Annotated in this window: 46 protein-coding genes (2 of these 46 only partly in view); 29 read left to right on the plus strand and 17 right to left on the minus strand. The window is 73.5% G+C overall.

What is annotated here, in order from left to right; all coding sequences use genetic code 11:
* The 4 genes from J2S42_RS03765 to J2S42_RS03780 all read right to left on the minus strand — a co-directional run.
* Positions 1–1238: the beginning of an Ig-like domain-containing protein gene (locus J2S42_RS03765; protein WP_307235221.1), read on the minus strand. 1747 nt of this gene lie to the left of the window's left edge; the window shows 1238 of its 2985 coding nt (coding positions 1–1238); the start codon lies at positions 1236–1238; its stop codon lies off the left edge, out of view.
* Positions 1239–1374: 136 nt separating this feature from the next.
* On the minus strand, positions 1375–3447 hold the full coding sequence (locus J2S42_RS03770) for a xanthine dehydrogenase family protein molybdopterin-binding subunit (RefSeq protein WP_307235223.1): 2073 nt from the start codon (positions 3445–3447) through the stop codon (positions 1375–1377).
* Positions 3444–4427, minus strand: coding sequence for an FAD binding domain-containing protein (locus tag J2S42_RS03775; protein WP_307235225.1), 984 nt, complete (start codon positions 4425–4427; stop codon positions 3444–3446). Before J2S42_RS03775 ends, J2S42_RS03770 begins: the two co-directional genes overlap by 4 nt.
* Complete coding sequence (locus J2S42_RS03780) at positions 4424–4936, minus strand: 2Fe-2S iron-sulfur cluster-binding protein (RefSeq protein WP_307235227.1); 513 nt, start codon at positions 4934–4936, stop codon at positions 4424–4426. Before J2S42_RS03780 ends, J2S42_RS03775 begins: the two co-directional genes overlap by 4 nt.
* A 476-nt stretch (positions 4937–5412) precedes the next feature.
* Between J2S42_RS03780 and J2S42_RS03785 the strand changes: the two genes are divergently transcribed.
* The 23 genes from J2S42_RS03785 to J2S42_RS03895 all read left to right on the plus strand — a co-directional run bounded on the left by J2S42_RS03785 (position 5413) and on the right by J2S42_RS03895 (position 34832).
* Positions 5413–7218, plus strand: coding sequence for a phage tail sheath C-terminal domain-containing protein (locus tag J2S42_RS03785; RefSeq protein ID WP_307235229.1), 1806 nt, complete (start codon positions 5413–5415; stop codon positions 7216–7218).
* A 1-nt stretch (position 7219) separates the two neighbouring features.
* Positions 7220–7744: a phage tail protein gene (locus J2S42_RS03790; RefSeq protein ID WP_307235231.1), complete on the plus strand. Its 525-nt coding sequence runs from the start codon at positions 7220–7222 to the stop codon at positions 7742–7744.
* Between the two features lie 5 nt (positions 7745–7749).
* Positions 7750–8463, plus strand: coding sequence for a hypothetical protein (locus tag J2S42_RS03795; protein WP_307235233.1), 714 nt, complete (start codon positions 7750–7752; stop codon positions 8461–8463).
* The gene (locus J2S42_RS03800) at positions 8456–9145 is read left to right on the plus strand and encodes a hypothetical protein (protein WP_307235235.1); all 690 of its coding nucleotides are present in this window, start codon (positions 8456–8458) and stop codon (positions 9143–9145) included. Before J2S42_RS03795 ends, J2S42_RS03800 begins: the two co-directional genes overlap by 8 nt.
* Entirely contained in the window at positions 9142–10335 is a 1194-nt protein-coding gene (locus J2S42_RS03805) for a Pvc16 family protein (RefSeq protein WP_307235237.1), read from the plus strand. Before J2S42_RS03800 ends, J2S42_RS03805 begins: the two co-directional genes overlap by 4 nt.
* 5 nt (positions 10336–10340) lie before the next feature.
* A complete protein-coding gene (locus J2S42_RS03810) occupies positions 10341–12149 on the plus strand; it encodes an ATP-binding protein (RefSeq protein ID WP_307248615.1) in 1809 nt (602 codons plus the stop codon).
* Positions 12140–12556, plus strand: a complete 417-nt coding sequence (locus J2S42_RS03815; protein ID WP_307235238.1) for a hypothetical protein — start codon at positions 12140–12142, stop codon at positions 12554–12556. The genes J2S42_RS03810 and J2S42_RS03815 overlap by 10 nt, the downstream gene beginning before the upstream one ends.
* The gene (locus J2S42_RS03820) at positions 12553–18732 is read left to right on the plus strand and encodes an eCIS core domain-containing protein (RefSeq protein WP_307235240.1); all 6180 of its coding nucleotides are present in this window, start codon (positions 12553–12555) and stop codon (positions 18730–18732) included. Before J2S42_RS03815 ends, J2S42_RS03820 begins: the two co-directional genes overlap by 4 nt.
* A gap of 44 nt (positions 18733–18776) precedes the next feature.
* On the plus strand, positions 18777–19382 hold the full coding sequence (locus tag J2S42_RS03825; protein WP_307235242.1) for a hypothetical protein: 606 nt from the start codon (positions 18777–18779) through the stop codon (positions 19380–19382).
* The gene (locus J2S42_RS03830) at positions 19379–20020 is read left to right on the plus strand and encodes a hypothetical protein (protein WP_307235244.1); all 642 of its coding nucleotides are present in this window, start codon (positions 19379–19381) and stop codon (positions 20018–20020) included. The genes J2S42_RS03825 and J2S42_RS03830 overlap by 4 nt, the downstream gene beginning before the upstream one ends.
* 17 nt (positions 20021–20037) lie before the next feature.
* The gene (locus J2S42_RS03835) at positions 20038–20355 is read left to right on the plus strand and encodes a LysM peptidoglycan-binding domain-containing protein (protein WP_307235246.1); all 318 of its coding nucleotides are present in this window, start codon (positions 20038–20040) and stop codon (positions 20353–20355) included.
* Positions 20352–21467, plus strand: coding sequence for a hypothetical protein (locus J2S42_RS03840; RefSeq protein WP_307235248.1), 1116 nt, complete (start codon positions 20352–20354; stop codon positions 21465–21467). Before J2S42_RS03835 ends, J2S42_RS03840 begins: the two co-directional genes overlap by 4 nt.
* An 11-nt stretch (positions 21468–21478) precedes the next feature.
* A complete protein-coding gene (locus tag J2S42_RS03845; RefSeq protein WP_307235251.1) occupies positions 21479–21982 on the plus strand; it encodes a phage baseplate assembly protein V in 504 nt (167 codons plus the stop codon).
* 12 nt (positions 21983–21994) lie between these two features.
* On the plus strand, positions 21995–22327 hold the full coding sequence (locus J2S42_RS03850) for a hypothetical protein (RefSeq protein WP_307235253.1): 333 nt from the start codon (positions 21995–21997) through the stop codon (positions 22325–22327).
* Positions 22324–22689, plus strand: coding sequence for a GPW/gp25 family protein (locus J2S42_RS03855; RefSeq protein WP_307235255.1), 366 nt, complete (start codon positions 22324–22326; stop codon positions 22687–22689). Before J2S42_RS03850 ends, J2S42_RS03855 begins: the two co-directional genes overlap by 4 nt.
* Positions 22686–26189 (plus strand): baseplate J/gp47 family protein, encoded by a 3504-nt coding sequence (locus J2S42_RS03860; protein WP_307235257.1) that lies wholly within the window; start codon positions 22686–22688, stop codon positions 26187–26189. Before J2S42_RS03855 ends, J2S42_RS03860 begins: the two co-directional genes overlap by 4 nt.
* A gap of 61 nt (positions 26190–26250) precedes the next feature.
* On the plus strand, positions 26251–29694 hold the full coding sequence (locus tag J2S42_RS03865) for a putative baseplate assembly protein (protein WP_307235259.1): 3444 nt from the start codon (positions 26251–26253) through the stop codon (positions 29692–29694).
* Positions 29691–31676, plus strand: coding sequence for a hypothetical protein (locus tag J2S42_RS03870; protein WP_307235261.1), 1986 nt, complete (start codon positions 29691–29693; stop codon positions 31674–31676). The genes J2S42_RS03865 and J2S42_RS03870 overlap by 4 nt, the downstream gene beginning before the upstream one ends.
* Before the next feature lie 13 nt (positions 31677–31689).
* On the plus strand, positions 31690–33006 hold the full coding sequence (locus J2S42_RS03875) for a DUF6519 domain-containing protein (RefSeq protein WP_307235263.1): 1317 nt from the start codon (positions 31690–31692) through the stop codon (positions 33004–33006).
* A 93-nt stretch (positions 33007–33099) separates the two neighbouring features.
* Positions 33100–33291: a ferredoxin gene (locus J2S42_RS03880; protein WP_307235265.1), complete on the plus strand. Its 192-nt coding sequence runs from the start codon at positions 33100–33102 to the stop codon at positions 33289–33291.
* Between the two features lie 166 nt (positions 33292–33457).
* Positions 33458–33592: a hypothetical protein gene (locus J2S42_RS03885; RefSeq protein WP_307235267.1), complete on the plus strand. Its 135-nt coding sequence runs from the start codon at positions 33458–33460 to the stop codon at positions 33590–33592.
* Positions 33592–34272, plus strand: coding sequence for a DsbA family oxidoreductase (locus J2S42_RS03890; RefSeq protein ID WP_307235269.1), 681 nt, complete (start codon positions 33592–33594; stop codon positions 34270–34272). The genes J2S42_RS03885 and J2S42_RS03890 overlap by 1 nt, the downstream gene beginning before the upstream one ends.
* Positions 34269–34832 (plus strand): TetR/AcrR family transcriptional regulator, encoded by a 564-nt coding sequence (locus J2S42_RS03895; RefSeq protein ID WP_307235271.1) that lies wholly within the window; start codon positions 34269–34271, stop codon positions 34830–34832. Before J2S42_RS03890 ends, J2S42_RS03895 begins: the two co-directional genes overlap by 4 nt.
* A gap of 214 nt (positions 34833–35046) precedes the next feature.
* Here the strand turns inward: J2S42_RS03895 and J2S42_RS03900 are convergent, their stop codons facing one another.
* Positions 35047–36135 (minus strand): endo-1,4-beta-xylanase, encoded by a 1089-nt coding sequence (locus J2S42_RS03900; protein ID WP_307235272.1) that lies wholly within the window; start codon positions 36133–36135, stop codon positions 35047–35049.
* A gap of 147 nt (positions 36136–36282) precedes the next feature.
* Complete coding sequence (locus J2S42_RS03905; RefSeq protein ID WP_307235274.1) at positions 36283–36438, minus strand: alpha/beta fold hydrolase; 156 nt, start codon at positions 36436–36438, stop codon at positions 36283–36285.
* Between the two features lie 170 nt (positions 36439–36608).
* Between J2S42_RS03905 and J2S42_RS03910 the strand changes: the two genes are divergently transcribed.
* Positions 36609–37352 (plus strand): DUF6585 family protein, encoded by a 744-nt coding sequence (locus J2S42_RS03910; RefSeq protein ID WP_307235276.1) that lies wholly within the window; start codon positions 36609–36611, stop codon positions 37350–37352.
* Between the two features lie 158 nt (positions 37353–37510).
* A complete protein-coding gene (locus J2S42_RS03915) occupies positions 37511–38278 on the plus strand; it encodes a sulfite exporter TauE/SafE family protein (protein ID WP_307235278.1) in 768 nt (255 codons plus the stop codon).
* 257 nt (positions 38279–38535) lie between these two features.
* Here the strand turns inward: J2S42_RS03915 and J2S42_RS03920 are convergent, their stop codons facing one another.
* Positions 38536–39072: a hypothetical protein gene (locus J2S42_RS03920; protein WP_307235280.1), complete on the minus strand. Its 537-nt coding sequence runs from the start codon at positions 39070–39072 to the stop codon at positions 38536–38538.
* A 339-nt stretch (positions 39073–39411) separates the two neighbouring features.
* On the opposite strand from J2S42_RS03920, the gene J2S42_RS03925 reads away from it, so the two are divergent.
* Positions 39412–40431, plus strand: coding sequence for a S8 family peptidase (locus J2S42_RS03925; RefSeq protein ID WP_307235281.1), 1020 nt, complete (start codon positions 39412–39414; stop codon positions 40429–40431).
* A 121-nt stretch (positions 40432–40552) separates the two neighbouring features.
* Complete coding sequence (locus tag J2S42_RS03930) at positions 40553–42886, plus strand: discoidin domain-containing protein (protein ID WP_307235283.1); 2334 nt, start codon at positions 40553–40555, stop codon at positions 42884–42886.
* A 42-nt stretch (positions 42887–42928) separates the two neighbouring features.
* Here the strand turns inward: J2S42_RS03930 and J2S42_RS03935 are convergent, their stop codons facing one another.
* Genes J2S42_RS03935 through J2S42_RS03960 form a run of 6 tightly spaced genes read right to left on the minus strand, consistent with a single transcriptional unit; the run spans position 42929 to position 49030 of the window.
* A complete protein-coding gene (locus J2S42_RS03935; RefSeq protein ID WP_307235285.1) occupies positions 42929–43543 on the minus strand; it encodes a hypothetical protein in 615 nt (204 codons plus the stop codon).
* Positions 43540–44892: a hypothetical protein gene (locus J2S42_RS03940; protein ID WP_307235287.1), complete on the minus strand. Its 1353-nt coding sequence runs from the start codon at positions 44890–44892 to the stop codon at positions 43540–43542. The genes J2S42_RS03935 and J2S42_RS03940 overlap by 4 nt, the downstream gene beginning before the upstream one ends.
* Entirely contained in the window at positions 44889–45689 is an 801-nt protein-coding gene (locus J2S42_RS03945) for an ATP-binding cassette domain-containing protein (protein ID WP_307235289.1), read from the minus strand. The genes J2S42_RS03940 and J2S42_RS03945 overlap by 4 nt, the downstream gene beginning before the upstream one ends.
* Positions 45686–46489 (minus strand): zf-HC2 domain-containing protein, encoded by an 804-nt coding sequence (locus J2S42_RS03950; protein ID WP_307235291.1) that lies wholly within the window; start codon positions 46487–46489, stop codon positions 45686–45688. The genes J2S42_RS03945 and J2S42_RS03950 overlap by 4 nt, the downstream gene beginning before the upstream one ends.
* Positions 46486–47034, minus strand: coding sequence for an RNA polymerase sigma factor (locus J2S42_RS03955; RefSeq protein WP_307235292.1), 549 nt, complete (start codon positions 47032–47034; stop codon positions 46486–46488). The genes J2S42_RS03950 and J2S42_RS03955 overlap by 4 nt, the downstream gene beginning before the upstream one ends.
* Positions 47035–47089: 55 nt before the next feature.
* Positions 47090–49030 carry an acyl-CoA dehydrogenase family protein gene (locus J2S42_RS03960; RefSeq protein WP_307235294.1) on the minus strand — a complete coding sequence of 647 codons (1941 nt, stop codon included), beginning with the start codon at positions 49028–49030 and terminating at the stop codon, positions 47090–47092.
* A 164-nt stretch (positions 49031–49194) separates the two neighbouring features.
* Between J2S42_RS03960 and J2S42_RS03965 the strand changes: the two genes are divergently transcribed.
* On the plus strand, positions 49195–49725 hold the full coding sequence (locus J2S42_RS03965) for an STAS domain-containing protein (protein WP_307235296.1): 531 nt from the start codon (positions 49195–49197) through the stop codon (positions 49723–49725).
* Positions 49726–49743: 18 nt separating this feature from the next.
* On the opposite strand, the gene J2S42_RS03970 is transcribed toward J2S42_RS03965, so the two are convergent.
* The gene (locus tag J2S42_RS03970; RefSeq protein WP_307235298.1) at positions 49744–50511 is read right to left on the minus strand and encodes a GAF and ANTAR domain-containing protein; all 768 of its coding nucleotides are present in this window, start codon (positions 50509–50511) and stop codon (positions 49744–49746) included.
* A gap of 271 nt (positions 50512–50782) precedes the next feature.
* Between J2S42_RS03970 and J2S42_RS03975 the strand changes: the two genes are divergently transcribed.
* A complete protein-coding gene (locus tag J2S42_RS03975; RefSeq protein WP_307235300.1) occupies positions 50783–54241 on the plus strand; it encodes a S8 family peptidase in 3459 nt (1152 codons plus the stop codon).
* Between the two features lie 62 nt (positions 54242–54303).
* On the opposite strand, the gene pip is transcribed toward J2S42_RS03975, so the two are convergent.
* The 3 genes from pip to J2S42_RS03990 form a co-directional block, all read right to left on the minus strand.
* Entirely contained in the window at positions 54304–55290 is a 987-nt protein-coding gene (pip, locus tag J2S42_RS03980) for a prolyl aminopeptidase (RefSeq protein ID WP_307235302.1), read from the minus strand.
* A 281-nt stretch (positions 55291–55571) separates the two neighbouring features.
* Positions 55572–57410 (minus strand): ABC transporter permease subunit, encoded by a 1839-nt coding sequence (locus tag J2S42_RS03985; RefSeq protein ID WP_307235304.1) that lies wholly within the window; start codon positions 57408–57410, stop codon positions 55572–55574.
* Positions 57407–57671, minus strand: the 3' portion of a protein-coding gene (locus tag J2S42_RS03990) for an ABC transporter substrate-binding protein (RefSeq protein ID WP_307235306.1). The gene runs 1238 nt beyond the window's last position; only the last 265 of its 1503 coding nucleotides appear in the window; its start codon lies beyond the right edge, outside the window; the stop codon is at positions 57407–57409. Before J2S42_RS03990 ends, J2S42_RS03985 begins: the two co-directional genes overlap by 4 nt.

Consider the following 57671-nt stretch of genomic DNA (forward strand, 5'->3'; position numbering starts at 1 on the left):
GTGGTGGGCACGAACGCCGCCACCGCGTTCTGGTCCTCGATGTTGACCCAGTGCGCGCTGTTCACGGCCGTGCCGGAGTCACCGGCCGCGACCGTGACGGTGTAGGCGCCGTTCGGCACGGCCGCCTCCCAGCTGCCCGGCGTGGTCACGCCGGTGGACCCGGCCGGCAGTTGCGGGTGGATCAGCGTGGCCAGGCGCACGTCCGGCTGCCCGCTCCCCCGGTTGCGCCCGTTGCCGGCCAGCGACAGCGGCGTGCTCGTGCCGAGCGCCACCCACCCGTATCCTCTGGTGGTGGTGAACGCCTCGCCGAAGTCGCGGCCGTAGCCGGCCGGCGGCGCGGTCGCCGCGTCGGAGAAATTGATCTTCAGGGCGAACGCCGCGGGCGTCCCGGTGACCGCGGCCGAGGCGGCGGACTCGTTGCCGTGCCGGTCGACCGCCCGCACGGTCCAGGAGGCGGTGTTCCCGTTGACGGCGGTGGTGTCCGTGAAACTGGTGGCCGGCACCAGCCCGGGCCCGGAGATCAGCGTGCCGCCCCGGTAGACCCGGTAGCCGCCCAGGTCGGCCGCGGTGCTCGCGGTCCAGCTCACCGTGGCCTGCCGGTCACCGACGGCGACCGCCACCCCGCTCACCGTGGCCGGCGCCGCCGTGTCCGACGTGTCCCGCGCGATGGTGACGTGGGTCAGTTTCGTGTTCGTGCCGCCGATCGCGTCGAGCGTCAGCCGCCCGTCCAGCACCGGCACCGTGACCGTGGCGGCGGAGAACTCCGCGGACGCGCTGCCCTGGAAGCCCGGCACCACGGTCACGCCCTCCGCGCGCACCACGTGCCGGCTGTCGTAGGACGGCTGGTCGCCCACCCCGGCGGTCACCCGGTAGGTGCCCGGCGGGAGCGCGTGCTCCCAGGCCCCGGCGGTCGCCACGCCGTTGCCGCCGCCGACGTGCCCGTACTGCATGTGGATGATCGTGTTGAGCAGCGCGGCGACGCCGGACCGCGCCCGGTTCCGGGTGTTCGCGGTCAGGTCCAGCGGCGTGTCCGGCGCGTCCTCCCGCACCCAGCCGTAGCCGCGGGCCGCGTCGAACGCCGCCCCGGTGTCCGCCACGTGGCCGCTCGCCGCCGGCACGCTCGCGGGCCCGAAGTCGATCGCCGCGACCGGCACCACCGCGGCCCGCGCCGGCACCGCGAGGAACACCGGGAAGCAGGAGAGCACAAGGACGAAGGCGACGCGACGGTACGTGGACACGGGCGCTCCTCCAGGGCCGGGGAGGCCCACGCTCGCACACCCGTGACGTCCACGAGACCCCGTCGCGCCGCTTCGACCCCGCTCGCGCCGATTAGGAGTTCGCCCGGCTGCATCGCATAGCGGCAAACGCGTCCGGTCACGGCAGATGCGGCAGGATGCGGTCCATCCGGGCCGGAAGGTCACGGATGCGGACACCCGTGGCGTGCCATATCGCGTTGAGGATCGCGGCGGGTGAACCGACGATGCCGATCTCGCCGATGCCCTTGCTGCCCATCGGGTTGAGATGGTCGTCGTGCTCGTCGATCCAGGCCGCGTCGATGTCCCGGACGTCCGCGTGCACCGGGATGTGGTAGTCGGCCAGGTCGTGGTTGACCCAGTCGCCGGTGTACGGGTCGAGCACGCCCTCCTCGTGCAGCGCCATCCCCATGCCCATGGTCATGCCGCCGATGAACTGACTGCGGGCGGTGCGCGGGTTCAGGATCCGGCCGGCCGCGTAGATGCCGAACAGCCGGTCCACCCGGACCTCGCCGGTGACCGCGCTGACCCGTACCGCCGCGAAGTGCGCGCCGAAGGCGTGCCGGCCGTCGTTGCCGCGCGCCTTCACCAGCTCGGTGCTGTCGAAGACGACCTCGCCGCTCATTCCCCGCTCACGCAGCCGCCGGCAGGCGCCGTCGATCGCCCAGCCCCAGCTGGCGGTGCCGGACGAGCCGCCGGCCACGGACGCCTTGGGCAGCCGGGTGTCGCCGATCCGCACGACCACGCTCTCGACGGGCAGGCCGAGCGCGTCCGCCGCGATCTGGGTGAGCACGGTCCGGGCGCCGGTGCCGATGTCGGTGGCGGCGATGCGCACCTCGACGCGCCCGTCCGGCAGCGCGGTGGCGGCCGCGGTGGACGCCTGGGCCATCGCCGGGTACGTCGCGCCGGCCACGCCGGTGCCGGTCCACCACTCGCCGTCGCGGCGCCGGGCCGGGCGCGGGTCGCGGCCGGCCCAGCCGAAGCGTTCCGCGCCCTCGCGCAGGCAGCGCAGGTAGTGCCGGCTGGTGAACGGCTCGCCGCTCTCCGGTTCGGCGTCCGGTTCGTTGCGGGCGCGCAGCTCGATCGGGTCGATGCCGAGCGCGTACGCCAGCTCGTCCATCGCGCACTCCAGCGCGACCATGCCGGGTGCCTCGCCGGGCGCGCGCATCCAGCGTGGCGTGGGCATGTCCAGCCGCACCAGGCGGTGGCCGGTGCGGCGGTGCGCGGCCGCGTACATGTGCCGGGTGACGACCGCGGTCTGCTCGGCGAACTCGAACAGCCGCGACGACTGCGAGACCGCGTCGTGCGTGATCGCGGTGAGCGTGCCGTCCTTCGTGGCTCCCAGACGTACCCGCTGGATGGTGGGGGTCCGGTAGCCGACCATGGTGAACAGCGCCTGGCGGGGCAGCGCCAGCTTGACCGGCCGTCCGGTGACCTTGGCGGCGATCGCGGCCAGCACCGCGTTCGGCCGGGCCGAGCCCTTGGAGCCGAAGCCGCCGCCGACGTGCTCCGCGACGATCCGCACGCGCGCCGGGTCGAGGCCGAGCGCCGACGCCACGTCCGGCGCGACCGAGTGCGGGCCCTGGTTGGAGTCGTAGAGCGTGAGGTCCTCGTCGCCGTCCCAGACCGCGATGGTGGCGTGCGGTTCCATCGGGTTGTTGTGCAGCGCCGGCGTCGTGTAGGTGACGTCGACCGTGACCTCGGCCTCGCTCAGGGCGGACTCGGCGTCGCCCTGCGCGGTCCCGGCCGGGAAGCCCGGGTTGACCTTGTCCGGTGTGTAGAGATCGGGGTGGTCCGCGCGCAGCACGACGTCGTGCGGTGCCGCCTCGATGTCGAGGACGACCGACTGGGCCGCGTGGCGTGCCGCCTCCAGTGTCTCCGCGACCACAAGGGCGACGACCTGGCCACGGTACGAGATGGAGTCCGACTGCAGCACGTGCAGCTCCGGGTCGGCGGTCTCGGCCAGCTCCGGCGCGTTGCCGTGCCAGAGCACCGCGAGCACGCCGTCGAGCGTGGGGTCGATCTCGACGTCCGTCAGCCGCCCGCGCGCGACCGGGGACCGGACGACCCAGGCGTGGGCCGCGTTCTCGACCGGGTACTCCACGGCGTACCGGGCCGCGCCGGTGACCTTGTCCGGCCCTTCGACGCGGGCCAGCGGCGTGCCGAGCGCGTGCCCGGGAACGGTGGCGGTCATCGCTGTCCCTCCGTGAGCGAGCCGAGCACGGCCGCGGTCAGGTTCCGGATCAGCTGGATCTTGTACGCGTTGTCGCGCAGCGGCTCGGCCGCGGCCAGTTCGGCGTCCGCGGCCGCGAGGAACGCCTCGCGCGTGGCAGGCCCGCCACGCAGCGCCTCCTCGGCCAGGTGGGCACGCCACGGCCGGTGCGCGACCGCGCCCCACGCCAGCCGTACGTCCTCGACGGTGTCGTCCGTGATCCTTATCGCGGCCGCGACCGCGCCGGTGGCGAACGCGTAGGACGCGCGGTCCCGGGCCTTGCGGTACGTGGAGCGCATCTCCAGCGGCGGGAGGTCGACCGCGGTGATCAGGTCGCCGCGCCGCAGCACCGTGTCCTGATCGGGCCGGTCGCCGGGCAGCCGGTGCAACTCGTCCGCCGGGATCTCCCGCTCGCCGTCGATCCCGTGCACGCGGACGCGCGCGCCGAGCGCGGCCAGCGCGACCGCCATGTCGGACGGGTGGGTGGCGACGCATGCCTCGGACGCCCCCAGGATCGCCAGGTTGCGGTGGTCGCCCTCACGGGCCGGGCAGCCGGTGCCGGGCGCGCGCTTGTTGCAGGCCTTGCCGGTGTCCTGGAAGTACCGGCAGCGGGTGCGCTGCAGCAGGTTCCCGCCGGTCGTGGCCATGTTCCGCAGCTGACCGGACGCGCCCTCGAGCAGCGCCTGGGACAGCACCGGGTAGCGGCGCCGGACCTCCGGGTGCGCGGCCAGGTCACTGTTGCGGACCGTCGCGCCGACCCGCAGCGAGCCGTCCGGCAGCGCGGTCACGTCGTGCAGCGGCAGCCGCGCCACGTCGACCAGCGCGCCGGGCGTCGCCACACCCAGCTTCATCAGGTCGACCAGGTTCGTGCCGCCTGCGATGAACGCCGCGTCGGGGTCCGCCGTCAGCGTGGCGACCGCACCGGCCACGTCCGCGGCCTCGTGATACGTGAACTCCCTCATCGGGCCGCCTCCGCGATCGCCGGGACGATGTTCGCGTACGCGCCGCACCGGCACAGGTTGCCGCTCATCCGCTCCTTGATCTCGTCGTCGGTGAGCGTGCTCCCGTCGCCCTCGGTGAGCGTGCTCCCGTCGTCCTCCGTGACCGCGCTCGGCCACCCCTTACGGGCCTCGCCGAGCATGCCGACCGCGGAGCAGATCTGGCCCGGCGTGCAGTATCCGCACTGGAACCCGTCGTGCGCGAGGAACCCGCGCTGCACCGGGTGATCGCCGCCGAGCCCTTCCACGGTCACCACCTGCGCGTCGCGCTGGGTGATCGCGAGGATCAGGCAGCTGTTGACCCGGCGGCCGTCCAGCAGCACCGTGCACGCCCCGCACTGCCCGTGATCGCACCCCTTCTTCGCCCCGGTCAGCCCGAGATGCTCGCGCAGCGCGTCCAGCAGCGTGGTCCGCGGATCCACCACGAGATCCCGCCGCTCCCCGTTGACCTCGATCGTGAACGCGACCGCCACCTGCGCCTCCCAGAGTCGTCTCCGTGGCGAAGTGCCCGTCAGCGACCGCCCGAAACACGATCCAGGAAGCCGGGCGGCACCGGTTTGCACGCGCCGGGCCGCTCGATGGTCGTCCCGTGCCCGGCGCGCGTGGGCCGGAAGCAGCCCACGTCACCGCCGGCCGACGCCGTCGTCCATGAAGCCGACCGAGCATATCGCTGTTTTCCGACGATTCGGGCGCTTTCCTAACGCCGCGGCGATAACGCAGCGACCGCGAGTAGCAGATCATGAATGCAATGTTCGATCCAGTGACACCAATACAAATGATCTACATTAATCGAAAACTCGACAAAGGACCGGTGCGGGGTTTCAAGGCATTGACAGCGGCCATCCGCGAGGCCAAGGTGGGTCGCAGTTGGACTTTGCTCGGCGACACGGGGGATCGAGCCTGGGGACCGGTGTGACCACCTCCGTGATCAGCGAAGACCGGAGGTGCCATGGCGATCACACCGACCTATCCCGGCGTTTACATCGAAGAGTTACCGAGCGCGGTGCGCACCATCACGACGGTTTCCACGTCGGTCACCGCATTCGTCGGCTACACGACTCGTGGGCCGGCCGGTGGAGCGATAACCGTCACCAGTTTCGGTGATTTCGAGCGACGATTCGGCGGACTGAGCGCGGACAGCCCGCTCAGCTATGCGGTGCAGCAGTTCTTCCTCAACGGTGGCGGCATCGCGGTGATCGTGCGGCTCGCCCCGGGCGCGACCGGCTCCACGGTCACGCTGCGCAGCGGTGGCACCGAGCTGCTCACGCTGACCGCGCGCGAGCCGGGCACCTGGGGCGACGGGCTGCGCGTCTCGGTCGACCACGGCGCCACGCCGGACGGTTTCGACCTGCGGATCAGCGACGGCGCGGGCAACGACGAGACGCACACCGGGCTCACCCCGGCAACCGCAGCCGACCGGATCAACTCGACGTCCACGCTGGTCACGGCCGCGCCCGCGGCGAACGCGCCGGACGGCACCCGGCCGGACGCGTCCGGCACCGTCTCCGACCGGTTCGACGCGGTGCCCGACCCGGCAGGCACCGAGATCACCGCGGCGGTCGAGGGGCGTGACGACTCGGAGATCACATTCACGCTGCTGCCGGCCGGCGCCACTCCCCCGGCGACGTTGCAGCAGTTCGCGCTGCTGCTGGAGCGCGGCCTGCGCGGCAACGCCAAGGGCCGGCGCGCGTTCTCCGGCGCCCGGGTACGCGCGATCGGCGACGAGCTCGTCCAGGTCGTCTCCGGCGAGCCGGACACCGTGATCACGTTCCCGGACGACGGCGACCTCGGGCTGACCGGCACGACCGCGCCACCCGGTTACGCGTTCGCGGACGGTGCGGCCGGCACCACGCCCGGGTTCGGCGACTGGCTCGGCAACGCGGACGCGAAGACCGGCATCCACGCGCTGCGCGACGCCGACGACGTGAACCTGCTGGTGCTGCCCGGCGTGAGCGCGCTGGCCAGCCTGGACGAGCAGGTCGCGGTGCTGGCCGAGGCGCGCACGCTGGCCGAGACGAACCGGCTGTTCCTGATCGCGGACGCGCCCGGTGCGTGGAGCACGCTCGACGCCGCACGCAACGGTCTCGCGCTGATCGACTCGGTCCGGGGCGACCACGCCGCGCTGTACTTCCCGCACGTGCTGCTCACCGACCCGCTGACCGGCCTGGTCCGGGACTTCCCACCGAGCGGCGCGGTGGCCGGCATCATGGCCCGCACCGACGGCGACCGCGGCGTGTGGAAGGCGCCGGCCGGCACCGAGGCGCGGATCGTCGGCGCCCGCGGCCTCACCGTGAAGCTCACCGACGCGGAGAACGGGCTGCTCAACCCGCTCGGCATCAACTGCCTGCGGACGTTCCCGGTGGTCGGCCCGGTGGTGTGGGGCGCGCGGACGCTGGACGGCGCCGACCGGCTCGCGTCGCAGTGGAAATACGTGCCGGTCCGGCGCACCGCGCTGATGATCGAGGAAAGCCTGTACCGGGGCACGCAGTGGGTGGTCTTCGAGCCGAACGACGAGACGCTGTGGGGCCAGATCCGGCTGAACGTGGGCGCGTTCATGCACTCGCTGTTCCAGCAGGGCGCGTTCCAGGGCACCTCGCCGCGCCAGGCGTACCTGGTCAAGTGCGACCGGGACACGACCACACAGGACGACATCAACCGCGGCGTCGTGAACATCCTGGTCGGGTTCGCACCGCTCAAACCGGCCGAGTTCGTGATCATCAAGATCGAGCAGCTCGCCGGTCAGGTGGAGGTGTGACATGGCCGAGTTCACGGTGAACGCGCAGCGGTTCGATCCGTACAAGAACTTCAAGTTCCTGGTGCTCTGGGACGGCCGGGTGGTCGCCGGGGTCAGCAAGATCAGCCCGCTGAAGCGAACCACCGAGGTGGTCAAGCACCGCAGCGGCGGCGACCCGAGCACGCCGCGGAAGTCGCCCGGCCGCAGCGAGGTCGAGGCGGTCACGCTGGAGAAGGGCCTGACCCACGACCGCGCGTTCGACGAGTGGGCGACCAAGGCCTGGGTGGTCGGCGGCGGCCTCGGCTCCGAGGTGTCACTGCGCGACTTCCGCAAGGACGTGGTCATCCAGGTGCTCAACGAGGCCGGTCAGGTCGCGGTCGCCTACAAGCTCTACCGCTGCTGGCCGAGCGAGTTCCAGGCGCTCGGCGAGATGGACGCGAACGCGAACGCGGTCGCCATCTCGAGTCTGAAGCTCGAGTGCGAGGGCTGGGAGCGCGACCTCGAGGTGCCCGAGCCCGAGGAGCCCGTCATCCAGCTGCCGGCCTGACCGCCATGACCGGGGCCGCCGAGCTGCTCGCGGTCTGGGAGTCCGGGCTGCCGGCCACCGGGCCGCGGCGGACGCTGCTGCTGCACGCGCTCGCCCGCGGCACCGGCCAGGAGACGGACGCGCTGCTCACGACGCCGGTCGGGCGGCGCGACGGCGACCTGCTGCGGCTGCGCCGCGGCCTCTTCGGCGACCGGCTCACCGGCCGTCTCGCCTGCGCACGGTGCGGAGAGGAGTTGGAGTTCGACGTGGACACCACACGGCTGCTCGACGCCGTGACCGACCCGCCGGCGACGGTCACGATCACGGACGGCGGGTGGCGGATCACCGCCCGGCCACCGACCGCGGGCGACCTGGCCGCGCTGGCCTCCGTCTCCGCGGACCGCGCACGTGCCGCGCTCCTGCGGCGATGCGTCCTCGACGGTACGACCGACACCTCCGGCATTCCGGCGGAGCTGGCGGACCGGGTGGTCGCGGCGCTCGCGGCGGCGGATCCGGGCGCGGACCTGCGGTTCACGGTGCCATGCGTCGGGTGCGGGACGACCTGCACGGCACCGCTCGACATCGGCGGCTACCTGTGGGCGGAGCTGGACGCGTGGGCCCGGGCCACGCTCCTGGACGTGCACCTGCTGGCGACCGCGTACGGCTGGGGCGAGGCGGAGATCCTGGCCATCAGCCCGACTCGCCGGCGGTACTACCTGGAGCTGTGCGGCCATGCCTGACTTCTTCGACCGCCTGGCGGAGCGGGCGCGGGGCGTGCCGGCGGCGGACCCGTCGTGGGTGCGGCCCCGGCTGCCGGCCGCGTTCGAGCGGGCGCCCGGGCTGGAGATCCAGGAGGTGGAGGTGGACGCGCCGGATGGACGGGCCGAGCCCGCCCGCATCCCGCCCCGGGTCGATGCGCCGCGGCCGGTCCCGGTGCCGCGCGCTTCGGAGCCACCGGCCGCCGCGGCCGCCACTCCCCCGGTGACGGTCCCGGTGAGCGTGCCGGTCGACGTGCCCGTGCGGCCGCCGGTGCTTCCGGTGCCGGCGCCGGTCGCGGTGACTCCGGTGGAGAGCGTCGTGGAGCGCACGGTGCGGTCGGCCGGCGAGGCGACGGACTCGGAGCTCGCCCCGGTTGCGGCCTCGCCCGTACCGTCGAGGCCCGATTTTGATCTTGCGCCGCTTGCGCCGCTTGCGGCGCGGACGGTGCCGCCGGTGCCGTTCGACGCGCGCGGCACGGCCGCCGAACCCACCGCCGCCCGTGCGCCCGCGGCCGCGGCCCAGCCGGTGATCCGGGTCAGCATCGGCCGCCTCGAGGTCTCCGCGGCACCGGAACCACCCCGGGACGAGCGCCGCCGCCCGGTTCCCCGCCCTGAGCCCCGGATCAGCCTGGATCGGTATCTGAGCGACCGGGAGGCGCCGTGAGCAACGGGCTCGCACTGGCCACGGTGACGGAGGCGCTGCGGCACTTCATCGGGCGGACCGTGCAGGAGGACGTGCCGCTCGGGGTGAACGTGGTGGCCGGGCGGCCGCCGGTGGACCCGCCGGACGACCCGACGATCACCGTCTTCCTCTACCAGCTGACGCCGAACGGTGCGCTGCGGTCGGCGGACGCGCCGACCCGGGCCGCGGACGGCACCCCGCTGCGGCGCGCGCAGGCCGCGGTCGACCTGCACTACGTGATCAGCTGCTACGGCGCGGAGACCGAGCTGGTCCCGCAGCGGCTGCTCGGCTCGGTGGTGCGCAGCCTGCACGACGAGCCGCTGCTCAGCCTCGCGGACATCGAGGCGGCGTCGGCCGCGGCGTTCCTGGCCGGCAGCGATCTGGCCGCGGCGGCGCAGCGGGTGCGGTTCACGCCGAACCAGCTGGATCTCGACGACATGTCGCGGCTGTGGCAGATGCTCGGCCAGACGCCGTACGGGCTGTCCGTCTGCTACCAGGCCACGGCCGTGCTGCTGGACGGGCGCGCGACCCCGGCCGGTGGGCCGCCGGTGCGCGACCGGCGGATCGTGGTGGCGCCGATCGTGTCGCCGGCGGTCGAGCGGGTGCTGTCGTCGCCGCCGGGCGGCGTGCCGGACGCCGGGCCGGTCACGGCGGACCGCGACCTGGTGCTGGTCGGGACGGGGCTGGCCCGGCCGGGCATGACCGCGCGCGTCGGCGGGCGGCCGGCCGCGGTGCTGTCCGCGTCGGAGCGGCGGGTGATCGTGGGCCAGCCGGCCGGGCTGCCGCCGGGCGCGCATCCGGTGCAGCTGCTCTACGACGTGATCTTCGGCGACCGGCAGCGGCCGCTGATCGAGTCGAACGCGGTGGCGTACGTGCGGCGGCCGCGGATCACCCGGGTCACGTCCGGGGCGAGCGGTGTCACCGTGCAGCTCGATGTCGCGGTGCTCGCGGAACAGCGGGCGGTGCTGCTGCTCGACGCGGTGGACGGCCGCGGGTACCGGTTCGACGCTCCGCATCCGCTGGCCGAGCCCGGGGTGACCACCGACCGGTTCACCGTGCCGGTGCCGGGTGTGGCGCCCGGGACGTACCTGGTGCGGGTGCAGATCGACGGTGCGCAGAGCCCGCTCGAACTGGACGGGGACGTGTACCGCGGGCCGACGGTCGAGGTGTGAGCGGGATGCACCGGGAGGCGTTGGTCGCGGCCGTCGACCGGGTGCTGGGCCGGCTCGACGGGTCCGAGGCGTTGCCGTCCGGTTCCTCTTCTCCGAGCGCGTTGGACGTGGTGTGCGCGGCGTTCGGGCTGACCGGGTTCGAGCGGGACGTGCTGGTGCTGGCCGCGGCGATGGAGATCGAGCCGAGCGCGGCCGACCGGTGCGCGAAGGCGGGCGGGGTGCCGTACCCGACGTTCGGCCTGGCACTGTCCACCCAGGACGCGCCGCACTGGAGCGCGCTGACGCCGGTCGCGCCGCTGCGCCGGTGGCGGCTGATCTCCGTCGACGACCAGGGTGTGCTGACCGGTGGGCGGCTGCGGATCGACGAGCGGGTCCTGCACTTCCTGCTCGGCGTGCCGTATCTGGCGACGGCTCTGCAGGGACTGGTCACGCGGGTGGCGGCCTGGGACGGGCCGTTGCCTCCGGCGCACGCGCGGGTCGCGGCGGCGGTGGCGGACGGGTGGGGCCCGGCCGGTGATCCGCTGGTGCCGGTGGAGCTGACCGGTGCGGATCGGCAGACGCGGGCGGAGATCGCCGCGGCGGTGGCTCGTCAGGCCGGACTGACTCTTCATGCGCTGCCCGGCGCGCACCTGCCGGAGGACCCCGTCGAACTCCAGGCGCTGGGACGGCTGTGGGAGCGGGAAGCGTTGCTGCTGCCGGCCGCGCTGCTGGTCGAGGCGGACGGCGACGGGCACGCGCGGCTGGACACGTTCGTGAACGGCCTGGGCGTGCCGGTGCTGATCTCGTCGGACGATCCGCTCCCGGCCGGCCGTCGGCACCGGGTCGCGCATCCGGTGCCGACGCTCTCCGCGGACGAGCAGCGTGCACTGTGGACCGACACGCTCGGCGGGCGGGACCTCGCGGCGCAGTTCTCGCTGCCCGCCCATGTGATCCGGGATGCGGCTCTGCGGGCCGACTCGCCCGAGGCCGCCTGGGCCGCCGGGCTCGCGTCGGCCCGGATGGCGCTGGACACGCTCGGGCGGCGCATCGAACCGGGCGCGCGCTGGGACGACCTGGTGCTGCCCGCCGCGCAGCGGGACACGCTGCGGGAGATCGTGGCGCATGTCCGGCGGCGCGGGATCGTCTACGAGGAGTGGGGCTTCGCCGGGGTGCTGCGGCGCGGGCTCGGCGTGACCGCGCTGTTCGCCGGGGGCAGCGGCACCGGGAAGACCTTGGCGGCCGAATGCCTCGCCGCGGAACTCGGCCTGGACCTGTTCGTCATCGACCTGTCGCAGGTGATCAGCAAGTACATCGGGGAGACCGAGGAGAACCTGCGCCGCGTCTTCGACGCGGCCGAACGGGGCGGTGCGCTGCTGCTCTTCGACGAGGCGGACGCGTTGTTCGGCAAGCGCAGCGAGATCAAGGACAGCCATGACCGGTACGCGAACATCGAGGTCAGCTACCTGCTGATGCGGATGGAGGCGTACCGCGGGCTGGCGATCCTGACCACGAACATGAAGAAGGCGCTGGACACGGCGTTCCTGCGGCGGATCCGGTTCGTGGTCGACTTCCCGTTCCCGGGGCCGGCCGAGCGGGCGGACATCTGGCGGCGGATCATTCCCTCGTCGGTGCCGTCCGACGGGCTGGATCCGGACCGGCTGGCGCAGCTGACGGTGGCCGGCGGAAGCATCCGCAACGTGGCGCTGTCGGCGGCGTTCCTGGCCGCGGACGAAGGTGCCTCGCTGGGCATGCGGCACGTGCGGGCGGCGGCGCGGACGGAGTACCAGAAGCTGGATCGCTCGCTCACCCCGGCGGAGGTGGCCGGGTGGGAGTGAACGTCGAGATCTCGATCGGGGCGCTGGCGTTGCCGGGGTCGCTGTCCCGCGCGGACCGGGACCGGGTGGCAGCGGCGTTCGCCGGGGAGCTGGCCCGGCTGGTGGGGTCGGGGCTGGCGGTGGAGCCCGGCAGCGTGGACGAGGTGGGCGGGCTGCCGGCGGTGCGGTTGACGGGGTCGCCGCAGCGGATGGGGCGGGAGCTGGCCCGCTCCGTATACAGCGGACTCGGCGGGGGGAACGCCACCAGCTCGGGCGAGGCCACCGGCTGGGGGGTCGGCAACGCGCATCGCGTGGCCCACGAAACGGCTGCTCGCAGCGCCGGATCGGCGGGCGACAGCCGGCCGTCGGAGGAGCGATCCGGTGCAGGCCGGGTGGTCGGCGGGCAGGCCGAGAGGGGCGGGTCGTGAGCGGGCCGGCGCCGGCCCGCGCGACGGCGGCGCCGAAGGACGGGCGCGGCGCCAAGCGTGGAAAGCCCGCCGCCGGCACGCGGGTGCCGCGTGAGCTGCGGGAGATGCTGTCCGCGCCGGGGCGGCCGGTGGAGCCGGGCGTGCGGCGGGAGATGGAGGCGCGGCTCGGCTTCGACTTCGGGCGGGTGCTGGTGCACGCGGACCGGGACGCGGCCGCGGTCACCGACCTGGTCGGCGCGGAGGCGGTGACGGTCGGCCAGGACATCTTCTTCGCCGAGGGCCGCTACCGCCCGGGGACCGCCGAGGGCGTACGGCTGCTGGCCCATGAACTGCTGCACACCGTGCAGGCACCGGACTCCCCGGGCGCGCTGCTGCTCGGCCGGGACGCCGGCGCCGTGAGCCGCGCGGTCGAGCCGATCGAGCGCGAGGCCGAGTCGATCGCCGCCGGAACGGTGTCGCCGGCGGGTGTGGAGGCGCACGGCCAGGCCGGGGCGCGGTGGCTGCGGTATGCCTCACAGCGCGCGGACCTGCGGCGCGGCGAGGCCCTGGACCCGGCGACGCTGATCGACCGGATCGCCGCGGGCCTGCAGCGCAGCCTGCGCGGCGACCCGGCCGACGCCTCCGGCCGGGTGCGGCTGCAGCTGGCCCGGCTCGCGCCGGAGTTGCGCTACGACGTCCTGGAACGGCTGGAGAACCGGCTGCCGTCGAGCGAGTTCACCCGGGTCACGACGCTGGCCGAGGAGGCGGACGCGGCCCCGGGGGACGGCGCGGTCGAATTTGCGGGCGTCCCGGCCCCGGTCACCGATCCCGAGTCGGAACGCCGCGATGAACGGGACGACACCGAGGAGTCCGCGGAGTCCGAACGGCAGCAGCATGAGCAGCGCGAGGCGGAGGGCGAGGACCCGTCCGGCCTCCGGCAACCGGGAACCCGCGGCCCCGAGACCGAAGGCCCGGAGACCCGCACCGAATCGGACGGCGGGACCGCGACCGAGCCCGGCGATCAGACCGACACGGAAACCGGCGGCTCGCGACCCGGCAGTGAAGCCCACGCGGAACCGCCCGCCGAGGAGACGGAACCGGACGGGTCCGAACCCGAGGGCGAGGTCCCCACCGAGGACGAGGCAGAGAAGAAGACCGGCGAGGAGAAGGCCGAGGCCGAGGAGAAGGCGAAGCACGAGCGCGACGAGAAGGACGAGAAGGAACGCCAGGACGAGGGCAGAGCGGCCGAGGGTGACCAGCAGCCCGGCAGCGGCGCACCCGGCGCCCAGCCGGACGCGGCCGCTGCCCCGGTCGCCGGCGCGGGCGCCCCGGCTGCCGCGGGACCGGTCGGTGACGGCGCCGCCGGTGGCGTCGGCGAGGCCGCCGAGGGCAGAGCAGACACGATAGCGACTGATCCCAACGGGCCGCTGACCGGTCACAATGTGCTGGAACAGCCGGATCGGGAGGCCGACCCGGAGGAGCTACCCCTCGGTCTCGAGTCGGACACGACAGACGAACCCGGCGAGGATGCGACTCCCTCCCGGTCGCCGGTAGCACCGGAACTCGATCTGTCGGTCGCACCCGACGAGAGGCCACCGGCTGATGCACCGGCGGCCGAGACTCCCGACTTCCCGGAACTGGCCGACCTCAGACGGGGGGCCGGCACGCCGGAGGAGCCACGCTCGGTCGATCCTGGAGCCGCGCGCGCTCTCGCAGTGACTGCCCATGACTACGAGGTAAGGCGCGACGACACGGAACCGCTGACTCCGGCGGCCGACCGGCCGGAGGCGGCCGCGAACGCGCCACAGCCCGTAGGACGGGCGGAGACGCGCGAACGCGCGCAGGATGCGGCGATCGGTGCGGACGATGTGGCGCCCGGGCAGCTCAGCACGCCGGACGAGCAGTCGGAGACGGTCGCGGCGCCCCTGGCGGAGGAATCCGTCACGTTGAGCCGGTCCGACGCGAATCCGGAGCCAGCGCCGATGGCCGGCGGGGGCGCGACGACCGAGCAGCCGGACACGACCGGTGCCGCACTCACGGCGGACCTGGCCGACGGGTCGCCGACGGCGGCCCCGGCCGGTGCACCCATGACTGCGGAAACGTCTGGTGCACCGACGACGACCGACATCGCGGACACCACGGGAGGTGAGCTTCCGCAGGACGCGTCGCTGGAGCCGGGCGGCGGTGGTTGTGCCGGTGCGCCGGAACCGACCACCGAGGGCGACGGTGAGAGCGGAGGCGGCTGTGGCGGCGGAGGTGGCGTGCCACCGGCCGCGGCCGAAGAGGAGCCGCAGGGACCGTCGCCGGCCGACGTGGTCGGGATGGAGCCGTCCGCGGCGCTGACCGCGGCCGCCGCGCTGCCCCCACATCAGATGCAGACCGCGCTGACCGGCGTCGACGCGGCCGCCACCCGTACCGTCGGGGAAGAGGAGGGCGCGCTCGCGGCCGCGCCGCCCATGATGGAACGCCCGTCCGGCGCGCCGCAGACGCTGCAGGGCCCGCCGGTGGCCGCACCCCCGGCCGCCAGCGACGTGGGCCGGCTGGAGCAGGTGCGTCCGGAGGGCGCGGAGGGCCAGGAAGGGCCGCAGACGCGGGACGTGCCCGCTGGGGCGCTGCCGACCTCGCAGGTGTCGTCGCCGGCCGTGGCCGGTACGCCGGAGGGTGAACTCACCGACGAGGACCTGGGGTCGATCGAGGACGCGGTCGACAACGTGCCGACCACGGACCCGGCGCTGACCGGCGCCACGGTCGGGCCGGCGCCGCGCGTGGAACTGGCCGGGGAGACCGATCCCGCGCTCACCGACCGGCAGACGCAGGCGCTGACCGAGACGTCCGGCCGGCTGGCCACGGTCGGGCGCGAGGACGCCGGCCGGCCGCTCGGCGAGGATCGGGTCTTCCCCGACGTACCCCCGGAATCTCTGCAGGCGAATGTGCCGGCACCGGCCGGCGGCGGGCAACCGGCCGCGGGTCCCGCGCCCGGCGGCGGGGCCGGGGCGCCGGCCGGTGTGCCGATGACGGCCGTGTCCGTGGTGGCGCAGCAGGAGCGCGGGCCGCAGATCCAGGCGTCGGTCGGCGAGGGCCAGGCGCAGATGGCCGCCGGCGCGCAGCAGAAGGAACAGGACGCCGCGCAGGCCCACCAGCAGCACCAGGCGGACGTGGCCGCGACGCTGCAGGAGAACGTGGACGCGCAGGCGTCCGAACGACAGCGGGTGAGCGTCGAGGCGGCCGCGCAGCGCGAGCAGTGGCAGTCCGAGCAGGACACGCTTCTGCTGGAGAACGGCGAGCAGGCCGCCGCGGAGCACACCACCGCGCGCACCGACATCAGCACCGAGGAACGCGACGCGAACGACGAGATCGAGGCGGAGCGGGAGACACACAACGAGGACATCGCGGAGGAGCGGCGCGAGGCCGAGGAGGACGCGCGCGAGGAGAAGGAGAAGGGCAAGGAGCAGGACGGCGGCTTCTGGGGCTGGGTGAAGAGCAAGGTCGCCGCGCTGTTCGACGCGATCGTCTCCGCCGTCAAGGCCGTGTTCGAAGCGGCGCGGCGCGCGGTCCAGGGGTTGATCGACGCGTTCAAGAGCATCGCGACCGGCCTGATCGAGGCGGCCCGGCGGGCGATCGTGGCCGCGATCAACGTGCTGGCCACCGCGCTGATCGCGATCGCGGACGTGCTGCTGGCCGCGTTCCCGGAGCTGCGCGACCGGTTCCGCAGCGCGATCGAGGGCTTGCGCGACCGCGCGATCAACGCGGTCAACGAGCTGGCCGACCGGCTGAAAACCGGCATCGAGGCGCTGCTCGATTTGCTCGCGGCGGGGTTGATGGCGTTGCTGTCGCTCTACGAGACGTTGCTGCTGGCGGCGGTGCAGGTCGTCCGGACGATGGTGGAGTCGGCGATCGCGTTCGCCCAGGCGGCGATCGCCGCGCTGGGGATGCTGGCGGAGCTGATCGCGGACATCGCGCCGGATCCGATCGGGTGGCTCGGCAAGCTCGGCACGGCCGCGAAGGAGGGCACGCGGCAGCATCTGTGGGGCGAGATCAAGATCGCGGTGAAGGCGTGGTTCAACGCGAAGGTCCAGTCGATCCTGGGGCTGGGCAAGATGCTCTTCGACGTGCTGGTGAAGGGCTGCGTGTCGGCCGGCCAGATCGGGCGGATGGCGTGGCAGGCCATCATCAAGTCACTCCCGATGATGATCGCCACGATCATCATCGAGAAGCTGATCTCGATGATCATCCCGGCCGCCGGTGCGGTGATGGCGATCGCGCAGGGCCTGGTCGCCGCGTATCAGTCGATCAGCCAGATCATCGCCGCGTTCGCGAAGTTCTTCGAGTTTCTCAAGGCGGTCAAGGGCGGCAACGCCGCCTGCCTCTTCGCCCAGGCGATGGCGGCGGGCGTGGTGGCGCTGCTGGAGTTCGTCACGAACTTCTTGATGGTACGGCTGGGAATGGCGCTGAAGGGGGTCGCGACCAAACTCAAGGGCATCGCCCAGAAGATCATGAAAGGGCTCCGGCGCGGGGCGAGATCGTCTCGGCGGGCGGCCGGTCGAGCGGTCAACAGCGCCCGCCGAGGGCTACGGCAGGCCACGCGCTCGGTGAGCGCGGCGGGAAGGCGAGGAGGCCGGTCGCTCGGCAACGCACGGCGAGCTGTCGTGAGCCGCGTTCGCCGGGCGGGCCGCGTCCTCCGGCAACTGGGCGGGCCGCTCAGGCGATCACGTGTCGGGCGTGCACTGACCGGATCGGTGCGGGACCTGCGCGCGCGGTTCGACCGGACGCGGCATCGTGCCACCGATCGGCGCACGGATCGGCACCGGCGATCCGAGGCACGGAAGAACGCACGGCTCACCCAGGCGATGAACGCGGCGACCGCGGTCGCCAACCGTTACTCGGGTCGAAAGATCGCCGCCTGGCTGATCAGACCGCGACTGCTGCTGATTCAGGGCCGCTACCTGCTCAACGCCCTCCGGACCCGCCGTGCGGGCCAGAGATGGTCACTCTTCGGTCGGATCAACCCGTCTCAGGGGCGGGACACGGGAGCACTCGTCCTCACGAATCCGGGCGAGGCGGTCGCACTGTTCATCCGGCGGGCCCTGGCTGCGGAACGACGGCTGTTCGGCACGGACGGACCGCCCAGGACGGCAGGCGACCTGCGGGGTCCGCCTGCACGCCTCCCAGGTGCCATACCCGAGGCGGGTCCCGGACTGTCACCGAACGCATCGGCCGCGCCCGGCTCGCAGCTTCTCCGGCCGGAGCCATTGGCGACAACCGAGCCTGCCGTCGGTGAGATGCTGCGCGGCGTGGTGCCGCAGCAGCGCCAGGTCGGCCTGCTGGGATCGCACCGGCCGTGGGACATCACCGGGCTTCCGCAGGCCGAGGTCATCCGCACCCAGTTGCGGGCGCAGGAGCTCGTGGGGCCGCTGACCGGCCGCCTGCAGATGCAGATGGGCTCGACGAGGATCCACTCCGAATTGCGCGACACCCCGGACAACCTGGGTCAGGCTCACATCGGGCACGTCGGCGACTACACCCGCTCCATCCCCGCCAAAATCGCGAAACTGCGCGAGCGACTGGGCGGTGGCGTCATCGCCGATGCCGACCTCGTCGACCTCTGGCGGCACGTCTCGAGCACCGGCGACCCGGCCACTCCGCAGATGCTCCGACAGCTCGGCTCCCGAGCCACGACCAACCAGCTCCAGACCGCCGCGAACAACCTGAACCGGATCGTCCTGCTCGGCGGTCAGGAGGCGACCCGGTTCCTGCGACGAGGGTTCAACGCACGAGAGCACCAGCCGGTCGCGACCGCCACGGCCCTCACCTCGGAGCAGATCCGTGCCGGCCGGCTGCCGGCCGAGACCCTGATAAGCACCGGCGAGATGCCCTCGCAGCGACGTGGCCGCACCGGTCGAAGTAATCCGGCGGGCGTCCGGCCCCCGACACTGCGCCCGTCCGGCCTGATGCTCCCCGGCACGGCGGGCGTGAACCTGGCACCGTTCTCCCCGGTCGGCATCACTCGGCAGGACGTCCTGGCCGGCGCCATCGTCGCGCGCGCCTACCTGTCCTGGAACGCTTACAAGCAGGCGACGAGCCGCGCACTCGCGCTGGAGGCGCAACAGCGTGGGGAGTCCATCGTCTACCTGGTGCCGAGCGAGGCGGACTTGGTCATGCGTCTGCGCGCCTTCTATGGCACCCCCCGGGCCCCGTGAGACCGTCGCGTCACGACCGGCCCGACGACCCAGGAGAGACGGAAATGTCCGACCAGCGCTATCAGACCTGCCCCTTGGTTCTCCGTGCAGAGTCACCGGGAGACGCGATGAACGAGATCCTCGACCAGATCGGCGTTGGGGCGGGTGACGAGATCGCAGCGGATCCGGAGAACGGTATCCGTTATCAGGAGCTGTTCGGCGTTGCACCGGACCTCGTCATCCATTACGTCGAGGACGACCTGACCGACGATTATGCGGTCTTCGTGACCTCGTCGCCGGACACGGCGCGGCAGGCGGACGAACTCGCCTCGGTGTTCACCGACCAGCTCGAGCATTGGACGTTGGACGAGCTGGCTCGGGCGATCGACGACGCGTCCGACCCCCGCGAGTTCGCCGCGGCGCTCGCCCGGGCCGCGCTAGGCGCGCCCCCGGTCGCGCACGAGGCGCTGTTCCGACGGTTCCAGGCCGGGCTCCGGCACTCCGATCCGGAGGTGAGGAACACGGCCGTGTTCCTCACCTCGCGGATCGGTTGGCCGGAGTTCCGGCTCGATCTCGCGGAGATCGCGGCCGGCGACGAGTCACCCGCTCTCCGAGAACGCGCACGCACGATCCTTCAGGCATACGACGCGATCGGGTTGGGACCGCGATGACGCGATTCGAGGACATCGTAAAACCGGTGCGGGCGGGGATCGTGATCGTGGATCCGCTCCGGGGGACGCCGCAGAAGATCGTGGTGTTGCAGTTCAATCCGGACACGTTGCAGCGGAGCCTCGCGCCGCAGGCGGCGGGGGCGGAAGGGGGCGGGGACCGCACCGAAGCGCTGCGGCTCAAAGGGCCGGCGATCGAGACCTGGAAGTTCGATGCGGAAATAGACGCGACCGATCAGCCGGAGCTGGCCGGACACGATGGCATCCACCCGCAGCTGGCGGTGCTGGAGATGTTGATTCAGCCGACCAGCGCCAGCATCCGCGCCAATCAAGCGCTCGCGGCCACCGGGACACTCGAGATCACGCCGGTGGAAGCGCCACTCACGCTCTTCGTGTGGGGCAGCAAGCGGGTGATGCCGGTGCGGATCACGGAGCTGACGATCACCGAGGACGGGTTCGACGCGGATCTCAACCCGTTCCGGGCGATCGTCAGCGTGGGGATGCGGGTGCTGTCCGCCAGTGATCTGCCGACCGGGCACCGCGGGGCGGAGCTCTACCTCGCGCACCTGTCGCAGAAGGAACGGCTCGCCGGGCGGTCGGCCGGTGGGCGTCTCGACACGCTCGGACTGAGCGGGATCTAGAGGAAGGCGAGCCGACGATGACGAGCTCCGATCCGTACCCCCGGAACAGCCGTTATTTCGGGGTGGAGACGACCGTGTTCCGGACGCCGGGCGGGCGGGAGATCACCTGCCTGAGGACGCGGCCGGTGCCGCAGCCGGGCGCGTTCGCGGTCGTCGGAGTGCACGAGGTGGTGGACGGTGACCGGGCGGATCTGCTCGCGCACCGCTACCTCGGCGACCCGGAACTGTGGTGGCGGCTCGCGGACGCGAACGGCGTGGTCGATCCGGACGAGCTGACGAGCACGCCCGGCAGGCGGATCAGGATCACGCTGCCGGAGGGTGTGGCCGGCCGATGATCCGGATGACGCTGCTGATGGGCCGCCAGATCGTGCGGCCGGTGCCCCAGCCGGTCACCGACGCGCTGCTCAGCGCGCAGATCACGGTGACCGCGGGGCAGCGCAGCGGATTCCAGTTGTCGTTCGACCTGTCCCGGGCCGGGGTGATCAACAAGACGATGCTGCCGAACGGCGAGTTCGATCCGCAGGTGCGGGTCGTGCTCACGGTGACCGTGCGTGGGGTCGCGCACGTGCTGATGGACGGCGTGATCATCCGGCAGGAGGTGTCGGTGACCGGCACGCCCGGTCAGTCGACGCTGACCGTGACCGGCGAGGACCTGACCGTGCTGATGGACCTGGAGGAGCGCGAGGGTGTCCCGTTCCCGGCGATGTCGCCGGCGGCGCGGGTCAGCGCGATCGTCGGGCGGTACTCGCAGTACGGGATCACGCCGCTGGTCATCCCGGAGCTGGTGCCGCAGACGCCGATGCCGACGCAGCGGATCGACTTCCAGAAGGGCACCGACCTCGGCTACCTGACCGAACTGGCCAAGGCCAACGGCTACGTCTTCTACCTCGACCCCGGCCCGGCGCCCGGCGTGAGCCGCGGCTTCTGGGGCCCGGAGGTGCGCCTCGGCACACCGCAGAAGGCGATCAACGTGAACATGGACCACCTGTCCACGGTGGATCAGCTCACGTTCGGCTTCGACGGGACCGCGCGGGAGGAGCCGGTCGCGCGCATCCAGATCCCGGTGACGAAGACGTCGGTGCTGCTGCCGGTGCCGGAGGTGAGCGTGCTGCGGCCGCCGCTGGCCCGCCGGCCGGCGCCCGCGCTGAAGAAGAAGGTGGTCGCGGACACCGCGAAGAAGGACGCGGCGCAGGCCCTGGCGGAGACGATCGCAAAGGTGGTCGAGTCGTCCGACGCGGTCAGCGGCTCCGGGCAGCTGGACGTGGTCCGGTACGGGACCGTGCTGCGCCCGCGCGAGCTGGTCGGCGTGCGCGGCGCCGGGATCACCTACGACGGGCTCTACTACGTCAAGAGCGTCACGCACAACCTGCAGCGCGGCGCGTACACCCAGAACTTCACGCTGGCCCGCGAGGGCCTGATCTCGCTGCTGCCGACCGTGATCCCGTGAACAGGAGAGACATGCCGGAGTATCTCGGGAAGTACCGCGGCACGGTCGCGGAGAACGCCGACCCGATGCGGATCGGACGGATCCGGGTGCGTGTGCCCGACGTGCTCGGTGACACGCCGTCGACCTGGGCGATGCCCTGCCTGCCGCTGGCCGGGCCGCAGATGGGCCAGTACGTGGTGCCACCGGTCGGCGCCGGCGTCTGGGTCGAGTTCGAGCAGGGCGACGTGAGCTTCCCGATCTGGGTCGGCTGCTGGTACGGGTCCGCGGCCGAGGTCCCGCAGGCCGCGATCACCGGCCCGGCCGAGCGGCCCAACATCGTGGTGCAGACCGGCGCCGGTCATCGGGTCGTCCTGTCCGACCTGCCCGGCGGCTCCGGCATCAGTCTCCGGGCCGCATCCGGCGCGGAGATCGTCATCGACGACAACGGCATCACGCTCGACAACGGCCGCGGCGCCCGGATCACGCTGACCGGCTCCACGGTGGACATCAACGACGGCGCACTGGCGATCACATAGACGGGGGAACACATGTCACGCAACCTCCAGCACGTCAACGAGACGATGACCTGCCCGCACGGCGGCCGTGTCGCGGTCGCGCCGGGCCGCTCGCGAACAAGCGTCCAGGGCAGCCCGGCGGCCGCGCTCGCCGACCAGTGGACCGTCACCGGCTGCCCGTTCACCGCCGGGAACAAGCCGCAGCCGTGCGTGACCGTCACCTGGACCACCGCGTCCGAGCGGGTCCGCGCGCAGGGCTCGCCGGTGCTGCTGCAGGGCTCGACCGGCCTGTGCCAGAGCGCGGAACGGATCCCGGCCGGGCCGCCGCAGATCAGCGTGATCCAGCAGCGGGTGGTGGCGCGATGACCGAGATCGCGTTCCCGTTCCGGATCGACCGGCGCGGCCGGACCGCGGACGTCGGCTACGACGCGCACGTCCGCGACATGGTCGAGCAGCTGCTGTTCACCGGCCCGGGCGAGCGGGTGATGCTGCCCGAGTTCGGCTGCGGCCTGCTCGACCTGGTCTTCGCGCCGAACAGCCCGGAGCTCGCGGCCACGCTGCAACTGTCCGTGCAGGCGTCGCTGCAGCGCTGGCTCGGCGACGTGATCGAGGTCGAGACGCTCGACATCACCAGCGAGGAGAACGTGCTGCGCGTCCGGGTGTCCTACCTGGTGCTGCGGACCGGCGCGCGACGCACCGACGAGTTCGTGGAGGAGGGCCCGGCATGACCGATACCCGACGAAGTGCGGTCCGGGGGAGCCGGCTCAACGGCATCGACGGGGTCGAGGTCGGCGACGACCCGCGCGAGCTGACCGTCACGTTTCTCGGCAAGGCACCGCGACGGCTCGGCGCGGAGAACGTCCGGATCGACGGCGGGCGGCGGGTCACCGGCATCCGGGTGCTCGAGGTGGAGATCCGCCGCGAGGCGGACCCGGACCTCGACGATCACCTGTGGGTCCGCGTCGACCGGGCCGGAGACACGTCCACGTACACGCTGTCCATCGTGGAGGCGGGCGGCGCCGCGCGCGTGCCGTACCGGGATTTCGACCAGCGGTACACCAGCACGACGTTTCTCTTCTGCCCGCCGGACACGGATTGCCGGCCGTCGCCGCGACCGCCGGAGACGACGGAGGACCCACCGGTGATCGACTACACCACCCGCGACTACGCCTCGCTGCGCCGCCAGCTGCTGGACCGGATGACGCTGACCGTGCCGCAGTGGCGCGAGCGGCACGAGCCGGACCTCGGCGTCACGCTGGTCGAGCTGCTCGCCTACGCCGGTGACCGGATCGGCTACCACCAGGACGCGGTCGCGGCCGAGGCGTACCTGGACACCGCACGCCAGCGGACCTCGATCCGCCGGCACGTGCGCCTGATCGACTACCCGATGCACGACGGCTGCAACGCGCGCGCCTGGGTCAGCCTGGCGGTCGGCCGGCCGGTGCGCATCGACCCGGCCCGGCACCGGTTCGCCGCGGTGGACGTCAGCCGTGTGCCGGAGCCGGACCGCCCGGACGTGCCCCCGGTGCTCACCGACGCACAACTCGGCTCCCTGCCCGCGACCGCGACCGTCGAGGTCTTCGAGCCGATCACGGCCACCCCGGTCACGCTCCGGCCCGCGCACAACACCATCCGCTTCTGGACCTGGGGCGAGGAGTCGGCGTGCCTGCCCACCGGCACGACCTCCGCGACGCTGCGTGACGAATGGCAAGATCAAAATCATCGGCCGGGGTACGGCGAGAGCCGGCCCCGGCGTCGCAGACTCCGGCTGGTACCCGGTGATGTCCTGATCCTCGAGGAGCGGATCGGCCCGCGCTCCGGCGCACCCGCGGACGCCGATCCCCGGCACCGGCAGGCCGTCCGGCTCGTCACCGTCACCGAGGACCTCGACCGGCTCTACGACCAGCCGATCCTCGAGGTGACCTGGGCGCCGGAGGACGCGCTCACGTTCCCGGCGACGCTCGCCGGGCCCGGCGGCCCGCACTGCGAGCCGCTCTGCGACATCACCGTCGCCACCGCGAACGTCATCCTCGTCGACCACGGCCGCGACCTGGGTTTCTGCGGCGGCGAGCCGGAGGAGGTCACGGTGCCGCCGGGCCCGGTCACCCGGCCGGACTGCGGGCACGCGTCCTGCGGCTGCCCGGACCGGCCGGAGACCGGGCCGGCGGTCGCCGCGATCCACCGGCTGATGGACGCCACCGCCGCGGGTACGCCGCTCACGGCGGAGGACGTCGCGGAGCTGTCCACGCTGCTCGGCGAGGCCGCGGTGCTGGGGGTGGACGCGTCGCGGCCCGCGCCGGAGCAGGCCGCCGCGCTGGAGACGCTGCTCGCCCAGGCCACATATCCGGCGACGACCCGCCCGTTCCGGCCCCGGCTGCGCCGCTCGCCGGTGACGTTCCGGGCCGCGTACCCGGACACCGAGCTGGTCTCCGCCGCGCAGGCGCGGCTGCTGGCCACGATCCCGGCCCGGGTACGCGTCTGGCTGGAGTCGCTGTGGCGGCGCGTCGGCGAGAACGACCGGCTGCGGCCGCACGAGATCGAGGCGCTGGAACTGATCTTCGGTCCGGACGCGCTGGAGTCGTGCGGGCTGCGGCACCGTCCGGACCGCGCGCTGCGCTGGCTGCTGGCCCGCTTCGACCGGCTGCTGGCGGCGAAGCTCCGGCGGCTGGCCGTGCTGCAGGCGCGGGCGGACAACGGCGAGGCGCTGAGCGCGGACTACGCGTGGGAGATCGCCCAGAGCTGGGGCGCCGGCTACGCGGAGGGCCTCGACCCGGCCGACCCGCGGCTCGCCGGTCCGGCGCGCGGGGTGCTGGCCCAGGACCCGACGCGGGCGCTGCCGGCGCTCACGGTCGCGGCGCCCGGCGGGCAGGTGTGGACGCCGCGGCGCGACCTGCTGGCCGAGGGGCCGCGCGGGCTGGGCGTGGCCGGCGAGCAGCAGGACGACGGCACGCTGGTCCTGCGCTTCGGCGACGGCCGGCACGGTCTCCCGCCCGCGCCCGGCACGACGCTGTCGATCCGCTACCGGGCCGGCAGCGGCACGGCCGGCAACGTCGGCGCGGAGGCGATCTCCCATCTGATCGTCTGCGACGCCGATCCCGGCTCCTACCAGGAGTGTGTCGCACCTCCCCCGGCCACCTGCGCGCCGCCGCCCACCTGTCCGCCGCCACCGCCCTCCGGCTACCCGCCGCCGCCCGGCCCGGGCGGCTACCCGGACGGCCCCGGCGGCGGTCCGGGCGGACCCGGCCCCGGCGGCTATCCCGGCGGCCCCGGCCCCGGCGGTCATCCCGGCGGACCCGGTCAAGACCTCGGCGGCCATCCCGGCGGACCCGGTCAAGACCCGGGCGGTCATCCCGGCGGACCCGGTCAAGACCCCGGCGGCTATCCGGGCGTGCCGGGCCACGGCGGGCCCGGGTCCTACCCCGACGATTGCGGCTCCGGCGGCTACCGGGACGGCCCGCCCGGCGAGAACGACGACCGGGACCGCTATCGGGAGGACGACGACCGCTACGGCCGCGAACGCCACCCCGACCCCGAGCCCGGCCCCGCCGGTGCCGGCACCGTGAACCGCGTCCGGAATCCGCTGCCGGCCGCCGGGGGCACCGACCCGGAGCCGGTCGAGCAGGTGCGCCAGCTCGCCCCGCTGGCGCTGCGCCGGCGCCGGCTGCGTGCGATCACCGCGGACGACTACGCCGAACTGGCCGGCGACGTACCCGGCGTGCAGCGCGCCGCCGCGCAACTGCGCTGGACCGGCTCCGGCCGGCAGGTGCACGTCGCGGTCGACCCGCTCGGCACCGGCGTCGCTCCGCCCGCGCTGCTCGACGCGGTCCGCGCGCACCTGGAACGGTTCCGCCGGATCGGGCACGACCTCGCGGTCGGGCCGGCGTCGCGGGTCCCGGTCGAGGTGGCGCTGGCCGTCTGCGCCGCGCCCGGCCACCACGCCGAACAGGTCCGCGACGACGTCCGCCGCGCGGTCCGGGCGCTGTTCGCGCCGGACGCGGTCACGTTCGCCGAGCCGGTCCGGGCCAGCCGGATCGTGGCCGCCGCCGCGGCCGTCGAGGGCGTGGCCGGCGTCCACCTGACCCGGCTGCGCCGCCAGTTCCGTCCGGACACCGGCGAGCTGGCCGACGGCGTGCTGCGCGTCGGCCCGCTCGAGGTCGCCCAGCTCGACGACGACTCCGGCAACCCGGAGAACGGCCTGCTCACCGTCTCCATCGGCGGCATCCGATGAGCGCCGGCCAGCACTGCGCCAGCCGTGGATCCGCCGGCCGTCATGTCCCCGGAGGTGCACGATGACCTGCACGGCAGCCGGATGCGGATGCGGCGACGACCCGATCGCCACTCCGCTGCCGAGCGGCGGGCCACCCGGCCGGTCCACGATCGCCTACCGCACCGGCACGTACGCGGCGTTCCTCGCCACCATGCTGCGGCGGCTGTCCGGCCCGGCATACCCGGCGCTGCACGCGCTGACCGTGCGGGACACCGACGACCCGGCGATCGCGCTGCTCGACGCGGCCGCGGTGCTCGGCGACATCCTCACGTTCTACTCCGAGCGGATCGCGCACGAGGGCTACCTGCGCACCGCCACCGACCCGCGGTCGCTGCGGCTGCTCGGCCGGCTGGTCGGGCACCTGCCGCGGCCCGGCATCGCGGCCGGGACCGTGCTGGCCTACACCCTGGACCGGGACGCGCGCACGGACGCGGACTCCGCGGTCACCATCCCGGCCGGGGCGCGCGCGCAGAGCGTGCCGGAGCAGGGCGAGCAGCCGCAGCCGTTCGAGACCGCGGAGGATCTGCCGGCCCGCTGGTCGTTCAACGACCTGCGGGTGCTGCTCGTGGTCCGGGACGTGACGGTCGACCCGCGGGCCGACGTCACGATCGTCGGCCTGGAGCGGCCACCGGCGCCGGACCTGCGGGCCGAGCTGCGCGCGCTGATCGCCGAGGCGCGGGAGAACGACCGGATGTTCGCCCGGAGCAAGATCATCCGAGGGTACGTGACGGAGACGCTGCAACCCGCGGCGGACGGCGACGACCTGCATCTCGGCCTGAGCGCCGCGCTCGCGGCGCTGCCGCTCAGCGCGGCCCAGCCGTACCCGAACATCCACGGCTGGCTCACCGGCTGGCTCCGGCCCCGGCTGCACGAGCTGCGGCGGCGGGCCCGGCAGGCGCCGAACGCGACCACGCTGACCGAGGCGCTGCGGCTCGGCGAGGCCACGAACCCGGCCACCGACGGCCTCGGTGCGCTCCTGGCCGGACTACGGCGCTCCCCCGCCGTACCCCCGGCCGGGTCCTTTGCCCTTGATCGTGATCCGGCGGCACTGTTCGGGCCGGGGTCGGACCTGGGCGTGCAGCTGCTGGCCGCACTCGACCCGCGGCTCGCGGAGACGCTCTACCCGGCATGGCGGCGCATCGACCTGGCCGCGCCGCCCGCGCTGCACGGGATCCGGGTGATGCGCACGGTGGCGACGCCGTTCGGGGCGACCGCGCCGCTGCAACCGGAGTTCGGCGAGGACGGCCGGGTGGTGCGCTACGTGGACTGGCCGTTGCGCGGCAGCCAGACCGCCGGCGCGACCGTCACCTACCGCGGGGACGGCCGCCCGGAACGCGCGCTCCTGAGCTGGACCGAGTCGGACAGCACCGTGCCGGCCGAGGTCACGCTGCCGGAGAGCGGCCCGGTCAACCCGGTGCAGCTCGGTCCCGGCACGGTCACGATCGCGGTGCAGGCGCCGGACATCGAGGGTCCGCCGGCCGGCGTGACGTTCACGTTCGACGACGCGCTGCTCGGCCGCGAGGTGTTCGTCTCCCGGCCGATCGAGGGCGACGCGGTACAGGTCCGGATCGGCGGCGTCACGCACACGGTGGAGCCCGGCCGGACCGTCACCGCGGACGCGGGCGGGCTGCGCCTGGAGATCACCCGGACCGCGCAGACGGTCCGGTTCGCGCTCTCCGCCGCGCTCGCACTCGACTCCCGGAACGTGCTCGCGCTGGACGCGGTCCACGAGGGCATCGGCCCGGAGTCGTGGGTGGTCGTGCAGCGGCCCGGCCACGCACTGTCCATGGTGGTCACGCGTGTGATCTCGTCCCGCGTGGTGTCCCGCGCGGACTTCGGCATCACCGGCAAGGTCACCGAGCTGGTGCTGGCGGACGACTGGCTGGACGAGACGGACACCCAGCTCGCGCAGATCCGGGACACCACGGTCTACGCGCGCGGCGACGCGCTCACCCCGGCCACCGAACCGGTCACCGACGACGTCACCGGCCGGGAGATCGAGCTGGACCGGCTCTACGAAGGGCTGGCCCCGGGGCGGCGGCTGGTGGTCACCGGCGAGCGCACCGACCTGCCGGAGACGCCCGGCGTGCCCGGCACCGAGCTGTCGATGATCGCCGCGGTGCGCCAGCACGTCGACCCGGACCGGCCCGGCGAGACCGTGCACACGTTCCTGACGCTGGCCGCGCCGCTGTCCTACACCTACAAACGGGACACGGTACGGCTGCTGGCCAACGTGGTGCCGGCGTCGCACGGCGCGTCCCGCGACGAACCGATCGGCAGCGGCGACGCGAGTCTGGCCAACCAGTCCTTCCGGCTGTTCCAGGGCCCGCTGACCTGGCTGGCCTCGGACACGCCGCTCGGCGCGTCCAGCACGCTGGTGGTCCGGGTCGACGGCGTGCGCTGGCACGAGGTGGACAGCCTGGCCGGACGCGGCCCGGACGAGCGCGTCTACACCACGCGCACGGACGACGAGGACCGGACGATCGTCACGTTCGGCGACGGCGTGCACGGCGCCCGGCTGCCGACCGGATACCAGAACGTGCGCGCGGTGTACCGGGTCGGCATCGGCCGGGACGGCAACACCGGCTCCGGCCGGATCACGCAACTGCTCACCCGGCCGCTGTGGGTCTCCACGGTGACGAACCCGGTGCCGGCCACCGGCGGCGCCGATCCGGACGGTCCCGGCCAGGCGCGGCGCAACATTCCGCTGTCGGTGACCGCCCTGGACCGGCTGGTCTCGGTCGCGGACTACGAGGACTTCGCGCGCGCCCGGGCCGGTATCGGCCGGGCCGCGGCCCGCCGGATCCGCACCGGCTCCCGGGAGGTCGTGCACGTCACCGTGGCCGGCGTGGACGACGTGCCGGTCGGCGATCTGCGCCCGTTGCGCGTGTCGCTGGCCACCTATGGCGACCCGCAGCTGCCGGTCCGGGTCGACGCGCGGGAACCGGTGCTGCTGGTCATCGCCGCGCGCGTGCGGGTGCACCCGGATCACGCGTGGGAGGTGGTCGAACCGGCCGTGCGGGCCGCGCTGCTGGACCGGCTCGGCTTCGACCGGCGCGAGCTGGCCCAGCCGGCGTACCTGTCCGAGGTGATCGCGGCCGCGCAGTCGGTGCCCGGCGTGGACTGGGTGGACGTCGACCTGTTCGGCGGCGTGCCCGGCAGCCTGACCCCGTCCGACCTCGACGACCTGTTCACGCAGCTGGCCGGCGTGCGGACGGTGGTACCGGCCCGGCCGGCCCGCTTCGAGGAGACCCGGCACACGGCCGTGCGGGACGAGCCGCTGATCGCGGTCGCGGCGAGGTACGGCACGTCCGCGGACGAGCTGGAGCGGCTCAACCCCGGCCTGACCGGCTCGACCGTGGCCGCCGGGCAGACCGTCACGGTGTTCCGCGGCATCCGGCCGGCACAGCTGGTGCTGCTCTCCCCGCGCATCCCCGACACGCTCATCCTGAAGGAGGCCCGGTGACCGACCGGCTCTACGACCTGCTGCCGCAGGTCCACCGGCGCCGCGACGCGGAGGCGGGCGAACCGCTGCGCGCGCTGCTCGCGGTCGTCGCGGAACAGCTCGACCTGGCCGAGGCGGACCTGCGCCGGCTCTACGACAACTGGTTCATCGAGACGTGCGACGACTGGGCCGTACCGTACCTCGGTGACCTCGTCGGATATCGGTCCGCGGCCGGGCGCGCGTCCCGTCGGGACGTGGCCGACACGGTCGCGACCCGGCGCCGCAAGGGGACGCTGCCGCTGCTGGAGGAGATCGCGGCCGCGGTCGCGCACTGGCCGGCCCGCGCGGTCGAGCTGCGCCGGCTGATCGCCGGCACCGCGGCGCTGCGTGCCCCTACCGGCCGGTGGGCGGCGGCCACGGCGGACCTGCGCGACGGCGGCGCGCTCGACCTGCTCGGCGGCGCGTTCGACGGGCACACCCGGCTGGCCGGCGCGTCCGGGCTGTTCCGGCCGCCGTCCGTGGCGGTGTTCGTCTGGCGGCTACGGCCGTTCTCGATCACGCGCGCGCCCGCCTACTCGATCGACCGGGCCCGGAACCTGTACACGTTCTCCATTCTCGGCAACGATGTGCCGCTGGTGGCGAAGCCGATCCCGGAGCCGTCCGCCACGCACGTCGCGACCGCGGACAACGTGCCGGTGTTCATCCGCCGGCGCGCGCTGCAGGACCGGCTCGCCGACTTCTACGGCCCGGGCAAGAGCTTCGCGATCTGGCGCGACGGCGCGCCCGAGCCGATCCCGCCGGCCCAGGTGGTGGTCGCGGACCTGTCCGGCTGGGCCTACCGGGCCCGGCGCGGGCAGGTGGTGATCGACCCGGAACTCGGGCGGATCGCGTTCGGATCGCGGACCGCGCCGCGCGGCGGCGTGCACGTCACCTACCACCACGCCGGCGTCTCCGAGATCGGCGGCGGCGAGTATCCACGGGACCTGCCGGCCGGGCCGCGCGTCTACCGGGTCGGCACCGACTTCCAGCGGATCACGGACGCCTACCAGCGGTGGCGGGCGGACGGCGGGCCCGAGGGGATCATCGAGATCGCCGGCAGCGGCGCCTACCAGGAGCAGCTGGAGTTCACCGTCGGGCACGGCGACCACCTGCAGATCCGCGCGGCCGAGGGCTCCCGCCCGGTGCTGCGGCTGCTCGACTGGTACAGCAACCGGCCCGACTCGCTGCACATCCGCGGGCCGCTGCCGGAGGAGTGCGCGGACGACGGCCGGCCGCCCGGCCGGGTCACGCTGGACGGGCTGCTGATCACCGGCCGCGGCGTGAGCGTCACCGGCGTGCTCGGCGCGCTCACGATCCGGCACAGCACGCTGGTGCCCGGCTGGGCGATCGAGCCGCAGTGCCGGCCCGCGCATCCGGAGGAACCCAGCCTGGTGCTGGAGAACACGACCGCGTGCGTGCAGGCCACGCACAGCATCCTGGGCACGGTCCTGGTCATCGCGGACGAGGTGCGCACCGAACCGCTGGACATCTTCCTCACCGACAGCGTGCTGGACGCGACCGGCCGGGAACGGGAGGCGCTGTCCGCGCCGGAGTGCCGGCACGCACACGCGGTCCTGCACGCCCGGCGCAGCACCGTGATCGGGGAGATCCACACGCACGCCGTACGGCTGGGCGAGAATTCGGTCTTCGACGGGCGGATGAACGTGGCCCGGCGCGGCATCGGGTGCCTCCGGTTCAGCGCGGTGCCGGACGGTTCGCGGACGCCGCGGCGGTTCGAGTGCACCGGCGACCGGCCGCGCTTCACCTCCACCCGGTACGGCACCCCCGCCTACCTCCAACTCGCCCACGACTGCCCGCCGTCGATCGCGCGCGGCGCGGAGGACGGGTCCGAGACGGGCGTGCACCACGACCTGTACCAGCCACAGCGGGCGGACGCGCTGGCGGCGCGGCTGGCCGAGTTCTCACCGGCGGACACGGACGCCGGCATCGTCTACGTGACCTGAAGGGGACATCCGCATGAGGGGCGACTTCACCCGCGACACGTTCGACCCGGCCGACCACTACTCCGCCGTGCTGCTGCAGCAGGGGCGGGTGCTGCTGGACGCGGACTTCAACGAGCAGACCGCGATCGGGCTGCATCTGCTGCGCACGCTCGCGGCCGACCTGATCGGGCCGCACGGCGGGCCCGGGTTCGCGATCGGCGCGGCCGCCACCGGCGACGACGAGCCGCCGGACCTGACGATCGGCGGTGGGCGGTACTACGTGGACGGTGTCGCGGCGGACGCCACCCGGCCGGTTCCGCTCGCCGCCGTCGGGGACTCCGGCGCGGTGCCGGAGCCCGGTCCGTGGACGTACTGGTCACAACCGTGGGCCTACCTGGATCCGGACAACGACGACGACGCGCTGCCGGAGGCCGTTCCGTACCTGGTCTATCTGACCGTGTGGGACGAGCTGGTCACGGCCGCGCAGGACCCGCGGCTGCGGGAGACCGCGCTCGGCGCGACCATGCCGGACACGGCCGCGCGCAGCCGGGTCGTCTGGCAGGTCCGGGCCGCGACCGGCATCAACCTGGACGGTACGGCCGAGGAGCTGACCGGCCGGTTCGACGAGTGGGTACGCGGGCGCCGCTCGACCGGCCGGCTCGCCGCGCGGGTGGACAGGCCGGCCGGCAGCGACGAGGACCCGTGCGTGATCTCCCCCGAATCGCGCTACCGGGGGCAGGAGAACCAGCTGTACCGGGTCGAGGTGGTCGCGGCGGACGCGTTCGTCTGGTCCCGGGACAACGGGTCGGTCGTGTTCGAGGTCGACGCGATCGACGGACGGTGGGTCACGCTGGCCGCGCTCGGCCGCGACGACAAACTCGATCTGCACGTCGGGGACGCGGTCACGCTCACCGACGACGCGTCCGGGTTCCGCGGCGTGGCCTCGGCCGTGCTGCGCGTCGAGGACGTGGACGTACCGGACCGGCGGGTGCTGCTCTCCGCGGACGTCGCGTTCCGGCCCGACGCGTCCCGGCATCCGGTGCTTCGCCGGTGGGACCATCCGGCGAGCGACGACGCCACGGACGGGGGTGCGGTGCCGCTGGCGACCGGGCGGTGGCTGGGGCTGGAGGACGGGGTACAGGTGTGGTTCGCGCCGGACGGCCGCTATCAGGCCGGCGATCACTGGCTGATCCCGGCGCGGACACTCACCGGGGCGGTCGAGTGGCCGGCCGACGACGCGGGGCGGCCGCTGCTGCGGCCGCCACACGGGGTGCACCGGCACTACGCGCCGCTGGCGGTGGTGCGGGGGGCCGGGGAGTTCCAGGATCTGCGCCGAGGGCTGGGCGCCTGACCCGCAGGGCTTGCGGCGCCCGTTCCGGCTGCCGCAAGCCCACACGGCCGAGTACGTCCCTGGTCACCGGGGCCGCCACGTTCCCGCACGGTCGTGAAGGTCACCGCGGACCGCGACCGCTGCATCGGCACCGGCATGTGCGCGCTCACCGCCCCGGCGATCTTCGATCAGGACCAGGACGAGGCCCTGGTGATCGTGATAGACGAGACACCGCCGGAGGACGCCCGGCGCGTGGTCGAGGCAGCGGCCGGCCGCTGCCCTTCGGGCGCGATTCAACTGCGATGAATTCATCTTCCCGCTCCCGGCGGCTCGATTCCCCAGTGCTCCCGCGGGCACCGGTCGTCGCCGGCGCTCCTCCCTGCCGGTTCCGCGTCGCACGAGCAGGGGGCGGTCCGGTTCCGCGTCACACAATCTTGACGGCGTGGTCAAGTTGGGTGCACGCTTCTTGACCATGCAGTCAAGTACAGAGACGGACGTTCTCGACGACGTCACGGAGGACGCGGAGACCGTCGCGCCCCCGACCCTGATCATGCTGGAGACCGCGGACGACGCCGCGGTCTGCGACGTGGACGGAGTGTGCGCCTGATGAGCGCGAGCGTGTTCGGCGCGGCCGCGGAGCCGATCGTCATCGACGTCTGGAGCGACGTCGTCTGCCCGTTCTGCTACCTCGGCCACGGCATCCTGGAGCAGGCGGTCGAGCAGTTCCCGCACGGCTCGTCCGTGCGGATCCGGTACCGCAGCTTCCAGCTGCACCCGGGCATCACCCGGCCGGTCCCCGCGGACGACTACGTAGTGGCCAAGCTCGGCATGCCGAAGGCGCAGCTGGACGCGTCGCACGCGCAGATCGCCTCGCGCGGCGCACAGGTCGGTCTGGACTACCGGTTCGACAAGGCGCTGATGGCCGACACCATGGACGCGCACCGGATCATCCACCTGGCCGGCGCGCACGGCCGGCAGATCGACGCCGTCAAGCGGATGTTCAAGGCCGAGTTCACCGACGGCCTCGACGTCTCCGACCACACCGTGCTGGCCGGCCTCGCGGTCGAGCTGGGCCTGGACCGGGACGAGGCGATCAGAACCCTGGAGACCAAGGGGTACGAGAAGGAGATCCAGGCGGACCTGTTGCAGGCCCGGCAGTACGGGATCACCGGCGTGCCGTTCTTCGTCTTCGACAGCAAGCGCGCGGTCTCCGGCGCCCAGCCACTGGAGACGTTCCGGCACGCGCTGGACGTGAGCTGGCAGGACCGCGCCGCCACCCCGGCATGACATCGCTCCGCGCCGACGCCCGGCGGAACATCGAAGGCATCCGCCGGGCCGCGATCGACGCGTTCCGCGCCGGCGGGCTCACCGTGCCGCTGGACGACGTGGCGCGGGCCGCCGGGGTCAGCAAGGGAACGATCTACCACCGCTTCGGCAGCCGCCGCGGCCTGATCGACGCGGTGGTCGACGAGCTGGTCGCCACGCGGATCGGCGAGATCATCGACGCGGTCGAGGCGCTCGACGGCCCGCTGGAACGGTTCGAGGCGTACCTGCTGCGCACCTGGCTGCTGCAGTTCGACGAACCGGCCGCGAACGACGTGCTGATGCGCGTGCTGCCCGACTCCGCGCCGCTGACCACGCTGTTCGACCGGTCCTGCGCGTTCGGCCGGCGGCTGCTGGCCGACGCGCAGGCGGCCGGTGTGGTGCGCGCGGACATCACGCCGGAGGACCTGGTGCAGCTGATCCTGGAGCGCGGCGCGATCATCCGGGCCTGCGACCGCCAGACTCGCGACGACTACCGCCGCCGCCTCGACTTCACCCTGCGCGGCCTGCGCTCCAGCCGCTGAGGTGCCGGTGCGCCACACCGGCGCTCCGGCGTGCTGATCGCGCCGAGCCGCTGGTGGCCGGCGCCCCGGTCAGAAGCTCGCCGGTGAGCGGGTCCGCGCGCCCGGATCACTCCCGCCGCATCCGGGCGAAGACCTCGCGTGCGTCCATGCAGACCCCCGTAAGGTGAGTGACGACTCACCCAAAATAGTGAGTCGCCACTCATCTTGTCCACGGTCACGCCGCGGCGAGCGTGTCCCGCAGCGCGTAGTAGGCGGGCTTGCGCCGGAAGTCGTCCCACATCACGGTCGCGGCGCCCTCGGCCGGGAAGAAGTGCGGGACCCACGAGTACTTGTCCGTGAAGCCCCAGATGGTGAACGAGTTGCAGCCGTCGACCGCGAGGCACGCGTCCAGCGCGGTCGTGTAGTACGTCGCCTGCGTGGCCAGTTGCTCCGGGGTCGGCACCCCGCCCTCGGGCAGGTCCATCCGCACGTCCAGCTCGGTGATCGCGGTGTGCAGACCCAGATCGTCGAAACGCTGGAGCACGGTCCGGAGCTGATCCGGCGCCGGGTACCTCATGCTGAGATGCGCCTGAGAGGCAAAACCGTGCAGCGGTACGCCGTCCGCGAGCAACTGCCGGGCCAGCGCCTCGTACGCGTCCACCTTCGCACCCGGCCAGTCCACGCCGTAGTCGTTCAGGAACAGCTGCGCGTGCGGGTCGGCGCGGTGCGCCCAGCGGAACGCGTCCGCGACGATGCCCGGCCCGAGTTCCCGGATGAAGATGTTCTCCTGCCGGTACGCGCCGGTGTCATCGAAGATCTCGTTGGCCACGTCCCACTGGTGGATCTTCCCGCGGTAGCGTCCGGCCACGGTCATGATGTGGTCCTTCAGGATCGCCCGCAGCTCCGCCTTGCTGAACGTACCCTCGGTCAGCCACGCCGGGTTCTGGCTGTGCCAGAGCAGTGTGTGCCCACGCACCGCCTGCCCGTTCTCCCGCGCGAACCGCACGATCGCGTCCGCCGGCCCGAACCGGTACTCGTACCGTCCGGGGTGGATGAACTCCCACTTCATCTGGTTCTCCGGGCTGGCCGAGCTGAACTCCCGGGCCAGCACCCGCCGGTACGGCCGGTCGGCCGTGAACGGGTCCGGGTACTCCTGCTCCAGATGGTGCCCGCCGCCGGCCACCGCGGTGCCGATCCGCAGCCCGTGCGGTGCCGCCTTGCGCAGCGTGCCGTCCCGGCCACCACCCGCCTGCGCCGGTACCGCCCCGCCCCCGACAAGCACCACGACCGCCAGCACGGCCACGGCGACACGGTTACCTTTCATCGAGACTCCTCCCTACCGAAGTTCCGGAACTCTCTGGCGAACGCGACCGCCTCGCACGCTAGGCAACGCAGCGAACAACGTCAATGCGAGCTGCCTGCGATATGTGGAATCTGCCGAAAAGAGACCGAAACTTTCGGTACGGGATGACTATCCGTCGCGACGGATCCTGGCCAGCCAGTCGGCGACGAGGGACGCGCACAGGTCCCGCTTCTCGAACATCAGGTTGTGCCCGGCCGCGTCCAGCGCGACGAACGACGCGCGCGGGTAGTGCTCGACCCGGTTCCAGGCGTCGGCGTACCCCACGACGTGGTCCCGCCGCGCAGCTCGTGCGCGACGTGCCGGGCGATCATCCCACCGAACGAGCACCCTGCGACCTTACGGGACCGGCCACTGTCCCCGCTTCGACGGCGGTGCTGCGCTCATGACGACCGCGGCGGCGTCCGCGTGTTGCCGGGCGTCGATACCGTGAGGGTATGGTCGTTCCCGAGGCGGTGGCGCGGGCGGCGGACACCGGCGGCTTCGGTGCGGTGCGCGAGGTGCACGCGCCGGACGGGCCGGTGGCCGGGATCGGCGCGACGGTCGCCGGCCTGCTGTTCTGCGGGCTGTTCCTCGCGCTGTTCGCGCTGCTGACCGACGAGCCGGCCGCGTGGTACTGGTTCGGCCTGCTCGCGATCGCGCTGCTGGCCCGGGCCGTGGCGCGGGAGGTGCCGGCCGGCCGGCGGCGGGACCGTCCGCACTTCTACGTGTTCGCCGGTGGCCTGGTGCGCGACCACCGCGGCGAGACCACCGCCTGGGCGTGGAACGACGTCGAGTACGTGGAGCGCCCGTCCTACCAGGCCGGCGCGCAGGGCAGCGGCGGCTGGTCGTACACGTATCTGCTGCGCTCGTACCACGGGCTGGTGGAGATTCCACTGCCCCGGCACTTCGAGGGGGTCGCAACCGGGATCGCCGCAGCCGCGCTGGATCGCGCGCGGGCCGCGCTGAACCGCGGGGAGACGGTACGGTTCGGCCCGATCGAGGCCGGCCCGGACGGGCTGACCGTCAGCGGCGAGACGCTGCGCTGGCGGGAGATCGACAGCGTCGGTCACGGTCGCGAGTACGCCGGGATCTACCGGCGGACGCCACGCCGGATCTGGAAGCGGCTGCCGGTGGCCACGATCCCGGACGTGCGCGCACTGGCCTCGCTGGCCGGAGAGCGGGCACGCGCCAGCACCTGAGGCGCCTTCCCGTGTTCCCGGGATCGACCGCAGCCGGGGGACGGTGCCCGCGGGTTCTCGGTGACCAGCGGCGGGACCGGTGCCCGCGGGAGCACTCGGGACGCGACCACGCCGGAAGTGGGAAGATCAGATTTTGATCTCTGAAGGCGGGGGCGCCGGTGGAGCTGACCGCGTTCGAGTGGGTGCTGCTCGCGGGGGCGGCGTGCCTGATCGGGTTCGCGAAGACGGGGGTCGGTGGGGTCGCCGGTGTGGCGGTGGCCGCGTTCGCGACGGTGCTGCCGGCCAAGGAGTCGACGGCCGCGATCCTGGTGCTGCTGATCGTGGGTGACGTGCTGGCGGTGGCGCTGTACCGCAAGCACGCGGACTGGCGCCTACTGGCCCGGCTGCTGCCCGCGGTGGTGCCCGGGCTGGTGCTCGGCGCGTGGTTCGTGCACGTCGTCGACGAGACCGTGATGCGGCGGTCGATCGCGGTGATCCTGCTGGTGATGGTGGCGCTGCAGCTGTGGTCGTCCCGGCGGCGGCGCGAGGCGGCCACAGCCGCGGAGCGCGCACCGGAGAACAGGCCGGCGTGGCGGCGGCGGCTGGAGGCGGCCGGGATCGGGACGGTGGCGGGGTTCGCGACGATGACGGCGAACGCGGCCGGGCCGGTGATGACGCTGTACCTGCTGCTGTCCGGGCGGACCGTGATGCAGCTGCTCGGCACCGGCGCCTGGTACTTCCTGCTGGTCAACGTGGCGAAGGTGCCGTTCAGCGCGGGCCTGCGGCTGTTCAGCACGGACGCGCTGCTGATGGATCTGCTGCTGGTACCGGCGCTGCTGGCGGGTGCGGCCGCCGGTTCGCTGGTCGCGCGCCGGATCTCGCTGCGGCTCTTCGGCGACGTGACGCTCGTGCTGACCTCCGTCGCCGCGATCCTGCTGCTGGTGTGAACCCCACGGCCGGTCAGCTCACCACCCGCAGCACCGCGTCCGCCACCGTGCGCCGCACCTCCGCCGCCGGTGGCCGGTCCGGCACACGTCCCGGCGCATCCCGATCACGGACTCCACAGCCCGGAAACCGCAGCCAAAAACACAATTCATAGCATCGCAGGAATCGATCCTCGCGAAGCCGGACAGCTCGGCCACGCAAGCGGGCTCGGGTAAGAGACGAGGGGCGCCGGAGCCGCGGTTCGCGTCCGAGAACCGATTCAGTACGCGGTGAGCGCGAGCAGCAGGGAGGTGAGCGCGACCATGAGCAGGGAGATGCCGGAGGCGGTGCCGATCAGGGCGCTCGGGGTCAGCGAGCGGGCCCGTGCGATCGGCACGCCGGCCAGCGAGACCAGTGTGACCAGGGCCGCCGCCACGTGGATCAGCGGGTGGTCGAGGATCGCGGCAACCGGGAAGAGGTGGGCGCCGACCACGAAAGCGATCCAGGCCGAGATCCAGTCGGTCCGTTTCAGCGCGGCCAGCAGGCCACCGCCGAGACCCATCGCCGCGCATTCGATGCCGACCACGATCCCGAACGTCCGGCTGGTGTCCGCGTCGAACGCGGTCCCGCCGGACCAGTTCAGCAGCGCGACCGCGAGCCCGGCCGCGAGCGTGAGCGTGCCGAGCGCGGCGCCGCCGATCAGCGGCCGGCGCCAGGTGAGCGGCGGCTTCTCCTGCGCCCACCCGAACCACATGGTGCTGAAGAACCCGAAGATGACAGCGGTCATCGCCGCGTCGCGGACGTGTTCCGTGAGCATGCACCAAGCCCCCCGTCGGCCGTGCGCCGCACGGTAGCAACCACGGGCCGCTCGCCGGGAAGCGGCAGCTCGTCGTCGTCCAGCAGGTACCGGTACGGGCAGAGGTCCGGGCCCGGCGCGCTGCATGCGCCGCACGGCCGCCCGGGGTCGACCACGCACCGTTCGTCCACGTTCATCACTGTCATGATCGGCCTCCCGGTGCCCCGCCTCCCAGACTGGCCGGGACGGGACCGGCCGGACAGGGGCGGAAGTCCCGGATGGCGGCCGGCGACGCTTGTTTCGTAACCGGCGCAACAGGTTGCTTCTTGGACGATCACAGCGGCCGGCAGCTACATCGTCGTGCTCAAGGACGGCAGCACCGCGACGCCGGCCGGGATCGCCGGCAAGTTCGGCGGTGAGGTCGACCGGGTCTACGACCGGGCGCTGCGCGGGCTGACCGGCCGGTTCAGCGCGGCCGAGGCACGCCGGCTCGCGGCCGACCCGGCCGTCGCCTACGTCGAGCAGAACCAGCGGGTGCGGCTGGCCGCGACCCAGGCGAACCCGCCGAGCTGGGGCCTGGACCGCATCGACCAGCGAAACCTGCCGCTGGACCGGTCGTACACGTACCCGGCCAGTGGCGGGGTGCGGATCTACGTGGTGGACACCGGCGTGCGGATCGCGCACCAGGACTTCGGCGGCCGGGCCAGCAACGGCTACGACGCGGTCGACGGGGACGGCGTGGCGCAGGACGGCAACGGGCACGGCACGTTCGTGGCCGCGGTCGCGGCGGGCACCTCGTACGGCGTGGCGAAGAACGCGTCGATCGTCGGTGTCCGGGTGCTGGACGACAACGGCTCGGGCACCACGGCCGGTGTGATCGCGGGCGTGAACTGGGTGACGAACAACGCGGTCAAGCCGGCCGTGGCGAACCTCAGCCTCGGCGGCGGCGCGAGCACCTCGCTGGACACGGCGGTGCGCAACTCGATCGCGTCCGGGGTCACGTACACGATCGCGGCCGGCAACAGCGGCGTGAACGCGGGCAGCACCTCACCGGCCCGGGTCACGCAGGCGCTCACGGTCGGCGCCACGTCCAGCACGGACGCGCGCGCGTCCTGGTCGAACTACGGCAGCGTGCTGGACCTGTTCGCGCCCGGCGTGTCGATCACGTCGGCGTGGACGGCGAGCAACACGGCCACGTACACCGGGTCGGGCACGTCGTTCTCGGCGCCGCACGTGGCCGGCACGGCCGCGCAGTACCTGTCCGCGAACCCGTCGGCGAGCCCGGCGACCGTCCACTCGGCGGTCGTGAACAACGCGACGCCGAACGTGGTGTCGAACCCGGGCAGCGGCTCGCCGAACCGCCTGCTCTTCGTGGGCTGATGTCCTGAAATGCCCGGCCCTGCCAGGGGCCGGGCATTTTGTTGATCGACCTACATTCACCTATCGGACGCCTGGGTCACCTACAGTCCACAGTCGATCACCCATCGACTGGAGGCCTTACGTGCACCATCGACCACCCCGATTCATCGCCGGCCTGAGCGTCGCCGCGTCCGCCGCGGCGATCCTGGTCGCGGTCGCGCCGCCCGCGCCCGCGGCCGCCGCGCCGTCCAACGACCCGACCTGCAACTCGATCGTGAACGGTACCCCCGCCGGCGCGGCCGGTCAGCCGGCCACCGGCTACGTGCTGAACGTGGGCGGCGCGAGCGAGCAGGCGTTCATCCACACGCCGGCCGGCCAGACCCAGGCCGCGTTTCCGTACATCATCGGCGCGGACACGGTGGCCGCGGACGGCACGCCGGTCCGCCGCCAGACCGCGAACTTCAGCCTCACCCCGGACGACGCCAACGCCACGCCGCGCGCGGGCCAGGTCACGTCCGTCGACGGCGGGCAGACGTTCCCGGCGAGCACGTACACGGAGGACGTGCTCGCCACGCCCGCGCTCGGCGGCGTCGTGCGGCTGCGCAGCGGCGTGCTGCTCGGCTACAGCTTCAAGGCGCAGGCCGGCAAGCACAGCGGCCTGCAGGTCACCTACACCGCGTTCCGGTCCACCGACGACGGTGCCACCTGGGCCGGCGAGGACGCGGTCTTCAACATGGTCTCCAACTCGCTCGGCACCCGGATCGCCGGGCAGCCGCTGGAGCTGACCGACGGCACGATCCTGGTCACCGTCTACGGCACGTTCAGCGACGGCGTCAGCGACCGGGTGCAGCTGATGGCGAGCACGGACGGCGGGCGCACGTTCACCCGGCGGTCGATCGTCGCGAACGGCAACGCCAGCAACGGTTACAACGAGACCGGCATCGCGCAGTTGCCGAACGGCAAGCTGATCGCGGTCATGCGCCACCACGTGCCGCAGTCCGACGGCCAGGTCCGCGGTCTCGGCACGCCGGTCTACACCACGTCCACCGACAACGGTACGACCTGGGCGGCGCTGGCGAACCTGAGCGTGTCGTTCCCGTACGGCTACGACCCGATCAACGATACGACCGGCGCGTTCACGGCCGTACAGCCGGATCTGAAGCTCATGCCGAACGGTGTGCTGGTGCTGCGCGGCGGCCGCCCGGACAACTGGGTGGCGATCTCCACGAACGGCGAGGGCACCGGCTGGGTCGGCCAGCTGACCTATCGTAACTGCCCGAGCGACGGCAACCGGGTGCACGGCTCGACCGGCTACGGCGGCATCGACTACGTCTCCGCGAACCGGGCCGTGGTGATCGGCGACAACTGCGAGCTCACGTGGGCGTGCGTGACCGCGGCGGAGACCGACTTCACGGTGGACAAGCGCACCAAGGTGTGGCGCCGCTGGTTCGACGTGCTCACCCCGGACGTCGGCCGGATCGACCTGGCCACGAAGTACCGGCAGGGGCACATCTCGGTCAGCACCGATCTGTCCGACAGCGTGACCGGGCACCCGCGGGCACGCGTCGACGGCGCGTTCGACGGCAGCACGGAGCACTGGTCGAGCGCGGTCAAGGCGAACGGCGGCGGTTCGTTCACGATCAACCTGGACCGGCAGTACCCGCTGACCAAGGTGGGCCTGGCGCTGCGCAACGGCCGTCCGGCATCCGGCCGGGTGTTCGTCTCGTCCGACCTGACGAACTGGACCCAGGTGGCGAACGCCGCGAACCGCACGCACCTGGCGATGGAGTACTTCACGGTACCGGCCGGGACCAACGCCCGGTTCGTCCGGATCGACCTGGACGAGACCACCGGCTGCGACGACGTCCTCGGCGACACCTGCGCGTTCCTGAACGAGGTCGAGCTCTACTCGGCGATCAACTCGTTCGAGAACGACCCGGTGAACAACCGGCCGCGCGGCTTCACCGGCATCGTGCAGAGCTGGCAGACGCAGCGCGCGCCGGAGCTGGCCGACAACAGCAGTGCGTCCGCGCTGCGGATCATCGACACGAACCCGGAGGCGCACTCCCAGGTCAACTTCGACGGCCCGGCGAGCACGACCAAGCGCCTGGAGTTCCGGATCAAGCCGATCGAGCTGCACGGCCACCTGTTCGACGTGGTCGGCCGCAACTCCGCCGGTACGTCCGTCGCCGCGCACCACTTCGCGGTGCAGGCGAACGGCTCGCTGGCCCGCTACAACGGCACCGCCTGGGTGACGCTCACGCCGGCCGGCACGATCCCGGTGAACGCGTGGTCCACGATCGTCGTCACGGCCACCGTGAACACCGCGTCGATCGAGGTCAACGGCGAGGTGGTGGCGTCCGGCCTGCCGAGGTGGAACACCGCGACCACGCTGTACGGATACAAGTTCGCCAGCTCCGGCACCGCGCCGGTCGGCGACAACTTCCTGATCGACGACGTGCTGTTCACGTCCTGATCCACACCGGGCCCGGCACCGCGTGGTGCCGGGCCCGGTCCGTCACCGGTCGATCGGCGTCTGGGCCGCCGCGACCGGCGGCCCGGCCCGCAGCCCGTACCCGATCAGCCCCGCGAGCAGCAGCACCGCGCCGGTGACCGCGGCGGCCCGGTCGCCGGCCGGCTGGATCAGCCAGAACGCCGCCCGTTTCCACGCCTCCGGCGCGTCCGGCGTCCCGAAGGCCTGCACTCCCGCCCAGAGGATCGGCGCCTGCCAGGCGTACCCGGCCCCGAACAGCGCGGCGGTCAGCCCGGCCAGACCGACCAGCCCGGCCGCGTTGCGCACGATCTGTCCGGCCGGCCCGAACTCCGCGCCGGCCAGCCGGGTCGCGAGCAGCAGCCCGGCCACGATCGCGGCGGCCGTCACCAGGTGCGCGACCCGGCGCGGCGGCCACGGCAGGGCCACGGTGCGTTCCAGCGCCGCGTCGGTGCCGCCCAGCGTCGGCACCAGCGGTGCCATGGCCAGCGCCGCGGTCAGCACCGCCAGGCCCGGATAGATCGCCAGATCCCCCGCGAGCCATCGCCACCCGCCTGCGACCAGCGCGATCGCGCCGGCCGAGATCGCGACCGCGGCCGGTGCGCGCCGCGCCCGCAGGTGCAGCACCAGCCCCGGCGTCACGCCGGCACCTCGCCGGTGAGCCGCGCCATCAGGTCCGGCTCGCAGCGGGCGGCGGCGTCACGAACCGCCGTCACGCGTGCCAGCTGCTCCTCCTTCGGCAGTTCACGCAGCGCGCGCAGCCGTTCCCGGACCTCCGGCTGCAGGTCCGACCAGCCCCAGTAGCCGAACCCGGGCTCCCACACCCGGAAGTCGCCGGTGCCGAGCAGCCAGGCCCCGGCCACCATCAGCGGGACGTCCTCCTGTGCACCGCAGCCGGTCAGGTAGGTGCCGCCGCCCATCGCGATCCGCGCGGCCACGCCCGGGTCACCACCCTCGGTGGAGCTGTAGTCCACGACGAAGTAGACGGTGCCCGGCTCGTCGTACGGCGCGAACCGGTACCACTGTTCGCTGCTGTGATCACCGATCGTGTGCAGCCGGATCTCGGCCGCCCGGGTCGGCGCGCCGGGCAGCACGGCGAGCGCGGCGAGCCCGCGGCGCACCTCCGGGACCACCTGCGGCAGCAGGTACGCGTGCGCCGCGGTCACGCACACCTCCGGCTCGCCGTCCGCGCAGACCAGGCGCTGCGCGGACGGCTCCAGCCGCCAGTGCCCGGCCGGGCCCGGCGCGGCGATCAGCACCAGCCCCGCCAGACCCGCGGCCAGTACCACGCCGGCACCCGCGCGGGACAGCCAGGACCGGCCCGCGATCAGCAGGAGCCCGGCGATGACCAGACCGGCCGCGAGCGCGAGCCGGGCGAGCAGCGCCGCGGCGGTCGGCGTCTCCCAGACCGTCGCGGGTGCGGGCTCCGGCGTGAACGTCAGGTTCGACCACCGGTCGTAGGCGCCGGTGAGCTGTGGCGGGCGGGCCTGCACCACCAGCAGCGCGGCCGCGAGCAGCGGCGGCAGGACCGGCGACGACCAGGCCCGGCCGGCCGCGATCCCGAGCCAGGCCGCGCCGGTCAGGGTCAGCGCGGCGATCACCGGGAGCACGCCGCCGGCCACGTCGAGCATCCCGCCACCGGCCGCGACCAAGACCAGGCAGACCGAGCCGACCAGCAGGTACGGACCCGCGACCGCGATGCCCAGCGCCGCCGTCGACGGCAGGAACCGCTGCCAGCGCGGCCGGCCGGTGCTCTCCAGCAGCTCCACGGCCCGCACGCGGATCTCCCGGCGGCCGACCATCGCGCCGCAGGCCGCCGCGAGCGGCAGCAGCAGGCTCAGCCCGGTGGCCAGTTCGTGGCCGGCCAGCACCGCGGAGGCCCGCCAGTAGTCGTAGATGGTGCCGATGTGCGCCGCGGCGAGCGCCAGCATCAGCAGCGCGGTGACCAGGGACGCGGAACGGCGCAGCTCGGTGCGGATCACCCGGGTCATCGGCCGTCCCGGTGCCGGGTGAGCAGCAGGGAGTAGCCGCGCTCGGCCGGGCTGTCGCCGACGCCGCCCTGCTCGCCGAGCCGGGTCAGGTCCGCGGGCGTGCCCTGGAACACGTGCGTGCCGGCGTTGATCAGCACCACGTCGGTGCAGGCCGCCACCACGTCCTCGACCAGGTGCGTGGAGACCAGCACGCAGGCGTCCGTGCCGAGGTCGCGCAGCAGCTCGCGGAACTCGACGCGCTGCTCCGGGTCGAGACCGACGGTCGGCTCGTCGAGCAGCAGCAGCGCCGGGTCGTTCACGATCGCCTGGGCGATCCCGGCCCGGCGCAGCATGCCGCCGGAGAGTGTCCTCAGCTTCGCCCCGGCCCGGTCGGTGAGCCGCACCCGGTCGATGGCCCGCTGCGCCGCGCCCGGGATCTCCGCCCGTGGCACCTCCCGCATCCAGGCCATGTACTCGACGTACTCGCGGACCGTGAACCTCGGGTAGAAGCCGAACTGCTGCGGCAGGTAGCCGAGCCGGCGGCGCATGCCGCGCAGCGCCCGGCCGCCCGCGGTGGCGTCCGTGCCGAGCAGCGACAGCGTGCCGCCGGCCGGCGTGACCACGGTCGCCAGCGCCCGCATCAGCGTGGTCTTGCCGGCGCCGTTCGGGCCGAGCAGCCCGTGCACGCCGGTGCCGAGCCGCAGGTCGAGCCCGGCCACCGCGAGGTGCCGGCCGGCCCTGACCTGAAGTCCTTCGGCCCGCACGTCCCAGGCGTGCAGCCTGGGACTCACTTCCTCCGCGCTGATCACGCGCATCATGTCTCCTGGGTAGGGGGCCGGCGCCGGCGGAGACGTCCGTCGGCGCGCAGTAGGGCGAGTACGGTGCAGATCACGGCCGCGACGGTCCACGCGGGCACGCCCTCGGCGCGGATCATCGGGGGTACGGCCGAGGTGAGCACGGCGGGTGCGACGATCGCGGCGGTCCAGGCACCGGCCAGCACGCCGGCCGCCCGGGTGATGCCGATCCGGCTGCCCAGCAGCAGCGTCGCGGACGTGCAGGTGATCGCGGGCAGCAGCCACATCGCCAGCGACTCGCCGAGCAGCAGCCCGGCCGCGGCGAGCGCGGGCAGCGTGACCGCGAGGACCGCGAGGGTACGCCGCAGCACCAGTTCCAGGCCGCCGCGCGGCATCCCGGCGACCGTCTCCCACGCCGGGTCGGCCCGCCGGGACCAGGCGACCGCGAGGCCACCCATCGGCGCGAACGGCGCCAGCACCAGCACGATCGACGGGAACTCCGGATAGGACCGGTCCAGCAGGTACGTGGCCAGCACCGCGACCGCCGCGGTCGCGGCCCAGCCGAGCAGTGACCAGCTCGCCCACCGGCGCCACCGGTGCCGGGCCGGTGCGGGCCGCGGGCCGGTCGCCGCCGCGTCGAGGACCGTGCGCCGGGCGACGTCCAGCAGGTCCCGGACCGGCGGGCCGGCGCGGTCCGCGAGCCGGGCCCGGCACTGCGCGCACGTGTCCAGGTGCGCCTCCACGCCCCAGGCCGTGACGTCGTCCAGCCGGGGGTCCCCGGCGGCGTACGCGGTCAGCACCTCGGTGGTGACGTGGACCGTCATGACAGCGCCTCCCGCAGTGCGGCGCGGGCCCGGCGCGCGCGGCTCTTCACCGTGCCCTCGGGCAGGCCGAGCAGCACGGACGTCTCCCGCACGGTGAACCCGTCGAGCACCATCGCGCGCAGCACCGCGCGCAGCTCCGGCGCGAGGTCGGCCAGCGCCGCCCCGATCTCGTCGCCGACCGCGCCGGCCAGCGCCTCCTCGTCCGCGCCCGGCACCGCGGGCACCGGCAGCGTCTCCGCGGGTGTCTCCGGGCGGCGGGCCTGCCGCCGCAGCGCGTCGACGAGCCGGCGGGCCGCGATCGTCCACAGCCAGCCGGTTGCGCCGCCGTCACCGCCGGCGACCGCGGCGAACGAGCCCGCGGCACGCCATACCGTGAGGTACGTGTCCTGCAGCACCTCGGCGGCCAGCTGCTCGTCCGGGCAGCGTCGGCGCAGGCGCAGGAACAACCACGGTGACGTGCGCCGGTACAGCTCGTCGAACGCGGCCAGGTCGGCCCGCGCGATCCGCCGCAGCAGACCCGCCTCGTCGTCCTCGCTCGCTCTCACACCCGGTAGATCGCACCGGGCCCGGCACCCGGATCATCCCGCGAGGTGACGCCGGTCACATCATCGAGGACTGCCGGTCACCCTCCTCGCGCAGGATCGCGGCGTGCAGCCACGCGTCCGGGATGCCGAAGCCGTCCACCAGCGCGGCCATCCGCGGGCGCAGCTCGGTGAGCAGGTCGTTCACGGCGCCGGTGACCGCCTTCGCGCGGGCCGGGGTGAGCCGCTCGTGCTCCAGGAACCAGCCCTTGTCCGCCTCGATCGTGCTCAGCGCGTACAGATCGCAGACCTTGTTCAGCAGCGCCTTCGTCTCCGGATCCGTGGCCTCCTCGACGCCGGCCGTGAACGCCTCCAGCACGATCCGGTGCACGTGTGCCTGAGCCGCCTCCAGCACGTGGTCCTGGACGTCGTTGAAGATGTCGAACGGCCGGTCCCGCTTCGTCTCCGCGCCCCGGCGCAGCCGCCGGACCGCGCCCTCCAGCAGGTGCTTCTCCCGGTCCTCGAACATGCTCAGGTGCCAGCCGCGCTCGGTCAGCCCGACGCTCGCGTCGCCACGCTTCGGCACCGCGTCGACCAGCCGGGTGATCAGCGTCCGGGCCGCGGTGCGCTCCAGGACCATCTCGCGGACCTGCTCGGCCGCGAACGCGGCCTTGCCCCAGCCGTCCAGCGACCCGAACGCGTCCCGGTAGCCGGTGAGCAGACCCTTCCCGACCAGCTGCAACAGGACCGTGTTGTCGCCCTCGAACGTGGTGAACACGTCGGTGTCCGCCTTCAGGCCGGGCAGCCGGTTCTCCGCGAGGTAGCCGGCGCCGCCGCACGCCTCCCGGCACATCTGGATCGTCCGGGTCGCGTTCTGCGTCTGCATCGCCTTCAGCCCGGCCGCGCGCGACTCCAGCTCCCGCTGCCGCCGGTCCTCCACCTCACCGCCGCCGGCCAGCGCGTCGGAGAGGTCACGGACCAGGAACTCCTGGGCGAACGTGTACGCGTAGGAGCGCGCCACCGCGGTCAGCAGCTTGCGGCGGTGCGCGAGGTAGTCGTTGAGCACGATCTCCTGGTCCGAGTCCGGCGCGGTGAACTGCCGGCGGGTCTCGCCGTACCGGACCGCGATGGTCAGTGCGCTCTTCGCCGCCGCGGAGGCGGACCCGCCGACGCTGACCCGCCCGCGGACCAGCGTGCCGAGCATGGTGAAGAACCGGCGCGTGTCGTTGTCGATCGAGCTGGTGTACGTGCCGTCCGGCGCCACCTGGCCGTAGCGGTCGAGCAGCATGTCCCGCGGGACCCGGACGTGGTCGAACGAGATCCGCCCGTTGTCCACGCCGAGCAGCCCGGCCTTCGCACCGGCGTCGCCGATCGTCACGCCCGGCGCCGGCGCACCGGCGTCGTCGCGGATCGGCACCAGGAACGCGTGCACGCCGTGCCGCCGCTCGCCCACGATCAGCTGCGCGAAGACGACCGCCATCCGCCCGTCCCGGGCCGCGTTTCCGATGTAGTCCTTGCGCGCCGCCTCGTACGGTGTGTGCAGGTCGAAGCTCTCGGTCCCGGGGTCGTAGACCGCGGTGGTGCGCAGCCGCTGCACGTCCGAGCCGTGCCCGGTCTCGGTCATCGCGAAGCAGCCCAGGACGTCGCCGGAGATGATCCGCGGTAGCCACGCCTCGTGGTGCCGGCGGGTGCCGAGCGAGAAGACCGCGCCACCGAACAGACCCCACTGGACACCGGCCTTCACCATCAGCGACAGGTCGACCTGGGCCAGCATCTCGGTCGCCACCATGGACCCGCCGGGGTCGCCCGCGCCGCCGAACTCCGCCGGGAATCCGGTGGCCACGCCGACCTCGGCCGGAATCTGGCGGACCAGCCGGCTGATCCGCTCCCGCGCCTGCGGGCCGGTCTCCCCGGGCACGGTCACGAACCGGTCGTCGAGCTTGTCCCGGGCGGACTGGCGCAGCGACGCCCAGCGCCCGTCCAGCACCTCACGCAGGCGGTTCGGCAGATCATCCGTCATACGTTCGATAGTGCCCCAAGATCGTATGAGCCATGCCCGCTACGGCGCTGACTCGCGCCTCGTGGGACTCGCGTCACCCCACGTGACCATATACAGTGCGGGTGGGAGAACCGCGCCGTTCTGACATGAGGGGACGCGTTCTTCCGTATCCTCGGAGCGGGTCCATGACCAGCCAGCCGCTGTACGAAGACCCGGACGACTTCCTGCGCATCGACCCCGCCCCGGCCGAGCCGGGCGGCCCGGTGGTACTGCACGTCCGTGGCGACCTCGACCGGGACACCGCCGACCTGCTGACGTCGACGTTCGGTCAACACCTGATCACGTCCCGGGCGGCCCGGGTGGAGGTGAGCCTGGCCGAGGTGCGGTTCGTCGACGCGGCCGGGGCTCGCTGCCTGCTGAGCTGCCGGAAAGCCGCGGAAGCCGCCGGGGCCACGATGACGGTGCGCGACCCGTCACCCCCGGTCGTGCGGGTGCTGGACGCGCTGCGCCTGCTCGACCGACTCGGTCTGGCCGGCGAGCCGGGTCCGGAAGCCCGGGTCGCCGGCGCGACGTCCGCACACGCCGCACCGGCGACCCACGGCCCGGAGAACCCGCGGGAACAATCCGCCAAGCTGCGCCGGGCGGCCCAGGAACTCACGGCGCGGGCACGCGAGGTCGTCGACCAGAGCCGGACCATCCGCGGAGCGGGCGGCTGAGCCACCGGCCGCCGCCGGTCAGCCGTCCCCCGGATCGCCCAGCTGGCCGGTCCGGGTGAGGTGGCGGGCGACGTCGACGAGCTTGACGTTGGCGTTCTGGCTGACCCTTACCAGCAGCTGGAACGCCTGGTCGGCGGTCACATTGTGGCGTTCCATCAGGATGCCCTTGGCCTGCCCGATGACGTCACGCACGGAGATGGCGTTGGTCAGGTGCTGCTCGCGCTGGGCACCGGCCATCGCGACCGCGGCGTGCGCGGCGAACAGCAGCCCGATGTGCTCGGACTCGTCGTCGAACGCCTTCGTGCTGCGCGAGTAGAGGTTCAGCGCGCCCAGGTTGCCCGCGACGACGTACAGCTGGAACGACAGCATGCTGCGGATCCCGAGGTCCACCGCGCGGCGGCTGAAGTCCGGCCAGCGATGCTCGGTGGCCATGTCGGACAGGCGCACGGTCTGCTGCCGGTACATGGCGTCCAGGCACGGTCCCTCCCCGGATTCGTACTGCGCGTGGTCGACGCGCTGCACGACCTCGTCGGTGGCCGACGGCGTGTCGATCCGGCGCCGGGCGTACACGACCATCAACCCGGCGTAGTCCGCCCCGGGGACGGTCTGCACCGCGGCGGCGACGATGCCGTCCAACGTGTCCTGCAGGCTGTCCTCCTGCTGGAGGGAGCGCGCCATCTCGCCCATCTGCGCCGCGAGATCGTTCAGGCTCCCGCGGCCGGTGTAGTCGATCGACGGCTGCCCCTGCCCGCCACGGCTGCGGCCGTGGGCGGTCTGCTCGGCCATTGTCGTTCCTTCCTTCCCCGGGGCTGTGCGACCCGGACGAACCCATCATGCCGTCGGGGGCGGTGACCGGCACGACGTCCCGATCGCCACACCGGTACGGCCACCGTGCGGGCGACTCACCCGTTCGAGGACGGGTCCCTGTCAGGGGCGCACCGCGCGCGGCGGGGTGTCCAGATCGCGCCATGTCAACTTTGAACCAGTGCGACGAAACACTCCGGTAAACAACCGGCGACGATCATGCGTGCAGCGAACAACGCGTGAAGGAGCCATCATGCTCGGTCGTCTGCTCGCCGCGGTCCTGGTCGGGACCACGGCGATACCCACAGTGGCCGCACCCGCGGCCGCCGCACCGGCGACCGCCGCCGTACCGGCCGGGGCGCCGGTCCGGGTGCTCACGCTGGTCACCGGCGACCGGGTGACGCTGACCGAGGCGGCGGCCGGACGGTACGCGGCCACGGTCACGCCCGCGCCCGGGCGGGAGGCGGTCGGCTTCCACACGTACCAGGGCGACGGGAGTCTGAAGGTCGTCCCGGAGGACGCGGTCGCGCTGATCGGCGCCGGGCGCGTCGACGCGGACCTGTTCGACGTGGAGCGACTGCTCGCGCAGGGTTACGGCGACGCGGACACCGGCACGCTGCCGCTGATCGTGCGGGGTGGCGGCACCGGCCCGCGCACGGCCGGCACCCCGCTGGGCGGGATCGGCGCTACCGCGATCGCACCCGCGAAGAACACGCTCGCGAACTTCTGGGCGGAACAGACCGGCACGCGGGCCCGGGCGGCGGGCCAGGCGACGATCTACCTGGACGGCCGCGTCCGGGCGTCGCTGGACCGCAGCGTCGCGCAGGTCGGCGCGCCGGCCGCGTGGGCGAAGGGCCTGGACGGCAGCGGCGTCACGGTCGCGGTGCTGGACACCGGCGTCGACGCGACGCACCCGGACCTGGCCGGCCGGATCACCGAGGCGCGGAACTTCAGCACGAGCGCGGACGTGGTGGACCGGCACGGTCACGGCACCCACGTCGCGTCCACCGTGGCCGGGTCCGGCGCGGCGTCCGGCGGCACCCGGCGCGGCGTCGCACCCGGCGCGGACCTGCTGATCGGGAAGGTGCTCGGCGACGACGGCTACGGCCAGGAGTCGGACATCATCGCGGCGATGGAGTGGGCCGCCGAGGCCGGTGCGGACGTGGTCAACATGAGCCTGGGCGGCGACCCGACCGACGGCCTAGACCCGATGAGCCTGGCGGTCGACGAGATCAGCGCGGACACCGGCACGCTGTTCGTGATCGCGGCCGGTAACCACGGCGAGAGCGGCGACTCCACCGTGGGCACGCCGGGCAGCGCCGCAGCCGCGCTCACGGTCGGTGCGGTCGACCGGAACGACCGGATGGCGAGCTTCTCCAGCCGCGGGCCGCGGGCCGGTGACCTCGGGCTGAAGCCGGAGATCACCGCGCCCGGCGTGGAGATCGTGGCCGCCCGCGCGGCCGGTACCGCCATGGGCACGCCGGACGGCGCGCACTACACCGCGGCGTCCGGCACGTCGATGGCCACGCCGCACGTGGCCGGTGCGGCCGCGATCCTCGCCCAGCAGCACCCGGACTGGACCGGCGCGCAGCTCAAGGCGGCGCTGACCAGCAGCGCGAAGACCGTGACCGGCGACTCCGTGTGGGCGCAGGGCACCGGCCGGCTCGACCTGGCCCGCGCGGTCACCCAGACCGTCGTCGCCAGCCCGGTCGCGGACTTCGCCCGGCAGACGATCACCTCCCCGGCCGCGACGCGGACCGTGACGTACACCAACGCCGGCGCACAACCGGTCACGCTGACGCTCACCGCGCCGTCGTTCGCCACGCTCGCGGCCCGGACCGTGACCGTCCCGGCGGGTGGGACCGCCACGGTCGCGGTCACCATCGCGTTCGCGGGCCGGCAGCCCGGCCGGCTCAGCGGCTGGCTGACCGCGGCCGCGACCGGCGGTGTGGCGGTGTCCACCGCGGTCGGCGCCGTCGTCGACGGCCCGGTGCACCGGGTCACGATCAAGGGGGTGGACCGCACCGGTGCGCCCGCGTTCATCCCGGCGCTGACCGTGTTCGGTGACGACAGCCGGTTCGACCAGATGCGATCCGCGAGCCCGGAGGGCGAGACCGTCGAGCTGCAACAGGGCACGTACTTCCTGACCGCCACGATCGACCAGGACCAGCGGTCGGACAACTTCGTCACGCTCCCGGAGCTGACCGTCGACCGGGACATGACCGTGCTGCTGGACGCGCGCCACGGCACCCCGATCCGGATCGAGACGCCGCGCACGGCCGTACCGACGTCGGTCACCAGCTACTACGCGCACCGGGTCACCGGCACCGGCCGGGACCTGGCGCACGGCGTGATGCGGTTCAGCGGCACCACGGACATCTACGTGTCGCCGACCGCGCCGGTGCGGGCCGGGTCGTTCGAGTTCTCCTCGCGCTGGCAGCTGGTCGCACCGCAGGTCCAGGCGTCGGTGCCGGGCCTCGGCCCGATCCGCGCGTCGCTGGCCAGCACGTCCCCGGTCTACGACGGGCGGCGCACGTTCCCGCTCGCGGCCGCGGACGCGAGGAACCTGCGCGGCCGGGCGGTGCTGGTCACCGACACCGGCGACGAGGACTTCACCCGGTACGCCGCGGCCGGCGCGGCCGCGGTCGTGCTGATCCAGGAGCCGGGCGTCGACCCGTGGACCGGCTGGAACCCGGCTGCCACGGAACGCCTCGCGCTGCCCGCGATCAAGGTGTCGCACGAGGACGGCCGGCGGATGCTGCGCGGGCCGGGCACGCTCGACCTGACGCTGGCCACGTCCAGCCCGTACCTCTACGACGTCGTCCAGGTCTCCCCCGGCCGCATCCCGGCGCGGGTCACGCACGCGGTGACCACCGCGAACACCCAGCGGATCACCACACGGTACGCGCACAACGGCGGCCTGGAATGGATCAAGGAGCAGCGGTTCGCGTGGCGGCCGTGGCAGGAGTTCGCCTGGAACGACACGGCCCGGACCGCACGGACGCCATCCGTGCGCGAGGAATGGGTCTCGGCCGGTGACTCCCAGTGGTGGCACCTGGTCAACCACGCGTACCCGTGGGACTCGTTCGGCCCGCTGCAGTCCGGCTTCGGTGGCGCGGTCACCTCCTACCGGCCCGGCGCCGGCGCGGAGACGTGGGCGGCGCCGGTGGTCCGGCCGGCCGACACCGGCTCCACCCGCGACGGTGACACACTGCGGCTGCGGGTGGCCGAGTTCGTCGACGGCGACGGGCACTGGACCAGCGCGTACCCGGGCGAGTCCACGGCCGCGTTGTGGCGCGACGGCGTCAAGGTCGCCGACCTGGCGAACGGCTACCAGAACGTGGCCACGACGCCGGGCCGGTCCGCCTACCGGTTGCGGATCACCACGGCGCGGGACGGGGACGACTGGCGGTACGGCACCCGGACGGAGACCGTGTGGGGCTTCACGTCCGCAACCGGCACCGGCGCGCTGCCGCTGCTGGGCGTGGACTACGAACCGAGCCTGCTCGGCGTGCGGCTCGGGTTCACGGCCAGGCTGTCGGCGCTGACCGTGGAGTTCTCCACGGACGAGGGGCGCACCTGGCTGCGGACGGTCACGCTCGGCGAGCTGGCGCTGGTGCCACGCGGTGGTGACGAGCCGGTGTCGCTGCGGGTGACCGCGAAGGACACGGCCGGGAACACGCTCACCCAGACCGTGATCCGCGCTTTCTGACCTGCCCCCACCCCTCGCGGGAGCCGGGCGGCCCACATCCGGCGGGCCACCCGGCTCCCGCCTCATGCGATGGGCTGCCCGCCTTCGGTTGCCGGGTGGGCGGCCGCGAAGCGGTCCAGCGCGTCCATCACGCGGCCGCGGGCCTCCGCGGAGCCGACGTGGCCGGCGTTCCCCACGATCTGCAGTTCCGCACCGGGCCAGGCCTTGGACAGCTCCCACGCGGTGTGCAGCGGCCCGCCGAGGTCCAGCCGTCCGTGGATCAGCACGCCGGGGATCCCGGCCAGCCGGCCCGCGTCCCGGATCAGCTGCCCCTCGGCCAGCCACGCACCGTGGGCGAAGTACCGCGCGCAGATCCGCACGAACGCGATCCGGTCCGCCGGTGGCCGCTCGGTATAGACGTTCTTCGCGTCGCCCGGCTCCCCGGAGAGCACCGCGTCCTCCCAGGCGCACCAGTCCAGGGTGGCCCTCTCCCGTACGGCCGGATCCGGGTCCTCCATCAGCCTGGCGTAGGCGGCGACCACGTCGTCTCCGCCCCCACCGGCGTCCCGGAACCGCTCCCACTGCTCGGGGTAGAACCGCCCGACGCCACGGTAGAGCCAGTCGATCTCGGAACGCCGCGTGGTGGTGACCGCCGCGATCACCATCTCCGACACCCGCGCCGGGTGCGTCTGCGCGTACGCCAGCGCCAGCGTCGACCCCCACGATCCGCCGTGCAGCAGCCAGCGGCCGATCCCGAGGTGTTCGCGCAGCCGCTCCATGTCCGCGATCAGGTGCGCGGTCGTGTTGTGCCGCATGTCCGTCGCCGGATCGGCCGCGTGCGGCGTGCTCCGGCCGCAGCCCCGCTGGTCGAACAGCACGATCCGGTAGCGGTCCGGATCGAACGGCCGGCGCCAGCCCTCCCCCGCGCCGGACCCGGGCCCGCCGTGCACCACCAGCGCGGGCTTGCCGTCCGGGTTTCCGCAGGTCTCCCAGTAGACCTGGTTCCCGTCGCCGACGTCGAGCAGGCCGCTGTCGTAGGGCTCGATCGGCGGATGAAGATCTCTCGTCATGTCCGGATACTCCCGTACCGCGGACCGCGGGGCCTTTGATTTAACCGCTCGCGGCTGATTCAACCGCTCGCGGCGTATATCCGGGGATCTGTCGGTCAACGGTCATTTTCGACCTCGGTCAAATCTGGATCGCGAAGCCCGCGCACACGTGCCAGGCTCCCACGCGGACGTGTTCACCGGCCGTTCCACTCTGTGGTCCGGACCACCGGCACCGTGGGCACGACGGCCGTTCCGGTCTCGGGATGCCGGTTCCGCACCACGGGGGAGCGGAACCGGCATCCTCACACAGCCGGGCGGCGGCGCAGCGCGGACGTGACCACGGCGAGCACGGACAGCGCGACCAGTGACAGGCACGGGCCGAACACCGTCCACGGCGCACGCTCCACGTACGGCAGACCCTCGGACAGCACCAGGCCCCAGTCCGGGACCGGAGGTTGCGGGCCGAGACCGAGGAAGCCGAGCGCGGCCAGCGCCAGCGCGATGCCGGGGATGCGGGCGACCGCGTGCCGGACCAGCGGCCCGAGCAGTCCCGGGACTATGTGCAACGCCAGCACCCGGACCGGGCCGACGCCGAGCACCGGCAGGATCCGGACGTACGGCTGGGCACGTGCCTCGGCGAGCAGCGCCGCGGTGTGCGCGGCCAGCGGGGCCCAGCCGACCGCGAGCACGGCCGCGGCCGCGGCGCCGGTGGACGGACCCGCGGCCGCGGCGACGAGCAGGCCGGACAGGACCGGCGGCGCCGCGTTGGTGATCTCGATCGGGCCGGTCGCGACGCGCGGCAGCAGACCGGCGAGCAGGCCGATCACCAGGCAGGCGGCGCACAGCAGCAGCGCGGTGCCGATCGTGGCGGCTGCGCCGTGACCGAGGCGGGCCAGCAGGTCCCGGCCGGACGCGTCCGCGCCGAGCGGCAGCGCCCACGACGGCGCGGCGAGCCGCCCACGGTTCGCCGCGTAGGGGTCCCGGAGCAGGCCCGCCACCGTCACCGTGGCCAGGACCAGCACCGCGGCCGCCGCGGTGATCCAGAGCCCGCGGCGCGGCACCGTCTGATGGTCGAACCCGGGCAGCGATCCGGTACGGACGGGTGCGCCCAGCATGCGGCGGCGCGCGACCGCGGCGGCGATCCCGGCCGCGACGCCGAGCAGCAGCAGGATCAGCACGCCGCCCTGCAGCACCGGCAGATCCTGGGTCTGCGCGGCGCCGAGCGTGACCCGGCCCAGGCCGGGGATCGCGAACACCCGCTCGACCGCGACCGCGCCGCCGGTCAGCCCGATGACGACCAGGCCGGCCTGCGGCACCAGGCTCGGCAGTGCCCGTCGCAGCAGCGCGGCACCGGTCCGGGCCCGGCCGGCACCGGCGGTGGCCCAGGTGGTCAGCCACGGCTCGTGCGCGGCGCGGGAGACCGCGTCCGCGCACAGCATGCCGATCAGGCCACCGGCCGGGACACCCAGCGCGAGCGCGGGCAGCACCGCGCTGTGCGGGCCGTCCCAACCGTACGGCGGGAACGCCCGCAGCCACACCGCACCCACGATCAGCAGCACGGACGCGAGCAGGAACTCGGGCAGCGCGGTCAGCGCGGCCGCGACCGCACCGCCGGACGTGCGCGGCCGGCCGCGGACCGCGGCACGCAGCGCGGGAGCGGTGAGCGCGGTCGCGACCACGATCGCCACGATCACGGCGAACGCCATCAGCGTGAGCGACACGCCGGCCGCGGCCAGCAGACCGGGCAGCACCGGCCGGCCGCTCACCCACGACGTGCCGAAGTCACCGCGCAGCACACCGGACAGCCAGCCGCCGAGCAGTGGGAGCGGCCCCGCGTCCAGGCCGAGCTGGGCCCGTACCGCCGCCAGCGCCTCCGGCGTCGCCTCCCGCTCGGCGGCCCGGCCCCGCAGCACGGTGAGCGCCGGGTCCCGCCCGGACAGCCAGGGCAGCAGCCCGACCAGCGCCACCACCGCGGCCACCGCGGACGTGCGGGACAGCCCGGTGATGACGGCGTCTGGCCGGATCAGCGCCGCGGCGGCTCTCCGGAGCGTGGCGCCGGCGCCGTCCCGCCACGGCCGGACGGCGTCCGCGAGCACCGGCCGCCCGGGTCGGGCGGCCGGCCGGCCGGGGTCGTGCGTCACGCCGGTGCGGTTCCGGACGTGATCAGCATGCGCTCCCGCGAGTCGCGTTCGACGGCCGTGAACGCGCCGGACTCGCCCTGAATGACGCGTTCGTGCAGCAGCGGCACGGCCGCGTCCGACTCGAGGATCAGCTTCTCGGCCTGCATGATCGCGGCTTGCCGTTGCGCGCCCGGCGCAGCCGCGGACGCCGCCTTCAGCGCCGCGTCGATCGCTGGGTCGCACAGCTGAGCAATGTTGAAGGAACCATCGCAGGCGAAGTCG

The organism is Catenuloplanes indicus (assembly GCF_030813715.1).
Lineage (GTDB): Bacteria > Actinomycetota > Actinomycetes > Mycobacteriales > Micromonosporaceae > Catenuloplanes > Catenuloplanes indicus.

What these genes read in the sequence shown, in the direction of transcription:
- J2S42_RS03890 (WP_307235269.1), top strand. Translation starts at nt 33,592, where the DNA reads ATGAGCGCGAGCGTGTTCGGCGCGGCCGCGGAGCCGATCGTCATCGAC.
- J2S42_RS03855 (WP_307235255.1), top strand. Translation starts at nt 22,324, where the DNA reads ATGACCGAGATCGCGTTCCCGTTCCGGATCGACCGGCGCGGCCGGACC.
- J2S42_RS03975 (WP_307235300.1), top strand. Translation starts at nt 50,783, where the DNA reads ATGCTCGGTCGTCTGCTCGCCGCGGTCCTGGTCGGGACCACGGCGATA.
- J2S42_RS03795 (WP_307235233.1), top strand. Translation starts at nt 7,750, where the DNA reads ATGACCGGGGCCGCCGAGCTGCTCGCGGTCTGGGAGTCCGGGCTGCCG.
- J2S42_RS03840 (WP_307235248.1), top strand. Translation starts at nt 20,352, where the DNA reads ATGATCCGGATGACGCTGCTGATGGGCCGCCAGATCGTGCGGCCGGTG.
- J2S42_RS03920 (WP_307235280.1), bottom strand. Translation starts at nt 39,072, where the DNA reads ATGCTCACGGAACACGTCCGCGACGCGGCGATGACCGCTGTCATCTTC.
- J2S42_RS03970 (WP_307235298.1), bottom strand. Translation starts at nt 50,511, where the DNA reads ATGGCCGAGCAGACCGCCCACGGCCGCAGCCGTGGCGGGCAGGGGCAG.
- J2S42_RS03770 (WP_307235223.1), bottom strand. Translation starts at nt 3,447, where the DNA reads ATGACCGCCACCGTTCCCGGGCACGCGCTCGGCACGCCGCTGGCCCGC.
- J2S42_RS03835 (WP_307235246.1), top strand. Translation starts at nt 20,038, where the DNA reads ATGACGAGCTCCGATCCGTACCCCCGGAACAGCCGTTATTTCGGGGTG.
- J2S42_RS03860 (WP_307235257.1), top strand. Translation starts at nt 22,686, where the DNA reads ATGACCGATACCCGACGAAGTGCGGTCCGGGGGAGCCGGCTCAACGGC.
- J2S42_RS03790 (WP_307235231.1), top strand. Translation starts at nt 7,220, where the DNA reads ATGGCCGAGTTCACGGTGAACGCGCAGCGGTTCGATCCGTACAAGAAC.
- J2S42_RS03865 (WP_307235259.1), top strand. Translation starts at nt 26,251, where the DNA reads ATGACCTGCACGGCAGCCGGATGCGGATGCGGCGACGACCCGATCGCC.
- J2S42_RS03950 (WP_307235291.1), bottom strand. Translation starts at nt 46,489, where the DNA reads ATGACGGTCCACGTCACCACCGAGGTGCTGACCGCGTACGCCGCCGGG.
- J2S42_RS03845 (WP_307235251.1), top strand. Translation starts at nt 21,479, where the DNA reads ATGCCGGAGTATCTCGGGAAGTACCGCGGCACGGTCGCGGAGAACGCC.
- J2S42_RS03810 (WP_307248615.1), top strand. Translation starts at nt 10,341, where the DNA reads ATGCACCGGGAGGCGTTGGTCGCGGCCGTCGACCGGGTGCTGGGCCGG.
- J2S42_RS03830 (WP_307235244.1), top strand. Translation starts at nt 19,379, where the DNA reads ATGACGCGATTCGAGGACATCGTAAAACCGGTGCGGGCGGGGATCGTG.
- J2S42_RS03885 (WP_307235267.1), top strand. Translation starts at nt 33,458, where the DNA reads ATGCAGTCAAGTACAGAGACGGACGTTCTCGACGACGTCACGGAGGAC.
- J2S42_RS03900 (WP_307235272.1), bottom strand. Translation starts at nt 36,135, where the DNA reads ATGAAAGGTAACCGTGTCGCCGTGGCCGTGCTGGCGGTCGTGGTGCTT.
- J2S42_RS03965 (WP_307235296.1), top strand. Translation starts at nt 49,195, where the DNA reads ATGACCAGCCAGCCGCTGTACGAAGACCCGGACGACTTCCTGCGCATC.
- pip (WP_307235302.1), bottom strand. Translation starts at nt 55,290, where the DNA reads ATGACGAGAGATCTTCATCCGCCGATCGAGCCCTACGACAGCGGCCTG.
- J2S42_RS03775 (WP_307235225.1), bottom strand. Translation starts at nt 4,427, where the DNA reads ATGAGGGAGTTCACGTATCACGAGGCCGCGGACGTGGCCGGTGCGGTC.
- J2S42_RS03800 (WP_307235235.1), top strand. Translation starts at nt 8,456, where the DNA reads ATGCCTGACTTCTTCGACCGCCTGGCGGAGCGGGCGCGGGGCGTGCCG.
- J2S42_RS03875 (WP_307235263.1), top strand. Translation starts at nt 31,690, where the DNA reads ATGAGGGGCGACTTCACCCGCGACACGTTCGACCCGGCCGACCACTAC.
- J2S42_RS03785 (WP_307235229.1), top strand. Translation starts at nt 5,413, where the DNA reads ATGGCGATCACACCGACCTATCCCGGCGTTTACATCGAAGAGTTACCG.
- J2S42_RS03940 (WP_307235287.1), bottom strand. Translation starts at nt 44,892, where the DNA reads ATGACCCGGGTGATCCGCACCGAGCTGCGCCGTTCCGCGTCCCTGGTC.
- J2S42_RS03960 (WP_307235294.1), bottom strand. Translation starts at nt 49,030, where the DNA reads ATGACGGATGATCTGCCGAACCGCCTGCGTGAGGTGCTGGACGGGCGC.
- J2S42_RS03825 (WP_307235242.1), top strand. Translation starts at nt 18,777, where the DNA reads ATGTCCGACCAGCGCTATCAGACCTGCCCCTTGGTTCTCCGTGCAGAG.
- J2S42_RS03945 (WP_307235289.1), bottom strand. Translation starts at nt 45,689, where the DNA reads ATGATGCGCGTGATCAGCGCGGAGGAAGTGAGTCCCAGGCTGCACGCC.
- J2S42_RS03895 (WP_307235271.1), top strand. Translation starts at nt 34,269, where the DNA reads ATGACATCGCTCCGCGCCGACGCCCGGCGGAACATCGAAGGCATCCGC.
- J2S42_RS03850 (WP_307235253.1), top strand. Translation starts at nt 21,995, where the DNA reads ATGTCACGCAACCTCCAGCACGTCAACGAGACGATGACCTGCCCGCAC.
- J2S42_RS03910 (WP_307235276.1), top strand. Translation starts at nt 36,609, where the DNA reads ATGGTCGTTCCCGAGGCGGTGGCGCGGGCGGCGGACACCGGCGGCTTC.